We start from the raw sequence: 57,671 nt of genomic DNA on the forward strand, positions 1-57,671 counted from the left end.
GGGTCTCCCCATGTGAGAGTAGGGAACTGCCAGGCATCAAATAAAGCAGAAAGCTCAGTCGAAAGACTGAGCTTTTTTGCGTTTGTGTCCTCCGGGGAGGGTGCCGGTACGCCTCCCCGGTGGCGCTGCGCTTACCGGGGCTACGGATCCTCGGCCACCTGCTGGCCGAGGGGACATCAATGCCGCAAAGTTACCGACGTCAATCGTAGTCTGCTTCAGCCTGCTGCTCATGTATCAAATTCAATAACGGATACGGTTGACCCAGATCGTCCGTTTCAGAGCGACCTGTCACTTTGAAACCCATTCTCCGATAAAACCCGACCGCTTGTTCATTCTGCTCATTTACGTTGGTCGTCAGTGTTGGCGTTAACGACAGCGCATGCGCGATCAGCAATCTCCCCACACCGCAGCCGCGGACATCCGGATCGACGAACAGCGCATCCATATGATCTCCGGTCAGCAGCATAAAGGCGATCGGCTGGTCCTCCGTGTTAACCGCCACCCACAGCGGAGCCTCCGGTATAAAGGCACGTACCAGCTCCTCCAGCTCTCTCCGATACGCTTTTGACAGAAAATCGTGCGTGGCGTCGACTGACCGACACCAGATCGCAATCAGTTTATCCCCTTCATCAGGCCGGGAACGGCGGATGCTAATAACCATATTTTCTCCTTTTCTTCATTCTTATATTCTAACTCAATGCGCGCCGTGAAATTTTCTCACCGTGAACATGCAGACTCGACATTCACCCGATTCCTGGTTATCTTCAGCTATCTGGATGTCTAAACGTTTATACGTATGCTATGAGGTAATAGAGTTATGCCAATTCGGGTGCAGGACGAGCTACCAGCCGTCAATTTCTTGCGCAATGAAAACGTCTTTGTGATGACGACAACACGTGCAACAACTCAGGAAATCCGCCCCCTGAAGGTGTTAATCCTCAACCTGATGCCGAAGAAAATCGAGACGGAGAATCAGTTCCTGCGTCTGCTGTCGAACTCTCCGCTGCAGGTGGACATCCAGTTATTACGTATCGATGCGCGTGAGTCACGTAATACGCCGGCGGAGCATCTGAATAACTTTTACTGCAATTTCGATGAGATCTGCGATCAGAACTTCGACGGCCTGATCGTCACCGGCGCTCCCTTAGGCCTGGTTGAATTTAATGATGTCGCTTACTGGCCGCAGATCAAACAGGTGCTGGAGTGGGCCAAGGATCACGTCACTTCGACGCTGTTCGTCTGTTGGGCAGTTCAGGCCGCGCTGAATATTCTGTACGGCATTCCCAAGCAGACCCGCGCCGAAAAGATTTCTGGCGTTTATGAACACCATATTCTTCATCCACACGCTTTACTGACCCGCGGTTTCGACGACTCTTTCCTGGCCCCACACTCACGCTATGCTGACTTTCCTGCAGGGCTTATCCGGGATTATACCGATCTCGAGATCCTCGCGGAGACGGAAGAGGGCGATGCGTATCTGTTCGCCAGTAAAGATAAGCGTATAGCCTTTGTCACCGGCCACCCCGAGTACGATGCCAATACCCTGGCAAGTGAATATTTCCGCGATGTGGAAGCCGGTTTGAACCCTGAGGTTCCCCACAACTATTTTCCGCAAAACGACCCGCAGAACAAACCGCGCGCCACCTGGCGGAGCCACGGTAATCTGCTGTTCGCTAACTGGCTGAACTATTACGTCTACCAGATTACACCATACGATCTGCGTCATATGAATCCAACGCTGGAGTAATACTCCGCACGAAACGATCCTAAAGCGTTTCAGCACTTTGCCTCTGGCACCTTCGGGTGCCTTTTTTATTTCCGAAATTCACCTCATGGCTGATGATAACTTTAATTTCATTGTTATCAATATGTTAATCTCATTTTAAAATTAAAATGGAAATTGTTTTTGATTTTGAAAATTAATTGAGTAGTCTTAATTGTGCTGAGCGAAAACTGCACAACGATCTTTCGCTCGCTTCCAGCGGATCAACCAAGAGGAGCAGCACAATGACGCAGCAGGCGACAATCACCGATGAACTGGCCTTTAGTCAGCCCTATGGCGAGCAGGAGAAGCAGATCTTAACGCCTGAGGCGGTAGAATTCCTGACGGAACTGGTGAGCCGCTTTACGCCGGCGCGCAATAAACTGCTGGCCGTGCGTCTGCAGCAGCAGCAGGCTATTGACGATGGGCAGCTGCCGGATTTTATTTCGGAAACTGCTTCCATTAGAAATGGCGACTGGACCATTCGCGGTATCCCGGCGGATTTGCAGGATCGCCGCGTTGAAATTACCGGCCCCGTCGAGCGCAAGATGGTCATTAACGCGCTGAATGCTAACGTAAAAGTCTTTATGGCGGACTTTGAGGATTCGCTGGCGCCGGACTGGCGTAAAGTCATTGATGGCCAAATCAACCTACGTGATGCCGTGAACGGGACCATCAGCTACACCAATGAGGCTGGCAAAATCTACCAACTGCAGCCCAATCCCGCTGTGCTGGTATGCCGTGTGCGCGGCCTGCACCTGCCGGAAAAGCATGTGACCTGGCGTAATGAGGCCATTCCCGGCAGTCTTTTCGATTTTGCGCTCTATTTCTTTCATAACTACCAGGCGCTGCTGGCGAAAGGAAGTGGTCCCTACTTCTATCTGCCAAAAACCCAGGCCTGGCAGGAGGCGGCATGGTGGAACGATGTCTTCAGCTTTACTGAAGATCGCTTTGACCTGCCGCGCGGCACCATCAAGGCCACGCTGCTGATTGAAACACTGCCGGCGGTGTTCCAGATGGATGAGATCCTGCATGCGCTGCGCGACCATATTGTCGGCCTGAACTGCGGCCGCTGGGACTATATCTTTAGCTATATCAAGACGCTGAAAAACCATCCTGACCGCGTACTGCCGGACCGCCAGGTGGTGACGATGGATAAACCCTTCCTCAGCGCCTACTCACGGCTGTTGATTAGGACCTGCCACAAACGCGGGGCGTTTGCGATGGGTGGAATGGCGGCCTTTATCCCGAGTAAAGAGGCCGAGCGTAACCGTCAGGTGCTGAATAAAGTCACCGCCGACAAAGAGCTGGAGGCGAACAACGGTCACGATGGCACCTGGATCGCCCATCCTGGGCTGGCGGATACCGCCATGGCGGTGTTTAACCGCGTGCTCGGCGACAAGCCGAATCAGCTCTCGGTGACCCGTAGCGAGGACGCGCCAATTACCGCCGAACAGCTGCTGGCCCCCTGCGAGGGCGAGCGCACGGAAGCCGGGATGCGCGCCAACATCCGCGTGGCGGTGCAGTACATCGAAGCCTGGATCTCCGGCAACGGCTGTGTACCGATTTATGGCCTGATGGAAGACGCCGCGACGGCCGAGATCTCGCGCACCTCTATCTGGCAGTGGATCCATCATCAGAAAACCCTGAACGACGGCACGCCGGTCACGAAAGCGCTGTTCCGCCAGTGGCTGGCGGAAGAGCTGATGGTGATTCAGGAGGAGCTGGGGGAGCACCGCTTCAGCCATGGCCGCTTTGACGATGCGGCGCGGCTGATGGAGCAGATCACCACCTCCGACGAACTGATTGATTTTCTGACATTACCGGGCTACCGCCTGCTGGCCTAATCGCCAGATGGTGTTGTTCGCCATTTAGTCCTTCACCAATGACGCCTGGGGAGCCAGGAAATAATATGGAGCATCTGCACATGAAAACCCGTACCCAACAAATCGAAGAATTAAACAAAGAGTGGACGAACCCGCGCTGGGAAGGGATTACCCGCCCGTACAGCGCGGAAGAGGTGGTGAAATTACGCGGCTCGGTGAACCCGGAATGCACGCTGGCGCAGCTTGGCGCAGCGAAAATGTGGCGTCTGCTGCACGGTGAGGCGAAGAAAGGGTACATCAACAGCCTTGGCGCGCTGACCGGCGGCCAGGCCTTGCAGCAGGCGAAGGCCGGCATCGAAGCCATTTATCTCTCCGGCTGGCAGGTGGCGGCGGATGCTAACCTGGCGTCCAGCATGTACCCGGATCAGTCGCTGTACCCGGCCAACTCGGTACCGGCGGTGGTGGATCGGATCAACAATACCTTCCGCCGCGCCGATCAGATCCAGTGGTCAGCCGGGATTGAGCCGAACGATCCGCGCTTTATCGACTACTTCCTGCCGATCGTGGCGGATGCGGAGGCCGGTTTCGGCGGCGTCCTGAACGCCTTTGAGCTGATGAAATCGATGATTGAAGCCGGTGCAGCGGCTGTTCACTTCGAAGATCAGCTGGCGTCGGTGAAGAAGTGCGGTCATATGGGCGGTAAAGTGCTGGTTCCAACCCAGGAGGCGATACAGAAACTGGTGGCGGCGCGTCTGGCGGCCGACGTGATGGGGGTCCCGACGCTGGTGATCGCCCGTACCGATGCTGACGCTGCCGATTTAATTACCTCAGACTGCGATCCGTACGATCGTGAGTTTATTACCGGAGATCGCACCAGCGAAGGGTTCTACCGCACCCATGCCGGGATCGAGCAGGCGATCAGCCGCGGGCTGGCTTACGCGCCGTATGCGGACCTGGTGTGGTGTGAAACGTCGAAACCGGATCTCGAGCAGGCGCGTCGCTTTGCCGAAGCCATTCATGCGCGTTTCCCGGGCAAACTGCTGGCCTATAACTGCTCGCCGTCGTTTAACTGGAAGAAAAATCTCGATGATAAAACCATCGCCAGCTTCCAGCAGCAGCTGTCGGACATGGGGTACAAATACCAGTTTATTACCCTCGCCGGGATCCACAGCATGTGGTTCAACATGTTCGACCTCGCCCATGCCTACGCTCAGGGTGAGGGGATGCGCCACTATGTTGAAAAAGTGCAGCAGCCGGAATTCGCCGCCGGGCCGGAAGGCTATACCTTCGTCTCGCATCAGCAGGAGGTGGGCACCGGCTACTTCGACAAGGTCACTACCATTATCCAGGGCGGCGCCTCGTCGGTGACGGCGCTGACCGGCTCGACCGAAGAAGATCAGTTTTGAGCCATGCCCGGTGGCACGACGCTCACCGGGCCTGTGAAGGGATCCAGACCGGATAAGCGAGCGCGCCATCCGGCCTGACGTGGTACCGGATGGGGGAGTTCGATGACGCGTGGTCTGGAATTACTGATTGCCCAAACGATATTGCAGGGATTTGACGCTCAGTATGGGCGTTTTCTCGAAGTGACTTCCGGCGCGCAGCAGCGCTTTGAACAGGCCGACTGGCATGCGGTGCAGCAGGCGATGAAACAGCGGATCCACCTCTATGACCACCATGTGGGTCTGGTGGTGGAGCAGCTGCGCTGCATCACGGAGGGAAAAAGCACGGATGCCGACTTTTTGCTGCGGGTGAAAGCCCACTACACCCGTTTGCTGCCGGATTACCCTCGTTTTGAAATTGCCGAGAGCTTTTTCAATTCGGTCTACTGCCGCCTGTTTGACCACCGCTCGCTGACCCCCGAGCGGCTCTTTATTTTCAGCTCGCAGCCCGAGCGTCCCTTTCGCACCCTTCCGCGCCCGCTGGCGAAAGATTTCTATCCAGAGCGCGGCTGGTCGCACCTGCTGGGTAAAGTGCTGTCCGATCTGCCGCTGCGGCTGCCGTGGCAAAATAAAGCGCGGGATATCGGCTATATCATTGCCAGTCTGCAGGAGGCGCTGGGGGAGGAACCGCTCGCCACCTGTCATCTACAGGTCGCCAATGAGCTGTTCTATCGCAACAAAGCCGCCTGGCTGGTGGGCAAACTGGTGATGCCGATGACCACGCTGCCCTTCTTGCTGCCGATCCATCGCAGCGACGAGGGCGAGCTGTTTGTCGATACCTGCCTGACCACCCATGCCGAAGCGAGCATCGTTTTTGGCTTCGCGCGTTCCTATTTTATGGTTTATGCGCCCCTGCCCGGCGCTCTGGTGGAATGGCTGCGCGAGATCCTGCCGGGTAAAACCACGGCCGAGCTGTATATGGCGATTGGCTGCCAGAAGCACGCCAAAACCGAAAGCTATCGCGAATATCTGCACTACATCGCTCGCTGCGATGAGCAGTTTATCGAGGCGCCGGGCATTCGCGGGATGGTGATGCTGGTGTTTACCCTGCCGGGGTTTGACCGGGTGTTCAAGGTGATCAAAGATCGCTTCGCGCCGCAGAAGGAGATGACCGCCGCCCACGTGCGCGCCTGCTATCAGCTGGTAAAGGAGCATGACCGCGTCGGGCGGATGGCGGACACGCAGGAGTTTGAAAACTTCGTGCTGGAGAAACGACAAATCGCGCCAGCGCTGCTGGCGCTGCTGCAGGCGGAAGCGGGGAACAAACTGACCGACCTCGGCGACCGGATTGTCATCAGTCATCTGTATATTGAACGGCGAATGGTGCCGCTCAACCTGTGGCTGGAGCAGGTTAACGGCCAGGCGCTGCGCGATGCGGTAGAAGAGTATGGGAATGCTATCCGCCAGCTGGCCGCCGCCAACATCTTTCCCGGCGATATGCTGTTTAAAAACTTCGGCGTCACCCGCCACGGCCGGGTGGTGTTCTACGACTATGATGAAATCTGCTATATGACGGAGGTGAATTTCCGCCAGATCCCGCCGCCGCGCTATCCCGAGGATGAGCTGGCCAGCGAGCCGTGGTACAGCGTCTCGCCGGGGGATGTGTTCCCGGAGGAGTTCCGCCACTGGCTGTGCGCCGACCCGCGCATCGGGCCGCTGTTTGAGGAGATGCATGCCGACCTGCTGCGCGCCGACTACTGGCGCGAACTGCAGACGCGAATTAAAAACGGTCATGTGGAGGATGTCTATGCTTACCGGCGTAAGCAGCGTTTTAGCGTGCGCTATGGCGCCGACAGTAGGCCGGATAAGGCGTTTACGCCGCCATCCGGCAAGGTGCGCCGATCTGCCTGATGGCGCTACGCTTATCAGGCCTACTTAAAATGCCCCTGCGGGGCATTTTTTTATTTAACCCCGCCGTATGCCAGCGTGACCTCTTTCGCGGCCTTAATGACCAGCGCGCCCAGCTCGGTCACCCGATCATCGGTCATGCGTGAGATGGGACCGGAGATGGAGATTGCCGCGAACGGTTCGCGGTGTTCATCATAAATGCAGGCGGCGACGCAGCGCAGGCCGAGCGCGTGCTCCTCGTCATCGAACGAGTAGCCCCGCTTGCGGGTCTGCGCTAAATCTTCCTTCAGATGCAGCGGCGAGACCAGCGTGGCATGCGTATAGGCATGCAGCCCTTTACGGTGCAGCAGGCTGGTCACCTGCTCTTCGCTCAGCTGCGAGAGGAACGCCTTCCCGGCGCCGGAGGCGTGCATCGGCAGTTTTCCGCCGATTGGCGCCGACATACGCATCAGCTGGGTGCACTGCACCTGGTCGATAATGATCGCCTGGTGGTCGCTCTGGTCAAGCACCGCCAGATTCACCGTTTCACCGGAATCCTCCATCAGCTGGCGCAGGATCGGGTGGACAATCGCCAGCAGATTGCGGCTTTGCAGAAAGCTGCTGCCGACCACGAAGGCATGCGCGCCGACGGCCCAGTGGCCCAGCTCGCCGACCTGGCGAACGAAACCCAGCTGCTGCATGGTGGTCAGCAGGCGGTGAGTGGTTGAGTTGGGCAGACCCGCCTGCTGCGCCAGCTCGGTCAGCGCGACGCTGCTGTGGGACTCGGCAATCCATTCGAGCAATTTCAGGCCGCGGGTCAGCGACTGAACCTGACCGCCAGCCTGCTGGGCGGTGGCAGCCGCGGGTTTTCTGCCGCGTTTCGCGGGAACGGGGGTAGTGGCCATCGCGGACTCCTTTTTCTGTATCGTGGAAATGATTTTCGTTTTATTTGGCGATAATGCAATCACAACCGGACTCATCGGAGGAGTGAAGCTGAACATGTCTCATATTGCCCGTTGTTGTCTTTTCCGCTCCGGTGGTTTATGCCAGTATGGTTTGTTGGCTATTTGGCCTGTGTTGAGCGTTGTCGGGAGCAAGTGTGAGCAGCAAAGTTGAGCAACTGCATCAGCAGTTAAAAGAACGTATTCTGGTTCTGGATGGGGGCATGGGCACCATGATCCAGGGCTACCGTCTGAGTGAGCAGGACTTTCGCGGTGAGCGCTTTGCTGACTGGCCGTGCGACCTGAAAGGCAACAACGACCTGCTGGTGCTCAGCAAGCCCGAGGTGATCCGCGAGATCCACGACGCCTACTTCGAGGCCGGCGCGGATATCATTGAGACCAACACCTTTAACTCGACGACCATTGCGATGGCGGATTACCAGATGGAATCCCTGTCGGCAGAGATCAACTTTGCGGCGGCGAAGCTGGCCCGCGCCAGCGCCGACGCCTGGACGGCCCGCACGCCGGAAAAACCGCGCTACGTCGCGGGCGTGCTTGGCCCAACCAACCGCACCGCCTCTATTTCGCCTGATGTGAACGATCCGGCGTTCCGCAATATTACCTTTGATCAGCTGGTGGCTGCCTATCGCGAATCCACCCGAGCGCTGGTGGAAGGCGGCGTGGATCTGATCCTGATTGAAACGGTATTTGACACCCTGAACGCCAAAGCGGCCATCTATGCGGTGAAAGAGGAGCTGGAGGCGCTGGGCGTTGACCTGCCGCTGATGATCTCCGGGACCATTACCGATGCCTCCGGCCGCACGCTGTCCGGGCAGACCACCGAAGCTTTCTATAACTCGCTGCGTCACGCCGAAGCCTTATCGTTTGGTCTGAACTGCGCCCTCGGGCCGGACGAACTGCGCCAGTACGTCCAGGAGCTGTCGCGTATCGCTGAATGCTACGTTACCGCCCACCCGAACGCTGGCCTGCCCAATGCCTTCGGCGAATACGATCTGGATGCCGATACCATGGCGGCGCAGATCCGCGAATGGGCGGAAGCCGGTTTCCTCAATATCGTCGGCGGCTGCTGCGGCACCACGCCGGAACATATCGCCGCCATGAGCCGCGCGGTGGCCGGCCTGCCGCCGCGCCAGCTGCCGGAGATCCCCGTCGCCTGCCGTCTTTCCGGCCTGGAGCCGCTGAATATCGGCGATGACAGCCTGTTCGTTAACGTCGGCGAACGTACCAACGTTACCGGCTCGGCGAAATTTAAACGCTTAATCAAAGAAGAGAAGTACAGCGAAGCGCTGGACGTGGCGCGTCAGCAGGTGGAAAGCGGCGCGCAGATCATCGATATCAACATGGACGAGGGGATGCTCGACGCCGAAGCGGCGATGACGCGCTTCCTCAACCTGATTGCCGGCGAGCCGGACATTGCCCGCGTGCCGATCATGATCGACTCCTCCAAGTGGGAGGTCATTGAAAAGGGCCTGAAATGCATTCAGGGCAAAGGCATCGTTAACTCCATCTCGATGAAAGAGGGCGTCGAACCCTTTATCCACCATGCGAAACTGGTTCGCCGCTACGGCGCCGCGGTGGTGGTGATGGCCTTTGACGAAGTGGGCCAGGCCGATACCCGCGAACGTAAAATTGAGATTTGCCGTCGCGCCTACAAAATCCTCACCGAAGAGGTCGGCTTCCCGCCAGAAGATATTATCTTTGACCCGAATATCTTCGCGGTGGCGACCGGTATCGAAGAACACAATAACTATGCCCAGGACTTTATCGGCGCCTGCGAAGACATCAAACGCGAGCTGCCGCACGCGCTGATCTCCGGCGGCGTCTCCAACGTCTCCTTCTCTTTCCGCGGCAATGACCCGGTACGTGAGGCGATCCACGCGGTATTCCTCTACTACGCCATCCGTAACGGCATGGACATGGGGATCGTCAACGCCGGTCAGCTGGCCATCTATGATGACCTGCCGGGCGAGCTGCGCGACGCGGTGGAGGACGTGATTCTCAACCGCCGCGATGACAGCACCGAAAGATTGCTCGAGCTGGCGGAAAAATATCGCGGCAGTAAAGTTGACGACGGCGCCAATGCCCAGCAGGCGGAATGGCGCAGCTGGGAGGTGAAAAAACGCCTCGAATATTCGCTGGTGAAGGGCATTACCGAATTTATTGAACAGGACACCGAAGAAGCGCGTCAGCAGGCCGCTCGCCCGATTGAGGTGATCGAAGGGCCGCTGATGGACGGCATGAACGTGGTCGGCGATCTGTTCGGCGAAGGCAAAATGTTCCTGCCGCAGGTGGTGAAATCCGCCCGCGTCATGAAACAGGCGGTGGCCTACCTGGAGCCGTTTATTGAAGCCAGTAAAGAGCAGGGCTCCAGTAACGGCAAAATGGTGATTGCCACGGTAAAAGGCGACGTTCATGACATCGGCAAAAACATCGTCGGCGTGGTGCTGCAGTGCAATAACTACGAAATAATCGATCTTGGCGTGATGGTCCCGGCGGATAAAATTCTCAAAACCGCCAAAGAGGTGAACGCGGATCTCATCGGCCTTTCCGGGTTGATTACCCCGTCGCTCGACGAAATGGTTAACGTGGCGAAAGAGATGGAGCGCCAGGGCTTTACCATCCCGCTGCTGATCGGCGGCGCGACCACCTCTAAAGCGCATACGGCGGTGAAAATCGAGCAGAACTACAGCGGCCCGACCGTTTACGTACAGAACGCTTCGCGCACCGTCGGGGTGGTGGCTGCGCTGCTCTCGGACACGCAGCGCGATGAGTTTGTCGCCCGTACGCGCAAAGAGTATGAAACCGTGCGTATCCAGCATGGGCGTAAAAAACCGCGCACCCCGCCGGTGACCCTGGCCGCCGCACGGGAAAACGATCTGGCCTTTGACTGGGAGAGCTACACTCCGCCGGTGGCCCATCGCCTGGGGATTCAGGAGGTGGAAGCCAGTATCGAGACGCTACGCAACTACATCGACTGGACGCCGTTCTTTATGACCTGGTCGCTGGCGGGCAAATATCCGCGCATTCTGGAAGATGACGTGGTAGGGGAAGAGGCGCAGCGCCTGTTCAAAGACGCTAACGAGCTGCTGGATAAGCTGAGCGCAGAGAAAACCCTCAACCCGCGCGGCGTGGTGGGCCTGTTCCCGGCCAACCGCGTGGGCGACGATATTGAAATCTATCGCGATGAAACCCGCACCCACGTGCTGACGGTGAGCCATCACCTGCGCCAGCAGACGGAGAAGGTCGGCTTCGCCAACTACTGCCTCGCCGACTTTGTGGCGCCGAAGCTGAGCGGCAAAGCGGACTACATCGGCGCCTTCGCCGTCACCGGCGGCCTGGAAGAGGACGCGCTGGCGGAAGCCTATGAAGCGCAGCATGATGACTATAACAAGATCATGATCAAGGCCATCGCCGATCGTCTGGCGGAAGCCTTCGCCGAGTATCTGCACGAGAAAGTGCGCAAGGTCTACTGGGGGTATGCGGCCAATGAGAACCTCAGCAATGAGGAGCTTATTCGCGAGAATTACCAGGGGATCCGTCCGGCGCCGGGGTATCCGGCCTGTCCGGAGCACACCGAAAAAGGCACCATCTGGCAGCTGCTGGACGTCGAAGCCCATACCGGCATGAAGCTCACCGAATCGTTCGCCATGTGGCCGGGGGCATCGGTTTCCGGCTGGTACTTCAGCCATCCTGACAGCAAATACTTCGCCGTGGCGCAGATCCAGCGCGACCAGGTCGAAGACTACGCGCTGCGTAAAGGGATGACCCCGGCGGAAGTCGAACGCTGGTTAGCCCCTAATCTGGGCTATGATGCGGACTAGTCGTCATCTTTCCTTACAACAAACAAGGCGCTCTGTGAGCGCCTTGTCTCTTTATTGAGGTTAACCCCTTATACTGAGATAGGTTCCAGAACGTCGGAACACCTATAACGATAAGGAGAAGCTGATTCCGTGTTAACTCTGCTACACCTGTTGTCCGCGGTCGCTCTGCTGGTGTGGGGCACGCATATCGTGCGTACCGGGGTGATGCGCGTCTATGGCGCTCGCCTGCGTACCGTTCTCAGTAGCAGCGTAGAGAAAAAGCCGCTCGCCTTCTGCGCGGGTCTTGGCGTGACTGCGCTGGTGCAAAGCAGCAATGCCACCACCATGCTGGTGACCTCGTTTGTCGCCCAGGATTTAGTGGGCCTCACGCCGGCGCTGGTGATGGTGCTGGGGGCCGACGTCGGTACGGCGCTGATGGCGAGGGTGCTGACCTTCGACCTGTCGTGGCTGTCGCCGTTGTTGATATTTATCGGGGTGATTTTCTTCCTCGGCCGCAAGCAGACCCGCGCCGGGCAGCTGGGGCGAGTGGGGATTGGCCTTGGGCTGATCCTGTTGGCCCTGGAGCTGATTGTGCAGGCCGTCCACCCCATTACCCAGGCCAACGGCGTGCAGGTGATTTTTGCCTCGCTGACCGGGGATATTATGCTGGATGCCTTGATTGGCGCCGTATTCGCGATCATCAGCTACTCCAGCCTGGCGGCGGTGCTGCTGACCGCGACGCTGACCGCGGCAGGAGCGATCTCTTTCCCGGTGGCGCTGTGCCTGGTGATTGGCGCCAACCTGGGATCGGGGCTGTTGGCGATGCTCAACAACAGCGCGGCGAACGCGGCGGCGCGCCGGGTGGCGCTGGGCAGCCTGTTGTTTAAGCTGGTGGGGAGCCTGATCATTCTGCCGTTCGTCCATCCGCTGGCCGCGGCGATGCATAAGCTGCCGTTGGCCGAGTCCGAGCTGGTTATCTACTTCCACGTTTTTTACAACCTGCTGCGCTGCATCGCGATGGTGCCTTTTGCCGGACCGATGGCGAAGCTGTGCCAGCGCATGATCCGCGATGAACCCGAGCTGGATAACCATCTCAAACCCAAGCATCTCGACCCGTCGGCGCTGGACACCCCGGCGCTGGCGCTGGCCAATGCCGCGCGCGAGACGCTGCGCATTGGTGACGCGATGGAGCAAATGCTGGAGAGCCTGCATAAGGTGATGCATGGCGAACCGCGTCAGGAGAAAGAGCTACGCCGCATGGCGGACGATATCAACGTGCTCTACACCGCCATTAAGCTCTATCTGGCGCGAATGCCAAAGGATGAGCTGGCGGAAGAGGAGTCCCGGCGCTGGGCGGAAATTATTGAGATGTCGTTAAACCTCGAGCAGGCCTCCGATATCGTCGAGCGGATGGGCAGCGAGATCGCTGATAAATCGCTGGCGGCGCGGCGCGCCTTCTCGGTGGAAGGGTTAAAGGAGCTGGACGCCCTGTACGATCTGTTGCTCAGCAACCTGCAGCTGGCGATGTCGGTCTTCTTCTCCAGCGATGTGCCCAGCGCCCGTCGCCTGCGGCGCAGTAAACACCGGTTCCGCATTCTTAACCGCCGCTACTCGCATGCGCACGTTGACCGTCTGCATCAGCAGAACGTGCAGAGTATCGAAACCAGTACGTTGCACCTGGCGCTGCTGGGGGATATGAAGCGTCTGAACAGCCTGTTCTGCTCGGTGGCTTACAGCGTGATGGAGCAGCCGGATGAAGACGACGAACGGGATGACTATTGAGACCTTCCCCGGCGGCGCTGCGCTAACCGGGGTTATGCGTTTGGACGTTCCGTTGAGGCAGCCCGGATAAGGCGCAACGCGCCGCTATCCGGGAAACGTTAGCCATACCAGCTCAGAAGCGGTGGCCTGCAGGCAGGGTTACCGCTGCTTCCCCCGCTTTGAACAACAGCGTCGGGTTCGGGCCGCCAAGGGTCGCGTGACCATCGGTGACCTGGATCCAGTTTCCTTCCGGTAAACCAATCACCGTTAATTCCGGCGCCACGACCAGCAGTTCGCGGATACGCTGTTCGCGGGTTTCACCCTGATGCCCGGTCGGCAACGCGTTGGTGAAGTGCGGGTTAATCTGGAGCGGGAACAGCCCCAGCGCATCAAATCCCTGCGGATCGACAATCGGCATATCGTTGGTGGTGCGAATGGTCGGGCAGGCGAGGTTTGAACCTGCGCTCCAGCCGATATACAACGCCCCGCGTTTGACGACATCGACAATCGGCGCCAGCAGCCCGCGGCTGCGGCACTCTTTCAACAGCTGGAAGGTGTTCCCGCCGCCGACGATCACCATCTCGGCGCTTTCAATGGCGGCGATAGGGTCGGCGACGCTGTGGATACCGGTTACGCTGACCGCCATCGGCGCCATAACCGCAGCCACTTTGGCCGTGTAATCATCCCAGGTTTGCGTTACGCCAGCGAAGGGGATGAATACCGCCGTCCGGCGGCCTTTGACCTGACCGGCAATCAGCGGCAGGGCGTGTTCCAGCCAGGCTTTCCCCGGCAGCGTGGAGTTACTGAGTAGCAGCAGTTCCATCTTTTCTTCCTGTTTTAAACCTATTATTGAAGCAGAAATTCTAGCATCGCCCCGATACCGGCGCGCTGATATGGCGCATGATGTGGGTAAGCGGAATGCTGTTCATGAGCCCGACGAAGCCGTTGAATAATGAATAACGCAATCCAGGTTTTTTCTCGCCCGCAAGGTAGGGTATATTTCGCTTTTACAGGAGAATCTATGCTGCCCGACTCATCAACCCGATTAAACAAATACATCAGTGAAAGCGGCATCTGCTCGCGTCGCGAAGCGGACCGCTTTATTGAACAAGGCAACGTCTTTATCAATGGCAAGCGCGCCACGATTGGCGATCAGGTGAAGCCTGGCGACCTGGTCAAAGTTAACGGACGGTTGATTGAGCCGCGCGAAGCGGATGATCTTGTGCTGATTGCGCTGAATAAGCCGGTCGGCATTGTGAGCACCACGGAAGACAGCGAGCGCGACAACATTGTCGATTTCGTCAACCACAGCAAGCGTATCTTCCCTATCGGCCGTCTGGATAAAGACTCCCAGGGGCTGATCTTCCTCACTAATCACGGCGACCTGGTGAATAAGATCCTGCGCGCCGGCAACGACCATGAAAAAGAGTATCTGGTTACGGTCGATAAGCCGGTGACCGATGAGTTCATTCGCGGCATGGGCGCGGGGGTACCGATTCTCGGGACCGTGACCAAAAAATGTAAGGTAAAGAAAGAAGCGCCGTTCGTTTTCCGCATCACTCTGGTGCAGGGGCTGAATCGCCAGATCCGTCGCATGTGCGAGCACTTTGGCTATGAAGTGACGAAGCTTGAGCGTACGCGGATTATGAACGTCAGCCTGACGGGGATCCCGCTGGGTGAGTGGCGCGATCTGACCGATGACGAGCTGATCGATCTGTTCAAGCTGATTGAAAACTCTTCTTCCGAAGCGAAGCCGAAAGCTAAGCCGAAGGCCAAAGCGGCGACCCCCGGCATCAAGCGCCCGGTGGTGAAGATGGAAAATAGCAACGATAAGGGCCGCCCGGCTGGCAACGGCAAGCGTTTCACCCAGCCGGGACGTAAAAAGAAAGGGCGTTAACGCCTGCCGCGGGTCGGCGTATTCGCCGACCAGGAAAAGGTCGCTTCCTTATCCGTCTTATAAGCCTGCTGTTTTTTCACCTGGCGGGCTTTCTTCGCTTCCGCTTCACGCTGGGCCATCAGCTTATCGATATATTCTTTTTTCACGCTGTTCGTTTCCGCATTGCTCAGCGGGCGGCCGTGCGCAATGCGCGCGCGGTCAAGCAGCGTTTTCAATTCGCGCTGTTCGCGCTCGGTCATCTCTTTTTGTGTAATACGGGGGAGTGCCATGGTGGTGCCCTCAGTCAGACCAGAGCACCCAGTGTACGGCAATGAATATTTTACTGATAGCCTGTATGGCAACTAAAGCAGGCATACGTCCGGGCCGGCGCCCGGACGTGTCACGCTCAGCGCTTGCTGGTTTTTTTGGCGATGGGCTTCCCTGACCAGTATCCGGCCAGCAGCGAACCGGACAGGTTATGCCAGACGGAGAACAGGGCTCCCGGCAGCGCCGCCAGCGGGCCGAAGTAAATTTTCCCCAGCGCGGCCGCCAGGCCGGAGTTCTGCATCCCCACCTCGATCGCCAGCGTACGGCAGGTGGATTCATCAAAACCAAACAGACGTCCGCCCCAGTAGCCGCCGAGCAGGCCAATGGTGTTATGCAGGATCACTGCGATAATCACCACCAGGCCGACGGACGCGATATGGGCCGCGGAACCCGCCACCACCGCGCTGATGATCGCCAAAATGCACACCATCGAGAAAGCGGGCAGGAACGGCTCCACCGCTTTCACCACCTTCGGCAGCAGATGATGGACAATCAGCCCCAGGGCGATGGGAATGACCACAATCTGCAGAATGCTCAGCAACATCCCCATGACGTCGACCTGAATGTGCGCGTCGACGTACAGACGGGTCAGCAGCGGCGTCGCGATGACGCCGACCAGGGTGGAGACCGAGGAGATGGTCACCGACAGGGCCACATCCCCTTTGGCCAGAAAGATCATCACGTTGGAGGCCGTCCCGCTGGCGACGCTGCCCACCAGCACCATCCCGGCGGAGAGCTCCGGCGGCATATGAAACAGCAGCGCCAGCAGCCAGGCGGCGAGCGGCATCACCAGATAGTGCAGAAATATCCCTGCGGCGACCGGCGCCGGACGCGACAGGACGCGTTTGAAATCCGCCAGCTTCAGATGTACCCCCATACCGAACATAATCAGCATCAGCAGGGTGGTAACCCACGGGCCGATCGGGGTGAAGGTGGTGGGGGTGTAATAGGCCAGAACGGAGAGCAGCAGTGCCCATAACGGGAACAGCCGCGTCAGAGTTGCGAGCATGTTGTGTTCCTTGCGATACGCAAACCGGCCGCGCCGTCCTGGTAGGGCGGCGAGCAGGTCAGCTGGTTGTGTTGATGTTGTTATAAAAAAGCCGGGTTCGAGCCCGGCTATAGGTATTGTTTATCGTGCTAAGGAATTTTATTCAAACAAATTATGATGCAACGTCTGCACCACCTTCTCCGCATCGGCGCCAGGCACCAGGAAGCAGAGATTGTGGCTGGACGCGCCATAGCAGATCATGCGGATGTTAAACGGATCAAGGACGCCAAACACCTCTTTGCCGACGCCGCAGGCTTTCGACAGCTCGTTGCCGATCAGGGCAACCAGCGCCAGGTCTTCTTCCACTTCCACGCGGCACAGCGAGGAGAGCTCGGTCAGCAGCGCCTGGGTCAGCAGGGTATCGCCCGCAGAGGTTGAGCCAGTGGTGTCCATGGTCAGGGCCACGCTCACTTCGGAGGTGGTGATCAAATCGACGGAGATGTTATGGCGCGCCAGAATACCGAACACTTCGGCGAGGAAGCCGCGGGAGTGCAGCATATTCAGGCTGTGTAGCGTCAGCAGCGTCTGGCGGCGACGCAGCGCCAGCGCGCGGAACAGCGGCGGGTTCTCGGTGGTTTTACACACCAGCGTACCGCCCGCTTTAGGTTCTTTACTGGAGCCGACAAATACCGGGATATCGCTGCGCACGGCAGGCAGCAGGGTCGCCGGGTGCAGCACTTTGGCGCCAAAGGTGGCCATTTCCGCCGCCTCTTCAAAGGCGATGACGTCGATGCGTTTCGCCGCAGGCGCGACGCGTGGGTCGGTCGTATAGATCCCGGGCACATCGGTCCAGATATCGACGCGGGTGGCATTCAGCGCTTCGCCGAGCAGAGCGGCGGTATAGTCGCTGCCGCCGCGGCCGAGGGTGGTGGTGCGGCCTTTCGCTTCGCTGCCGATAAAGCCCTGCGTCACCACCAGGCCTTCCGCCAGACGCGGCGTCAGCTGCTGCTGAGTCAGTTCGGCGACGGCGGCGATATCCGGTTCGGCGCGACCAAAGCGATCGTTAGTGCGCAGCACTTTACGGGCGTCAAACCACTGCGCCTGAATTCCGCGCTCACGCAGAATCTCTACAAACAGCAGGGTGGACATCAGTTCGCCATGGCTGACCAGTTCGTCAGTCAGCGCGCTAGAGGAGGCGAGCGCGGCGGCTTCCGCCAGCGTGGTGATATTTTCCAGCAGGCGCTCAATCTCTTCGCGGATCACGTTGGGATAGCGCAAACGCTCCAGAATATTGAACTGGATCTGGCGCAGAGCGTCCAGCTGGGCAAAACGTTCGGTGGGTTCCAGCCCTTCCGCTAAGGCCACCAGAATGTTGGTCACGCCGGCAGAGGCGGAGAGCACAACAATACGGGTATTGGCATCGAGCAGCGCCACATCAATGCTGCGGTTCATCGCGTCAAAATCAGCAACGCTGGTGCCGCCAAATTTGGCGACGACTAAATCTGTCATAACAACCTCGTGTCAGGGGGCCTGACTTATTAAAACGATTCCTGAACACCGATCCTGGCAGGGGCTGGATGCCGCCGGATCGCAACAAAATGTCTTAATAAGCCAGGCCAAATTATTCAGCCATGGCACAAGGGAAGAGCGATAAACAGGGTGGCGCAGAATGATAAACAACTACGATGTCACCCAGAAGTGCTCCACCTTGTAGACCCGACTCACCGCTCTGGGCGCTGAAGTGTTCGGGTATGAAACGCCCGACTGCGAACGTTTCTGGTGACAACCCAGGGGATTCAGCCCCTGTGGCCGGTGAGGAGCGTAACCAGACGCTCTTTCACCTCGGCGTTGCTCCCCCTCACGTATTTTCGCCGGACTGGTTCCTCCAATACGGTTACCTGGGCAACGCACCTCTTCTGGCAATTACCGACGTCTTTCACCTGGCCGGGGGAATAAGGACATTATATCCCCCGCGAATACCCTTTCGCTGTAGCGTGAAATGCGCGAGCAATAGATACTTACAATACGTAAGCACTGCGGATATATAAAGGCTTAACGCCAGCTATGTCAACGCTGCGGTTATGCGGATTTTTCATGCCCCTGCGGCTAACAGAAAAAAGCCTTATGATAGCTATACTAATGGGGCTTTTTACTCCGTTTTGACCTGATTCCTGACCGGCGTCAGGGACAAGTCACAAAAATCATCACAATTTTCCGTCACCGGCGCTACAATCGACCGAAGTCACAATCTCAAATCAGAAGAGTATTGCTAATGAAAAACATCAACCCAACGCAGACCTCTGCCTGGCAGGCATTACAGAAACACTTCGACGAAATGAAAGATGTCACTATCAGCGAGCTGTTCGCCAAAGATAGCGACCGTTTTTCTAAGTTTTCCGCGACGTTCGACGATCTGATGCTGGTGGACTTCTCCAAAAACCGCATCACCGAAGAGACGCTGGCTAAACTGCAGGATCTGGCGAAAGAGACCGATCTTGCAGGCGCCATCAAGTCGATGTTCTCCGGTGAAAAGATCAACCGCACCGAAGATCGCGCGGTACTCCACGTCGCGCTGCGCAACCGCAGCAATACGCCGATTGTGGTTGATGGCAAAGATGTGATGCCGGAAGTGAACGCTGTGCTGGAGAAGATGAAAGCCTTCTCTGAAGCGATTATCTCCGGTAGCTGGAAAGGCTACACCGGCAAACCGATCACCGACGTGGTCAACATTGGTATCGGTGGCTCCGACCTCGGTCCGTTCATGGTCACCGAAGCGCTGCGTCCATATAAAAATCACCTCAACATGCACTTTGTCTCCAACGTCGATGGCACCCACATCGCCGAAGTGCTGAAGAACGTCAACCCGGAAACCACCCTGTTCCTGGTCGCGTCCAAAACCTTCACCACTCAGGAGACCATGACCAACGCCCACAGCGCGCGCGACTGGTTCCTGGCGACCGCGGGCGACGACAAGCATGTGGCTAAACACTTCGCGGCGCTCTCCACCAACGCGAAAGCGGTTGGCGAGTTCGGCATCGACACCGCCAACATGTTCGAATTCTGGGACTGGGTTGGCGGCCGTTACTCCCTGTGGTCGGCGATTGGCCTGTCCATCATTCTCTCCGTGGGCTTCGACAACTTCGTTGAGCTGCTGTCTGGCGCGCATGCGATGGATAAACACTTCTCCACCACCCCGGCGGAGAAAAACCTGCCGGTGCTGCTGGCGCTGATCGGTATCTGGTACAACAACTTCTTCGGTGCGGAAACCGAAGCGATTCTGCCGTACGACCAGTACATGCACCGTTTTGCCGCCTACTTCCAGCAGGGCAACATGGAGTCCAATGGTAAGTATGTCGACCGTAACGGCCACGCCGTGGACTACCAGACTGGCCCGATCATCTGGGGCGAGCCGGGCACCAACGGTCAGCACGCGTTCTACCAGCTGATCCATCAGGGCACCAAAATGGTACCGTGCGATTTCATCGCCCCGGCTATCACCCACAACCCGCTCTCCGATCATCATCCGAAGCTGCTGTCCAACTTCTTCGCCCAGACCGAGGCCCTGGCCTTCGGTAAATCCCGTGAAGTGGTGGAGCAGGAATATCGCGATCAGGGTAAAGATCCGGCGACCCTGGAGCACGTGGTGCCGTTCAAAGTGTTCGAAGGCAACCGCCCGACTAACTCTATCCTGCTGCGTGAGATCACCCCGTTCAGCCTCGGGGCGCTGATTGCTCTGTACGAGCACAAAATCTTCACCCAGGGCGCGATCCTTAACATCTTCACTTTCGACCAGTGGGGCGTTGAGCTGGGCAAACAGCTGGCTAACCGCATCCTGCCGGAGCTGAAAGACGGCAGCGAAGTCAGCAGCCACGACAGCTCCACTAACGGTCTGATTAACCGTTATAAAGCCTGGCGCGCATAACGCTTGCGCCGTTAAGACGAAATGCCGACCTTATGGTCGGCATTTTTTTACAGCCTCCGCAGCAGGCGGGCTGGGTTTCCCGCCCACACGCCTTTCTCGGTGATGGACTTCGTCACCACGCTGCCCGCGCCAATCACCACGCCGTCGCAGATGCTGACGGCCAGAATCGTGGCGCCGCTACCGATCGACACGTCATCGCCAATCTCAATCCGCCCCCAGCTGGCGCGGTCGGCGTTTGGTTTGCCGTCGCGAAACAGGTCGTTGGCGAACATCACCCCGTGACCGATAAAACAGCGCCGGCCAATGGTGACGTACTCGCAGATAAAGGTATGCGACTGGATTTTACTCTCCGCGCCGATGCGGGTATTCCCCTGGATCTCAACGAACGGTCCAACGAAGACGTTATCACCCAGCGTGCAGTCGTACAGGTTGGCGGGCTGATAAATAACGACATTTTTCCCACAGACGACGTTACGTACGCCGGTATCACGAAGCTCAGGCATAGTTCCTCTCACAGCGGTTTGGCCAGAATATGTAAGGTGCTTTGCTGGCTGGCGGAATGGAAAGTCGTGTCTCTGATGTGCTGCATCCCCTGGCGTTCGTAAAAACGGCGCGCGGCGGGATTCGCGGCGAGTACTTCCAGCCACAGCCAGCGTTCGCCGGCCGTTTTTGCTCGCGTCTCGATGGCGTGAAAAATCTGCTCGCCGTAGCGGTGGCCAGTCTCCCCCGGCATCAGGTAGAGCTTATGCAGCAGCGTACCCATCGTGCCATCTTCAGCCATTCGCTGCTGATAGCTATATTTAGCGAAACCAACGGGGGAAGCGGCTTCGGCGATGAGCCAATGATGGTTGGCATCGGTAAGACTCCGACGTAGCGCATCTTCGGCATATTCTTGCTTAAGAAATAACGCCAGTTCATCGGCATTGCGCCAGAGATTGGCGAAGTGGTGCTGGTAACTGGCATAACCCATCGCGCTCAGTTGTGGCGCGTCCTCGGGCAATGCCTTTCGGATAGTTAACATGCTGCGTTCCTCGGGTCGTTCAGTGGCTATAGTGCCTGTAATATGAACAACGTGGAACGACAAAAATCGGTGGGGAAGGGGCTGGAGGTTCTTCCTCCAGCCGGGGGGATTAACGGGCGAAAGCGATCGCTTCGATTTCGACGCCAGCGTCTTTCGGTAACCTGGCTACTTCCACGCAGGAGCGCGCCGGAAAGGCCGCCTGATGTTCGGTAAAGAAGGCCTCGTAGGCGGCATTAATGGCGGCAAAATCCGCCAGGTCTTTCACAAACACCGTGGTTTTGACGATCTGACCAACGGTGAGGCCGGCGGCTTCGACGATGGCTTTCACGTTCTCCAGCGACTGGCGCGCCTGTTCGGCAATGTCGTCGGGCATGGTGCCGTCCTGCGGATTAATGGGCAGCTGGCCGGAGGTGAGGGTCATCGCGCCGAGATTGACGCCCTGAACGTACGGACCAATCGCGGCGGGCGCGTCAGCGGTAGTAATAATCATGTGGTTACCCCTTCAAACAGTTACAGAAAATAATTCAACAGCACCAGCGAGCCGACGCCGCTCACCACCACCCACACCAGACCTAAACGGAAGCTGGCGAGCGTACAGATAATGGCGGCGATCACCTTCGGATTTTTTAAGTCGAACTCCATGCTGGAATTCACGCTCAGGATCTGAATGGTGATGATGGCCGGCAGGACGGTGACCGGCACGAAGCGCAATGTTTTGGTCACCCGCTCAGACATCTGGATCTTGCCGGCCAGGCCGATAAACGAGAAACGAATAAGAAAAGTGACCGCGGCCATGCCCAGCGTCAGGGCGATAAAATAGCTATTACTCATTTTCCAGCGCCTCCACTAACGGCATATCGGATTCGGTTGTTGCCATCTGCTTGCGCTCTTCCGCCAGGTCGACGCACAGGCCGGCAAGGACGCCGAGCACGGAGGCGACGACGATACCCAGCGAGTAGGGCAGGACCACTAACAGCACGCCGGAAACGGCGGCCACTACCGCGGCGACGGTGCAGGCCTGGCTTTTAATTTGCGGCACCACGATGGCGATAAAGGCGGCGACCATGGCGAAATCGAGACCGTATTTCTCAATGTGGGGAAACGAGGCGCCGACCAGCGCGCCAAGAAAATCGGCCAGCACCCAAATCGCCCAGAAGGTGACCATCGCCGAACCATAAAACAGATATTTTTCCTTTTTGTTTCCTTCCATCTCTTTGACGGTGGTGGCATACACTTCGTCGGTGAGCGCATAGGACATAAAGCATTTTTTAAAGAATGAGGCTTCGCGCACGGTGCCGGAAATAGAGGCGCTATACAGCACATGGCGAAGATTAATAATTAATGTGGTGAAAATAATCACGCCGAGCGTGGCGCCGGTTTTTAACATATTCAGTGCCAGCATTTGCGCCGAACCGGCAATCACAATCGCCGACCACGCGGTACTTTGCCAGACGCTCATACCGGCGCTGACGCTTAATGCGCCAACAATGAACGAGAAAGGAAAGTCCCCGATGCACAGGGGCATAATGGCGCTGGCGCCGCGTAATATGACTTTTTTATTCATCGTAAAATACCTGTTGGTGCAGGCAATAAATCATTATTGCGTAGGGTACAAAAGGGCTGGTCTTATTTGCTGACCATAATGCGAATGATCTCTTTATCGGTTTGCGCCATAGGCTTAATCACGAGGCGGCACAGGTTATTAATCGACTGTTCGACGTCGGCGCAGACAATGCCGTCGTTGGCGCTGGCGCAGCGGTTTTGCATCGCCATCAACACAGATTTAAAGGCGCTGGAAACCACCGAGGAGACCTTCATCGCGCAGCTGTTGGAAGCGCCATCGCAAATCATGCCGGTAACATCGCTAATCATATTGATGATGGCGGTGTTGATGGTTTCGATATTGCGGGTAAACAGCCATGCCATACCGGCGGCGGCGCCCATGGCGGCGGTGGAGGCCGCGCACAGTGCGGACAGGCGGGTATAGCGCGAATGGATGGAAATGGCCGTCAGATGCGAGAGCGCCAGCGCGCGAGCGAGCGTCTCTTCATCGGCATTCAGATGCTCGGCGACGGTAACTACCGGCATGGTCGCTGCGATCCCCTGGTTGCCAGAGCCGAAGTTCGACATGGCGACCACCGGGGCTCCGCCCATACGCGCATCGGAAGCTGCGACGGTGTTGATAATGACCTCGCTCATTAAGTCATTACTTAACAAACCATTTTTAACGGCTTCAGAGAATGTTCCGTTAATATTCAACCCATACTTTTTCGATTTGCCTTCTGCAGCCAGTGCGCTATTGAGGCGGGCGGCTTCCAGAATAAACGTAATATTCTCAACCGGCGTGGAGATAATAAAGTCATACGCTTCCTGGAGAGAGAAAGTTGGCAGTTCAGTCTGCGCTGTGGCGCTATTTTCCCCGGCGTGTAATGGCTGCTGTTCGCCATTAATATATAACTCGACCACATTGGTATGCGTGCCTTTTACCACGACGCGACAGGTCTGGTCACCGGCGCTGAGGGTGAGATCGAGATGAATAAAGTCAGGCGTATCCTGGACGTCAATAGTAACGTGGCCGGCATCCACCAGCGCTTGTGCCTGTTCCACATGCTGTGAAGTAATGCCTGCCAGGGTCTGTAATCCCTTATCGGCATCGCCACCAAAGGCGCCGATGGCGGCGGCCAGCGCGACGCCATTAACTGTCGTGCCGGGAATCGTGACGCCCGTGGCGTTTTTATACAGGTTGGCAGAAATAAAACCGCTAATTTTTTCGCAGGGTGTCGCTAAATGTTTCGCGGCGTAAGCGGTGGTAAATGAAATAGCAACAGGTTCCGTACAACCTAATGCTGGTGCGACTTCTCGCTGTAGCCAGCGAATAAAAAGTGAGGATGTTTGGTCAGACATTATTATGATTCCTGGACGTAAGATGATGAGGAAATATGCTAAGGGAATCGGCAGAAAAAAACTTCCTCAAATAACCCTTTATTTATTGAGGTCTGGAGAAAAATTTTATTTTTAGCCTTATCTAAACATGCAGGCCTGTATGTAAATTAACTTATTGATTAACAATGATTGTGCATGGATGTTTTTATACAAAAAAGGGGATTCAGTTATGTCGATCACACGCCGTTAAGGAGAGCATTTTTCTCTTTTGCCGAAATCCTGTCCTGAGGGCGCAAACGTGGAAAGCCCACGCGGTGAGGGGTAACTGTAGATCTGGATCACACTTTTGCGCTATACCGGACGCAACAAGGACTGATTATGAGGTGTGAATATGTCGTCGGTTTATCGCCCACTGGTAAATTTTATCGCCACTGCGATGCAAACGGTTTTGAATCTGGGGCTGCTGTGCCTGGGGATTATCCTGATCGTCTTCCTCGGTAAAGAGACGCTGCATCTGGCCGATGTCCTCTTTACCCCGGAGCCGACCAGTAAGTACCGGCTGGTGGAAGGACTGGTGGTCTACTTTCTCTACTTCGAATTTATCGCGCTGATCGTCAAGTATTTTCAGTCGGGGTTCCACTTCCCGCTGCGCTATTTCGTCTATATCGGCATCACCGCGATTGTGCGTTTGATCATCATCGATCATGAATCGCCGATGGCGGTGCTCATATACTCCGCCGCGATCCTGATCCTGGTGATTACGCTCTGGCTGTGTAACTCCAATCGCCTGAAACGCGAATAAAAAAAAGCGGCCTCCAGGGCCGCTGACCAACAGTCACAAATAGAATTTATGTAGGGTCCAGTTGAGGATAGCAGTGGCATTGGCCTTACTTTTTCAGCTGAGGGCGACGGCGACAATACCCGGTTGGGGTCGTGTATTGCGGCTAGACCGTCGGCCCCCATCTGAAATTTGGGGCCGGTGTTACAAAAAAACTTAACCTTTCACCCCACCCGCCGTCAGGCCGTTCACCAGCCAGCGCTGCGCCAGCAGGAACACTACCGTGATTGGGATGGCGGAGAGTACCGCCGCGGCGGCAAAATCGCCCCACAGATAGTTCTGCGGGTTGAGATACTGTTGCATGCCTACCGCCAGGGTATAGCTGTTCACATCGCGCAGCAGCAGCGAGGCGACCGGCACTTCGGTGATGGCGGCGATGAACGACAGAATAAAGACCACCGCCAGAATCGGCACCGACAGCGGCAGCAGCACGAGGCGGAACGCCTGCCATGGGGTCGCGCCATCCAGCGCCGCCGCTTCTTCCAGCGAGCCATCGATGGTTTCGAAGTAGCCTTTAATCGTCCAGACGTGCAGGGCGATACCGCCCATGTAGGCAAAGATCACGCCGCCGTGGGTGTTGAGGCCGACGAACGGGATGTACTGGCCCAGGCGGTCAAACAACGCGTACAGGGCAACCAGCGACAGCACCGCCGGGAACATCTGGAAAATCAGCATCCCTTTCAGCAGGGTCGCTTTCCCCGGGAAGCGCATACGGGCAAAAGCGTAGGCGCAGGTGGTGGAGAGGGCGACGATGCCGATCGCGGTAATCCCGGCGACCTTAATCGAGTTCCACAGCCACAGCAGGACCGGGAACGGCGGCGGCGTGACGCGGCCATCCGCGTGTTCGACGCTGAAGCCTAACGCCAGACGCCAGTGTTCCCAGGAGATGGTATCCGGGATCAGGCTGCCGGTGGCGAAGTTGCCTTCGCGCAGCGAGATAGCGATAACCATCAGCAGCGGAAACATAATCGCCGCGATGAAAATCAGTAGCAGGAGATGCGTGGTAAATAAACGTAGCTTCTGCGATTTGGGTTGGACCATAGCCATTATCGTTATCTCCCTTAATCAAACTTCATGCGTGTGGCTTTCAGGTTCACAATCGCTAACGCGCCAACCAGCAGGAAGATAAGCGTTGCGATAGCCGCCGCCAGGCCGAAGTCCTGACCGCCGCCGCCTTCAAAGGCGATACGGTAGGTGTAGCTCACCAGCAGGTCGGTATAACCGGCCGGGGTGGTGGTGCCGAGACGGTCCGGACCGCCGTTGGTCAACAGTTGAATCAGGACGAAGTTGTTAAAGTTAAAGGCGAAGCTGGCGATCATCAGCGGCGTCAGCGGCTTAATCAGCAGCGGGAAGGTAATTTTAAAGAAGTTCTGGAACGGGCCGGCGCCATCCATTGCCGACGCTTCGTACAGATCGTCCGGAATCGCCTTCAGCAGCCCCATGCACAGGATCATCATGTACGGGTAGCCCAGCCAGGTGTTGACGATGATGATCATGGTGCGCGCGGTGGTCGGGTCGCTAAACCACGCCGGTTTAATGCCGAACAGAGCGCTGAGCATCATGTTGATTTCACCAAAGCTCTGGTTGAACAGGCCTTTGAAAATCAGAATCGAAATAAATGACGGTACGGCATACGGCAGAATCAGCAGGACACGGTAAATCGCTTTGCCTTTCAACGCTTCCCACTGCACCAGGCAGGCGAGGATCATCCCCACCGCGACGGTCAGCACCACGGTCAGAACCGAGAACACCACCGTCCAGACGAAGATGGCGAAGAATGGTTTCTGGATGCCTTCATCGTGGAAGACGCGGGTAAAGTTATCCCAGCCGATAGTCACGGTGTAGCCCGGGCTCAGCTTTTCTGTGCCCCAGCTACCGTCGGCGTTGATTGCCTGGTAGAAACCAACGTCGTTGTTCGGGCGGTATTTGACGTGGGTTTGATTGTTGGTCAGCTCGCCGTTTTCGCCAAGCGTATACAGCGGTTGGGTGCCGGAGAACTGGCGCAGCGAGCTCATGATCACTTTGCTGTCATCAGGCAGTACGGCGGTCAGCTGGTTCAGCGCGGTGCGGTTCTGGGTAATGACGCGCAGGTTGGCGCGCTCGCCTTCCGGCAGGGCGTCAGTTTCTTTTAACGCCAGCTTCTGCTCGCCGCCGAATTTAAAGGCGTCGGAAAGGTAGTTTTTACCGCTCTCGCCATCGGTCAGGGCCAGCTTCCACTCGTCGCCTGCCGGGATCAGCGTGAAGTTATAGGCTTTGCCGGCCTGGAAGGAGCGATCCATCAGCACCTGCTGCGCGCGCTCAAAGGTCAGCTGGTTGGTGCTGCTGTAGTTGGTGAACGCGATAGCGATAGTACAGATCAGCGGAAACAGGACAAACAGGCCCATGCCGGCGAGGCCGGGATAGACATAGCGCCAGGCATAGGCCTTGCGATTAGCGAAAATATACAGGCCAACTGAGCTTAAAATCAGCGTCATGATGGCGAACAGGTACTCCCCCTGGGCGTACATCAAAACAACAAGGTAACCCACCAGCAGGCACAGTAAGCCAATCACAGACCATGTGAGTTGCGGACTTTGCCACCAGTGTCTCTTTTTAACGGCATCCATGGGGATCATCCTCTACAGCGTTAAACATCTGTCGGCGTCAGTGCCTGATGGCGCTGCGCTTATCCGGCCTACGGATTGTGTAGGCCGGATAAGGCATTCATGCCGCCATCCGGCACGTGCGCTACAGCATTACTTAGTGATACGGCTCTGGGCATCCTTCAGCGCAGCATCGACAGTCTGACGACCGCTGGCGGCGTTGATAACCGCGGTACGAACGGCATACCAGAAGGCGGACATCTGCGGGATGTTAGGCATAATTTCGCCTTTCTGGGCGTTCGCCATGGTGGCAGCGATGCGCGGATCTTTTTCCAGTTTTTCCTGGAAGGATTTCAGCGCCACCGCACCCAGCGGTTTGTCGTTGTTAACGGATTCCAGACCCTGATCGGTCATCAGGTAGTTTTCGAGGAACTCTTTCGCCAGCTCTTTGTTCGGGCTGGCGGCGTTGATCCCCGCGCTCAGCACGCCAACGAACGGTTTCGATGGTTTGCCTTTAAAGGTCGGCAGCAGGGTCACGCCGTAGTTAACCTTGCTCTTATCGATGTTAGACCACGCCCACGGACCGTTGATGGTCATCGCGGTTTCACCTTTGTTGAAGGCCGCTTCCGCGATGGAGTAATCGGTATCGGCATTCATGTGCTTGTTCTTGATCAGGTCAACCAGGAAGATCAGGCCCGCTTTCGCGCCTGCGCTGTCCACGCCGACGTCTTTCACATCGTACTTGCCGTTTTCAAACTTGAACGCGTATCCGCCGTCGGCAGCGATCAGCGGCCAGGTGAAGTACGGTTCCTGCAGGTTGAACATCAGCGCGCTCTTACCTTTCGCTTTCAGTTCTTTATCCAGCGCCGGGATCTCTTCCCAGGTCTTCGGCGGGTTCGGCACCAGGTCTTTGTTGTAAATCAGGGACAGCGCTTCCACCGCGATCGGGTAGGCGATCAGTTTGCCGTTATAGCGAACGGCATCCCAGGTGAACGGATAGAGTTTGTCCTGGAACGCTTTGTCCGGGGTGATTTCCGCCAGCAGGCCGGACTGCGCGTAGCCGCCGAAACGGTCATGCGCCCAGAAGATGATGTCCGGGCCGTCGCCGGTCGCCGCAACCTGCGGGAATTTCTCTTCCAGCTTGTCCGGGTGTTCTACAGAAACTTTAATGCCGGTGTCTTTTTCAAACTTTTTACCCACTTCAGCGAGGCCGTTGTAGCCTTTGTCGCCGTTAATCCAGATAACCAGCTTACCTTCTTCAATTTTCGCGAGGGCAGAGGCGGAAAACATCATCGTGGTCAGTGCCGACAGCGCGAGGATGCGAGCGCCAGTTTTGATTTTCATATACCCGTCCTTTTTGGTGTTGTACTCGTGGATACACTTCGGTGGCTTAACGATGATGAGTTTCCTTTTTTAACAACCCCTTTCCATCCTCCCCAGGTCTACGCCCCACCCGCTGGTTGTGTGATCTCCATTGCAAAAACGGCCGTATTGCGTCCTGGAGCACAGAAAAAAGCGCCCAATTTTGTCGCCTCCATCACGAAATCACCCGCTGCCCGCCATCCCCCGCGGCGAGAGCCAATCTCTCATCCTCCCATCTCCTCCCCCATAAAAAAGCCGGGGGGTGGAGGATTTGCCCGGCTAATGAATGCCGCATAGTCGACCCATCTTGAATGTGACTGTTAGTGACAGGTTGTAACGAAGGGAGAAGGGCATGGCGAGCGTACAGCTGCGAAATGTAACGAAAGCCTGGGGTGACGTGGTGGTATCGAAAGATATCAATCTCGATATCCACGAAGGGGAATTCGTCGTGTTTGTCGGGCCATCGGGCTGCGGCAAATCTACCCTGCTGCGTATGATTGCCGGGTTAGAAACTATTACCAGCGGGGACCTGTTTATCGGTGACACCCGCATGAACGAGATCCCACCGGCAGAACGCGGCGTTGGGATGGTATTCCAGTCTTATGCGCTCTATCCCCACCTTTCCGTTGCGGAAAATATGTCGTTTGGCCTGAAGCTGGCCGGCGCGAAAAAAGATCTGATTAACCAGCGGGTGACCCAGGTGGCGGAAGTGCTGCAGCTGGCCCATCTGCTGGAGCGTAAACCGAAAGCCCTCTCCGGCGGTCAGCGCCAGCGTGTGGCGATTGGCCGTACGCTGGTGGCTGAGCCGAGCGTCTTCCTGCTGGATGAGCCGCTCTCCAACCTCGATGCCGCCCTGCGCGTTCAGATGCGTATCGAAATCTCCCGTCTGCATAAGCGACTGGGCCGCACCATGATCTATGTGACCCACGATCAGGTGGAAGCGATGACCCTCGCGGACAAGATCGTGGTCCTCGACGCCGGCCGTGTGGCGCAGGTCGGGAAACCGCTGGAACTCTATCACTATCCGGCTGACCGCTTCGTCGCCGGCTTTATCGGTTCACCGAAGATGAACTTCCTGCCGGTCAAAGTCACCGCGACGGCTATCGATCAGGTGCAGGTTGAACTGCCAAACCGTCAGCAAATCTGGCTACCGGTGGACAGCGCCAACGTTCAGGCGGGCGCCAACATGTCCTTAGGTATCCGCCCGGAGCATTTACTGCCCAGCGATATCGCCGATGTGACCCTCGAAGGCGAGGTTCAGGTTGTCGAGCAGTTAGGTCACGAAACGCAAATTCATATCCAGATCCCCGCCATCCGTCAAAACCTGGTCTACCGCCAGAACGACGTGGTGTTGGTAGAAGAGGGAGCCACATTCGCTATCGGTTTGCCGCCAGAACGTTGCCATTTATTCCGTGAGGATGGCACCGCTTGTCGTCGGCTGCATAAAGAGCCGGGCGTGTAAGGCTTCCCATTAAAAAAAGGCGCGAACCCGGCTGGCGGTACACCGGCGAAGCGTGCAAAGAAAAGCAATGATCTCAGGAGATAGAATGATGATTACTCTGCGCAAACTTCCACTGGCGGTCGCCGTCGCGGCAGGCGTTATGTCTGCTCAGGCGCTGGCTGTCGATTTCCATGGCTACGCGCGTTCCGGCATTGGCTGGACCGGCAGCGGCGGCGAGCAACAGTGCTTCAAAGCGACCGGCGCTCAAAGTAAATACCGTCTTGGTAACGAATGTGAAACCTATGCGGAACTGAAGCTGGGCCAGGAGCTGTGGAAGGAAGGAGATAAGAGTTTTTATTTCGATACTAACGTTGCCTATTCCGTGAATCAGGAAGATGACTGGGAAAGCACCTCTCCGGCGTTCCGTGAAGCCAACATCCAGGGTAAAAACCTGATCGACTGGCTGCCGGGCTCCACGCTGTGGGCGGGTAAACGCTTCTATCAGCGTCATGACGTTCACATGATCGACTTCTACTACTGGGATATCTCCGGCCCGGGTGCAGGTCTGGAAAACGTTGACCTTGGCTTCGGTAAGCTCTCTCTGGCCGCTACCCGTAACTCAGAAAGCGGCGGCTCTTATACTTTCTCCAGCGATGACACCAAGAAATATGCTGCGAAAACTGCCAACGACGTCTTTGACATCCGTCTGGCGGGCCTGGAAACCAACCCGGGCGGCGTGCTGGAGTTAGGCGTCGATTACGGCCGTGCGAACCCGCAGGATGACTATCGCCTGGAAGACGGCGCGTCGAAAGACGGCTGGATGTGGACCGGTGAACATACTCAGTCCATCTGGGGCGGCTTCAACAAGTTTGTGGTTCAGTACGCCACTGACGCAATGACCTCCTGGAACAGCGGCCACTCTCAGGGAACCAGCATCGATAACAACGGCAGCATGATCCGCGTTCTGGATCACGGCGCGATGGACTTCAACGATGACTGGGGCCTGATGTACGTTGCGATGTACCAGGACGTGGATCTGGACAGCAAAAACGGCTCCACCTGGTACACCGTGGGTGTTCGTCCGATGTACAAATGGACGCCGATCATGAGCACCCAGCTGGAAATCGGTTACGACAACGTGAAATCCCAGCGTACCAGCGAAAACAACAACCAGTACAAAATTACTCTGGCTCAACAGTGGCAGGCAGGCAACAGCGTCTGGTCTCGTCCGGCTATCCGTATCTTCGCAACCTACGCGAAGTGGGATGAAAACTGGGGCTACAGCAACACCTCTGGTCTGCAGACGAGAGACAGCAGCGGAAGCGGCGCTTTCACCTCCAGCCGCGGTGACGACAGCGAAGTTACCTTCGGTGCCCAGATGGAAGTGTGGTGGTAATACCGTCCGCAGGACGGGTGTAACCTGGGAGGGGCATCGGCCCCTCCTGACTATTCAGGGTTAGCGCGCTATTGCCTGGCTACCGCTAAACCGATGCTATCCAAGGTGAGAAGAATGAAAATGAAGAAAACTCTCGTCGCTCTGTGTTTATCCGCAGGGATGTTGGCATGCGTGCCGGGGATGAGCCTTGCCGATGTTAACTTTGTACCGCAGAACACCAGCGCCGCGCCGTCTATTCCAGCCAGCGCGCTGCAGCAGCTGATCTGGACGCCTGCCGATCAATCGAAGACGCAGAGCGTAGATTTAACCACCGGCGGTCAACGCCTGGATGTTCCAGGGATCGTCGGTCCGGTCGCCGCCTGGAGCGTGCCGGCCAATATCGGTGAGCTGACCCTGACCCTCGACAGCGAACTGAACAAACATAAACAGATTTTTGCGCCGAACGTGCTGATTCTCGACCAGAACATGACGCCAGCGGCGTTCTTTCCCAGCAACTACTTTACCTATCAGCAGCCGGGCGTGATGACTGCCGATCGCCTGGGCGGAGTGATGCGCCTGACCCCGGCGCTGGGCCAGCAGAAGCTCTATGTGCTGGTGTTTACCACTGAAAAAGATCTCCAGCAGACCACCACCCTGCTGGATCCGGCGAAGGCCTATGCCAAAGGCGCAGGCAATGCGGCGCCGGACATCCCGGATCCGATCGCCAAACATACCACCGATGGCGTGCTGAAGCTGAAAGTGAAAACCAACAGCACCTCCAGCGTGCTGGTGGGGCCGCTGTTCGGCTCCTCCGGCCCGGGCCCGGTCACCGTCGGTAACACCGCGGCGCCGGTAGCTGCGCCAGCCGCCGCAGCCGTTGCGGCGCCGGCCGCCAAAAGCGAACCGATGCTCAGCGATACCGAGACCTACTTCAACAACGGTATTAAGCAGGCGGTGAAACAAGGTGACATCGACAAAGCCCTGAAATTGATGAACGAAGCTGAGCGCCTCGGCTCCAAATCCGCTCGTTCCACCTTTATCAGCAGTGTAAAAGGCAAGGGGTAATCGTCTCCCCACAATGCTGATGTTTAGGCACAGCCTTTAGGTGCATCCTCCGGGATGCACCTTTTTTTGCACGCGCGGCGGTCTGTTGCATGGCTGTTGCGTGAATGATCGTATATTGACGTTTGCCCGCCACCAACCGCCTATTCTGCGATACAATGCTCTCACGTTATGTACCGGAGAATCAGGCATGTCCCATCCTGCGCTTACGCGACTGCGTGCGCTGCGCTATTTTGCCGTTATGCCGCCCCTGGCGCCGCCCCTGAGTGACTGGCTGCTGCTGGAGGACTCAATGACCCAGCGTTTTGAGCAACAAGGAAAGCAGGTCACCGTCACCCTGGTTAACGAAGGGTATATCGGGCGTGAGGCGCTGGCTGACGAAGCGGCGCTGTTGCCCGACGAGCCGCGCTACTGGCTGCGGGAGATTATACTCAATGCCGATGGCGAGCCCTGGCTGGCCGGACGCACGGTGGTGCCGGAGTCGACGCTGTGTGGGCCGGAGCTGGCGCTACAGCAGCTCGGGCAGACCCCGCTGGGCCGATACCTGTTCACGTCGTCGACGTTAACCCGCGATTTTATTGAAATTGGTCGCGATGCAGCGCTATGGGGGCGTCGTTCCCGCCTGCGGCTGAGCGGCAAACCCCTGCTGCTGACCGAGCTGTTTTTGCCTGCGTCGCCGTTGTACTAAGAGGAAGAAAAAATGGAGTGGAGTCTGTCGCAGAATAAGCTGTTGGCGTTTCATCGCCTGATGCGCACTGACAAACCGATCGGCGCCTTGCTGCTGCTGTGGCCGACGCTGTGGGCGCTGTGGGTGGCCTCGCCGGGCGTCCCGCCGCTGTGGATCCTGGCGGTATTCGTCGCCGGCGTCTGGCTGATGCGCGCCGCCGGCTGCGTGGTGAATGACTATGCCGATCGAAAATTTGATGGTCACGTAAAGCGTACCGCCCGCCGTCCGCTGCCGAGCGGCGACGTCACCGAGAAAGAGGCGCGAACGCTGTTTATCGTTCTGGTGCTGCTCTCCTTCCTGCTGGTGCTCACCCTCAACACCATGACGATTTTGCTGTCGGTGGCGGCGCTGGCGCTGGCGTGGGTCTATCCGTTTATGAAGCGCTACACCCATCTGCCGCAGGTGGTGCTGGGGGCGGCCTTTGGCTGGTCGATCCCGATGGCCTTCTCGGCCGTCAGCGAATCGCTGCCGCTGAGCTGCTGGCTGATGTTCCTCGCCAACATTCTGTGGGCGGTGGCCTACGATACCCAGTATGCGATGGTGGATCGCGATGACGACGTCAAGATCGGCATTAAATCGACGGCGATCCTGTTCGGCGAAAACGATCGTCTGATTATCGGTATCCTGCAGGTGGCCGTGCTGGCGCTGATGGGCGCGGTAGGCTGGCTGAACGGGCTGGGCTGGGAATACTACTGGTCGCTGTTCGTGGCGGCGGGTCTGTTTGGCTGGCAGCAGAAGCTTATCTTCAATCGCGACCGCGATAACTGCTTTAAAGCGTTTATGAACAATAACTACGTCGGGCTGGTGCTGTTCCTCGGCCTGGCGATGAGCTACCTGTAAAATCCCTGTCCCCATCCCCCCGGTTTGCCGGGGGGCGAGGAGGACAGCAAACGCCGCGTTACGCGTCGTCCTGCGTGACGCTTTCGATCGTCAGACGTACATCCGACGTAATCAAATCCGCCAGCATCCGATAGACCTTCAGGGTCTCTTCCGGCTCGGCATCGCCCGTATCGCTGATATAGCCTTCATCGCGCAGGGTCAGCACCAGGGTACTGAATACCGCTTTATCGAAGAACTCCGGCGCGTTGATGCCATGCAGCACCGACAGGCGCTGAGCCACGGTACGGCTCTCTTTCTCCAGCGAGCTGCGGTTGATAGACGGGTTAGCGCTCAGCAGCCAGAAGGTAATGGCGTAGCGCTGCAGCGTCTCGCGGGCGCCTGCGGCCAACAGCTGCAGAGAGCGAGAGTGCGACGGGTTGAGGCTCATCACATCGCCATCGATGACGATCAGCTCCTGACGCAGCATCTCGGCAATCAGCGCATCCATCACTCCGGCCAGCTCCGCTTTCTCCCAGCGCAGGAACAGCTCGGCTTTGAGGAACGGATAGAGCGTTTCCACATGGCGCAGCACTTCGGCGCGGCTGAGATGACGATGCTGAGTCACCAGGGCGGCTAACAGCGACGGCATCACCAGCATATGGGCGATGTTGTTGCGATAGTAGGTCATCAGCACCGCCTGCTCGCGCGGCAGAATGATGATGTCGCCAATGGTGTCTTTCTCGACTTCGAACTTGTTCATCTGCAGCGCGTGGTCGATAAGTTCGCTGGCCGAAGCGGACGGCGCGGTGGCATCCGGCGAATAGGGCACATTGCGCAGCAGCGCGAGGTAACACTCCAGCTGCTGGGTGAGCTGCTCACGGGTCAGCGAACGCTGGCGGGAGGCCAGCAGCGCCGTACAGCAGAGGTTCATGGCGTTGGCCGCGCCGGCGTTGTTGATGCGCACCATCAGGTCAGCGGCGATGTTATTCACCGTCGGCGTCAGCCAGGAAGGGCGGACCGCTTCGATCGGGTCAATCGCTTCCCGCCACTCCGGCACATGGTGGTTCAGATAGGTCATCAGCGGCAGCGGTTCGCCGAAGTTAACGTAGCCCTGGCCAAGATTGCGCAGCTTGCTTAAGCCGCGCACCATCTGCGGCAGACTCTCTTTCTCTTTGGTGGCGCCGCGCAGCTCTTTGGCATAGGTCCCTACCTCCATCACGTGCTCGTAGCCGATGTAAATCGGCACCAGGGTGATCGGCCGGGTGCCGCCGCGCAGCATCGCCTGGATAGTCATCGACAGCGTACCGGTCTTCGGATCGAGCAGACGGCCGGTACGGGAGCGGCCGCCTTCGACGAAATACTCTACGGAATAGCCGCGGCTGAACAGTTCGCCAAGGTACTCGCGGAACACCGTGGAGTAGAGCTTATTGCCCTTAAAGGTGCGGCGAATAAAGAATGCGCCGAGGCGGCGGAAGATTGGCCCGGCTGGCCAGAAGTTAAGGTTGATACCCGCCGCGATATGCGGTGGCACCAGCCCCTGGTGGTACAGGACGTAAGAGAGCAGCAGATAGTCCATGTGGCTGCGGTGGCAGGGGACATAGACAATCTCATGGCCATCGTGCGCCAGCTGGCGTACGCGCTCGGCGTTATGCACGTTGATGCCCTGGTACAGGCGGTTCCAGGTGAAGCCGAGAATGCGGTCGGTCAGGCGGATCATCTCGTAAGAGAAGTTCGCGGCAATCTCTTCCATCAGCGCAATCGCGTTCTGCTGGGCCTTCTCGTGGGAAATTTTCTTGCTGCGCGCTTCGTCTTCCACCGCCCGGGCAATGGCCTTCGACGCCAGCAGCTTGTTAAACAGATCCTGGCGGGCCGGCAGACGCGGGCCGACGGCGGCCAGGCGCTGGCGGGCAAAATGCATCCGCGCGACGCGAGCCAGTTTCTGGGCGATGATCTTATCGGTACCGTGCTCATCCGCCATGCGGCGCAGCGATACGGAAGGCGAGAAGCGCACGAAGCTGTCGCGGCCGAGCCAGGAGACGGCGAAAAATTTCTGAATGCCGTTAAGCATCCGCAGCGGCGGATTAACTTCCCCTTTCTCACGACCCGGCGAGCGGCCGAACATCACCGACACCGGCACCATTTGCACATCGAGATCCGGATGGTTGCGGTGCAGATCGAGGTAGTCGTGGAACAGCTTGATGGACTCTTCTTTTGGCGTGTAGTAGGTGAATACGCGCGGCCCGCCGTGGATGAATACGTAGCGCGGCAGCAGGGCGCCGTCGATTTCCAGCGGTTCAAGCGGGTCAGGTAAATCATGCGCCAGACATTGGGCGCGCAGCGTCAGCAGGTCCGCCTTGGAGTTATAGGGCAGGACGTACATGACCGGACGCGAGGTATCGAGTCCTAATTCCTGAGCAGGCTCTGCCGGAATAGACTTGCTTTTTACCAGCACCCGTAATGGTAAATTCAGTAATTTATAGTAAATTCGTTGCCAGCCGGACATAAACGATGTGAAGCCTCTGGTTAATCATGCAAATGCGCGGCAAGAATAACAGAAAGCGGGCAAAATTTCCGTTACCGCGCGGCAAACGCGTACACTCATCGACGTCATTTACATAAAAAGGTTTTGTGATGGCCAATAATACCACCGGGTTAACCCGAATCATTAAGGCGGCAGGTTACTCCTGGAAAGGATTTCGCGCGGCGTGGATCAACGAGGCCGCGTTTCGTCAGGAAGGTGTCGCCGCCATCGTGGCCGTCGCGATAGCCTGCTGGCTGGACGTCGACGCCATCACCCGCGTATTGCTGATTGGCTCGGTCCTGCTAGTGATGATAGTCGAAATTCTCAACAGCGCGATTGAGGCGGTCGTGGACCGTATTGGCTCGGATTATCATGAGCTTTCAGGGCGCGCCAAAGACATGGGGTCAGCGGCGGTCCTGCTGGCGATAATCATCGCGCTGATCACCTGGGGAACGCTGCTGTGGAGCCATTATCACTAACGTTCTTCGCTAACCCTCGCAAAATATAAACAATCTGCCGATTTTTGTGTGCCATGTGGTTCCAAAATCACCGTTAGCTGTATATACTCACAGCATAACTGTATATACACCCAGGGGGCGGAATGAAAGCGTTAACGACCAGGCAGCAAGAGGTGTTTGATCTCATTCGGGATCATATCAGCCAGACGGGCATGCCGCCGACGCGTGCGGAGATTGCTCAGCGCTTGGGGTTCCGTTCCCCAAACGCGGCGGAAGAACACCTGAAAGCGCTGGCGCGTAAAGGCGCAATCGAGATCGTCTCCGGCGCCTCGCGCGGTATCCGCCTGCTGACGGAAGAAGAGCACGGCCTGCCGCTGATCGGCCGCGTCGCCGCCGGTGAGCCGCTGCTGGCGCAGCAGCATATTGAAGGCCACTATCAGGTCGACCCGTCGATGTTCAAGCCCAACGCCGATTTTCTGCTGCGCGTCAGCGGGATGTCGATGAAAGACATCGGTATTCTGGATGGCGATCTGCTGGCGGTCCACAAAACCCAGGATGTGCGTAACGGCCAGGTGGTGGTAGCGCGCATTGACGATGAAGTGACGGTGAAGCGCCTGAAAAAGCAGGGCAACGTCGTCGAACTGTTGCCGGAAAACAGCGAATTTACCCCTATCGTTGTCGATCTGCGTCAGCAGAGTTTTACCATTGAGGGTCTGGCCGTTGGCGTGATCCGTAATGGAGAATGGCTGTAACGCCTGCCCCCGCGCAGCGTCATCTGATGCATGACGCTGCGACGTTTGTCCTCAATCAGGTCTCCGAACATGCTGCTCAACGCTGCCGATAAAGCGCTGTGGCGCCTTGCACTCCCCATGATTTTCTCCAATATCACCGTCCCGCTGCTGGGGCTGGTGGATACCGCGGTGATCGGCCACCTTGACAGCCCGGTATACCTCGGCGGCGTCGCGGTCGGAGCGACGGCCACCAGTTTCCTGTTTATGCTGCTGCTGTTTCTTCGCATGAGCACCACCGGGCTGACCGCTCAGGCCTGGGGGGCCAAAGATCCGCTGCGACTGGCGCGGGCGCTGGTGCAGCCGCTGGCTCTGGCGCTGGGCGCCGGGGTGTTGATTATCCTGTTTCGCCTGCCGTTGATTAACCTCGCCCTGCATATCGTCGGCGGCAGCGAGGCGGTTCTCGAGCAGGCGAGACGGTTTCTCGATATCCGCTGGCTCAGCACTCCCGCGTCGCTGGCCAACCTTGTGCTGCTCGGCTGGCTGCTGGGGGTCCAGTACGCCCGGGCGCCGGTGATTTTGCTGGTGGTCGGTAATCTGTTGAATATTGTGCTCGACCTGTGGCTGGTGATGGGCCTGCGGATGAACGTCCAGGGGGCGGCGCTGGCCACGGTCACCGCGGAGTACGCCACTCTCATTATCGGCCTGATGATGGCGAAGCGGGTGCTGACGCTGCGCGGCGTGTCGCTGGCGATGCTGAAAAACGCCTGGCGCGGGGACATGCGCCGTCTGCTGGCGTTGAATCGCGACATCATGCTGCGCTCCCTGCTGCTGCAGCTGTGCTTTGGCGCGCTGACCGTCTACGGCGCCCGTCTGGGCAGCGATATCGTGGCGGTCAACGCCGTACTGATGACCATGCTGACCTTTACCGCCTACGCGCTGGATGGCTTTGCCTATGCCGTGGAGGCCCACTCCGGCCAGGCCTACGGCGCGCGCGACGGCAGCCAGCTGCTGGAGGTGTGGCGGGCGGCCTGCCGGCAGTCCGGTATGGTGGCGCTGGCGTTTGCCCTGGTTTACAGCCTGGCGGGGGAGTACATCATCGCGCTGTTAACCTCGCTGCCTTCCCTGCAGCAGCTGGCCGATCGCTATCTGATCTGGCAGACCATCCTGCCGGTGGTCGGGGTCTGGTGCTATCTGCTGGACGGCATGTTTATCGGCGCGACGCGCGGCGCGGAGATGCGGAACAGTATGGCGGTCGCCGCGGCCGGCTTCGCCGTGACGCTGCTTACGGTCCCGGTGCTCGGCAATCACGGCCTGTGGCTGGCGCTGGCGGTGTTTCTCGCGCTGCGAGGCCTGTCGCTGGCGCTGATCTGGCGCCGCCACTGGCGACGCGGCACCTGGTTTAGTTAGCCCTTTCTCTAGCTCGCCATTATCGGTGAACGTCCTCCGGTCGCGCCAGGCTTGCCGGAGCGACTCAGTAGCCCGGCCGAGCGTAGCGCGTGCCGGGAAAACCACCTTCAGCGTTTCCAATGAGGGCTATGGTTAAAAATTCCGAATAACGAATCGGCGCCAGCATTCTCATCTATAGTTAATACCATGTCCGGCACAAAACGGGCTGTAAACCCACCGAATGATGAGGACGTTATCATGAATAAAGACGAAATCGGCGGTAACTGGAAACAGTTGAAAGGTAAAGCCAAGGAACAGTGGGGCAAACTTACCGATGACGATATGACCGTAATCGAAGGGAAGCGCGACCAGCTGGTCGGCAAAATTCAGGAGCGTTACGGCTATGAGAAAGATCAGGCTGAGAAAGAAGTCTCAGACTGGGAGCATAAGAACGACTATCGCTGGTAGCGTTCCTTGATCCGAAGAATGAAGCATTTGTGTTAGTGCCTGTCTAAATGGCGCAGGGACGCGCCGTTAACCCTTTTTCCCGCTGCGGCTGCCGCTCAGCGGGCTTTCTTTTTGAGCTGAATCGTATGATCGTGCTGGCAGTGTCCCGGCGTGCTGCAGGCTTCCACTTCCACGCAGCTCGCGCAAAGGCCATGAGCTTCAATCACGTTGTGGCGCAGGGCGAAGCCCATTCTGGCCGCCAGCGTATGCATGATATCTTCCACCCCTTCAGCCGCCTCTTCCTTCACCACGCCGCAGCGGTCGCAGATAAACATGGCCGAGCTGTGGGTTGGCTGGTCAAAGAGATGACACAGCACATAGCTGTTGGTCGATTCCACCTTGTGGACAAAACCCTGCTCGAGTAAAAACTCCAGCGCGCGGTAGACCGTCGGCGGCTTTGCCTGCGGCTCTTTCTCACGCAGCAGATCCAGCAGGTCGTAGGCGCTGATTGCCCCTTGCTGCAGGCTCATCAGGCGCAACACTTCCAGACGCTGTGGGGTCAGGCGTACGCCGCGTTGCGCACACAGCTTTTCAGCATGCGCTAACATCTCTTGCGAAGGGGACTTATCCATGAGCATCCTCAGGTTGCGTGAAATTGAATCTGTTACTTTATCACGTTCCGCGGAAAACGCCGAGACCCGACGGGTGATGCGGGTCATACTTCAGATTGTCGGCGCCAGTCCACTCCCTGGCGCTGGCCGCTGACGCTCGTGGAGGCTGCGCCTTCGCCGGTCGCTAAAACCGTCATGCCCGATTTAATCGCAACACGCCTGACCCAGGGTATGCTATATCTGAAGTGTCTCATTTTCGGGAGAAAACGATGAAACGACCTGATTGCATTCGCCACTGGCGCGAACTGGAAGGGCCCGACGATGCCACTTATCCCGACAGCCCGGAGCGTTTTTCCATTGGCGCGCCGCTGGGGCGCGGTTTGCGCCTCAACCGGCTGGGGATCCACCACGAGAGACTGCCGCCCGGGCGGCGCACCTCTTACCCGCACGCGGAGAGCGATGAGGAAGAGTTCATCTATGTGCTGGAGGGCTATCCGGAAGTGTGGATAAACGGCTATCTCTGGAAGCTGGAGCCGGGCGATAGCGTGGGTTTCCCCGCCGGCACCGGCGTTTGCCACACCTTTCTCAATAACACCGAGCAGGAGGTTCGTCTGTTGGTGGTGGGTGAGGCCAACAAAAAGTACAACCGAATTTACTACCCGCTCAATCCCGGCTATGCCGCGACGCGCCAGGATCGCTGGGTTGATCATCCGCCGCAGTTCTTTGGCCCACATGACGGCAAACCGCGGATAAAGTAATCGACACCGGGAAGGGGCGAAGCGCGGCGCACTACGCGCCTGTGGTTTATCTTTATGCTATAGTAGCGCCCCTTTTTACCCGGATGCTTATTTATTCGCCATGATGCCTGAATCAACGTCACCTGTTTTTCCTGCTCACCGCTTCTCCATCGCGCCGATGCTCGACTGGACTGACCGGCATTGCCGCTACTTCCTGCGGCTGCTGTCGCGGCATACGCTGCTGTATACCGAAATGGTGACCACCGGGGCGATTATTCACGGCAAAGGGGACTATCTGGCCTATAGCGAAGAAGAACACCCGGTTGCTCTGCAGCTCGGCGGCAGCGATCCGCAGGCCCTGGCGCAGTGCGCGAAGCTGGCTGAGGCGCGCGGCTATGATGAGATCAATCTCAACGTCGGCTGCCCCTCCGATCGGGTGCAGAACGGGATGTTTGGCGCCTGTCTGATGGGGAACGCCCAGCTGGTGGCCGACTGTATCAAAGCGATGCGCGATGTGGTGTCGATCCCGGTCACGGTGAAGACCCGTATCGGCATCGACGACCAGGATAGCTATGAATTCCTTTGCGATTTCATTGAGACGGTCTCCGGCAAGGGCGAATGTGAGATGTTTATTATTCACGCGCGCAAAGCCTGGCTCTCCGGTCTGAGCCCGAAAGAGAACCGCGAGATCCCGCCGCTGGATTACCCCCGCGTCTGGCAGCTGAAGCGCGACTTCCCCCATCTGACGATGGCGATTAACGGCGGCATCAAATCGCTGGATGAAGTCAGAGCACAGCTTGAGCATATGGATGGGGTGATGGTCGGGCGTGAGGCCTATCAGAATCCGGGCATTCTGGCTTCGGTCGACCGGGAGATTTTCGGCGTCGCCGGCGCGGATGCCGATCCCGTGGCCGTCGTGCGGGCCATGTACCCGTATATTGAGCGCGAGCTCAGCAAGGGTACTTATCTGGGCCATATCACCCGTCATATGCTGGGACTGTTTCAAGGTATCCCGGGCGCCCGGCAGTGGCGTCGCTACCTGAGCGAGAATGCGCATAAAGCCGGCGCCGACATTGCGGTGCTGGAGCAGGCCCTGAAGCTGGTGGCCGATAAGCGTTAGTTTCTCACCAAAACCTGGTGAAATTGACCACGCCCCGCACACCATTGCGGGGCGTTTTCTTTTAAATTCAATTATTTATTGTTGGCATGTTTTTTGTAATACCTGCAGAGCGACATATTAATGACTGTGGGGAGAGAGCCATGCTGGAACTGTTATTTGTCATCGGATTTTTTGTCATGCTGCTGGTCACCGGCGTATCGCTGTTGGGGATTATCGCCGCCATCGTGGTGGCTACGGCGCTGATGTTCGTCGGCGGTTTGTTTGCTTTAATGATTAAATTGCTGCCGTGGCTGCTGTTGGCGGTGGTGGTGGTGTGGGTTATTCGGGCACTGAAAACCCCGGACGGAAACGCTTTTCGCGACAATAACCGTTGGCGTTACTAAGGTATTGAGGGGTATGTCACAACCTGAACAATTTTGCACAGAACCGCGTAGGCATTACTGCGCAAATCTGTCACTATTAGCGCGTTAACGAATTCATCGCGCTGTACCCTACATACAGCCGAACTAAAAAAAAGTAAGGGCTTCCCAGGTGGAAGCCCTAAACTTTTGTCCCTTTGTCCGCTTACGGCAGCAGCAGACTCGACCCCTGTGTCACCCGGCTCTCCAGAACTTCATGCGCTCGTCGCGCTTCGGTCAGCGGATAGGTCTGACTCTCGGGCACGTCCACTTTAATCACGCCGCTGGCGATCAGCGAAAACAGCTCACTGCAGGCTTCCGCCAGCTCTTCCCGGTTGGTGATATAGCCCTGTAGCGATGGGCGGGTGACATACAGAGAACCTTTCTGGTTCAGGATCCCCAGATTAACGCCGGTTACCGGGCCGGAAGAGTTGCCAAAGCTGACCATCAGGCCGCGGCGTTGCAGACAGTCCAGAGAGGCTTCCCAGGTATCTTTCCCTACCGAGTCATAGACCACGGCGACTTTCTTACCGTCGGTGAGCGCTTTGAGCCGCTCCGCGATAGGTTCTTCGCGATAGTTAATCACCTGCCAGGCGCCCGCCGCTTTGGCGCGCTGCGCCTTCTGCGCGCTGCCGACGGTGCCGATAAGTTTCGCCCCCAGCGCTTTCGCCCACTGACAGGCTATCAGCCCCACGCCGCCGGCGGCCGCGTGAAACAGGAACATCTCATCAGGCTTAATTTCATAGGTTTTGCGCAGCAGATACCAGACCGTTAATCCCTTGAGGAACGACGCGGCGGCCTGTTCAAAAGAGATGGCGTCCGGGAGGACCGCCGCTTTGTCGGCCAGCACATTGTGCACCGTGCTGTAGGCGCCGAGCGCCGACTGGGCGTACACCACCCGATCGCCTACCTTAATGTGCGATACCCCGTGGCCAACTTTACTGACGACGCCGGCCGCTTCGGTGCCGAGGCCGCTCGGCAGCGAGGGCGGCGGATAGAGGCCGCCACGAACATAGGTGTCGATATAATTGATACCGATGGCTTTGTTTTCGACCTGAATTTCATGCTCAGCGGGATCGCGGGGCGTGAATTCAACCGCCTGAAGCACCTCCGGCCCCCCGTGTTTTGAAAATTCGATGCGTGTTGCCATGTTCGCTCCTGTGTTGTTCTGAGATTATCCAGTAAGCTTAACAGCCTGCGGCGGCGGCGGCGGATTTTCTTACCCGCCTCAGGCCAGTCACGCTGAATGGGTTCTTTAGCGGCAATGGCTTTCTCGCTATACTGTCACGCTCTTTTCCGTATCGGTGAAACGTTAGGCTATGGCAGGAAATAAACCCTTCAACAAACCACAGACAGAAACCCGCGAACGCGATCCGCAGCTCGCCGGGCTGAAAGTCCCGCCGCACTCGATTGAAGCGGAGCAGTCGGTGTTGGGCGGTTTAATGCTGGATAACGAGCGCTGGGACGACGTCGCCGAACGCGTCGTTGCCGACGACTTTTATACCCGTCCGCATCGTCATATCTTTACCGAGATGGCGCGCCTGCAGGAGTCGGGCAGCCCGATTGACCTGATCACCCTTGCGGAGTCGCTGGAGCGTCAGGGGCAGCTGGACAGCGTGGGCGGCTTCGCCTATCTGGCTGAACTGTCCAAAAATACCCCCAGCGCGGCAAACATCAGCGCCTATGCCGACATCGTGCGCGAACGCGCGGTCGTGCGCGAGATGATCTCGGTGGCCAATGAAATCGCCGAGGCCGGCTTCGACCCGCAGGGGCGAACCAGTGAAGATCTGCTCGACCTCGCCGAGTCCCGCGTCTTTAAAATCGCTGAAAGCCGGGCCAATAAAGACGAAGGGCCGAAAAACATCGCCGATGTCCTCGACGCCACCGTCGCCCGAATCGAACAGCTGTTCCAGCAGCCCCACGACGGCGTTACCGGGGTCAACACCGGCTACGACGACCTCAACAAAAAGACCGCCGGCCTGCAGCCGTCGGATCTGATTATCGTCGCCGCCCGTCCGTCGATGGGTAAAACGACCTTCGCCATGAACCTCGTGGAAAACGCAGCGATGCTGCAGGACAAGCCGGTACTCATCTTCAGTCTCGAGATGCCCTCGGAACAGATTATGATGCGTTCTCTGGCCTCGCTGTCGCGCGTCGATCAGACCCGCATTCGTACCGGTCAGCTGGACGATGAGGACTGGGCGCGGATCTCCGGCACCATGGGCATTCTGCTGGAAAAACGTAACATCTATATCGATGACTCCTCCGGCCTGACGCCGACGGAAGTGCGTTCCCGCGCGCGGCGTATCGCTCGCGAGCACGGCGGCATCGGGCTGATTATGATCGACTACCTGCAGCTGATGCGCGTGCCGTCGCTCTCCGACAACCGTACCCTCGAGATCGCCGAAATCTCCCGCTCGCTGAAGGCGCTGGCCAAAGAGCTGCAGGTGCCGGTGGTGGCGCTGTCGCAGCTGAACCGCTCGCTGGAGCAACGTGCCGATAAACGCCCGGTCAACTCCGACCTGCGTGAGTCCGGCTCTATCGAACAGGATGCCGACTTAATCATGTTCATTTACCGTGATGAGGTCTATCACGAGAACAGCGATCTGAAGGGCATCGCGGAAATTATCATTGGTAAACAACGTAACGGCCCGATCGGCACCGTGCGACTGACCTTCAACGGCCAGTGGTCGCGTTTCGATAATTATGCTGGCCCTCAGTATGATGATGAGTAATCCTTCCTCCTTCTTTAATTAAGGAATTCAAATGCAAGCGGCAACTGTAGTTATCAACCGCCGCGCTCTGCGACACAACCTGCAACGTCTGCGTGAACTGGCGCCTGCCAGCAAACTGGTTGCGGTGGTGAAAGCGAACGCCTACGGACACGGTCTTCTTGAGACCGCGCGAACGCTGACCGACGCCGACGCTTTTGGCGTCGCCCGCCTGGAAGAGGCGCTGCGCCTGCGAGCGGGGGGGATCGCCCAGCCGATCCTCCTGCTGGAAGGCTTTTTTGCGGCGGAAGACCTGGCGGTGATCGCCGCTCAGCGTCTGCATACGGCGGTGCATAGCCCCGAACAGCTGGCGGCGCTGGAGCAAGCCGATCTCCCCGAGCCGGTAACCGTGTGGATGAAACTGGATACCGGTATGCATCGCTTAGGGGTGCGCCCGGAGGAAGCTGAGGCGTTTTATCAGCGTCTGAGCCAGTGCAAAAACGTCCGCCAGCCGGTCAACGTGGTGAGCCACTTCGCCCGCGCCGATGAGCCGACCTGCGGCGCCACCGAACGGCAGCTGGATATCTTCACCACCTTTACCGAAGGCAAGCCGGGATGGCGCTCTATTGCCGCCTCGGGCGGCATCCTGCTGTGGCCGCAGTCGCATTATGACTGGGTGCGTCCGGGCATTATCCTGTATGGCGTGTCGCCGCTGGACGATCGCTCCACCGGGAAAGATTTTGGCTGTCAGCCGGTGATGACCCTGACGTCCAGCCTGATTGCCGTGCGCGAGCATAAAGCAGGGGAGCCCGTCGGCTACGGCGGCACCTGGATCAGCGAACGCGACACTCGGCTCGGCGTGGTCGCGATGGGCTATGGCGACGGTTATCCGCGCGCCGCGCCGTCGGGCACCCCAGTGCTGGTCAATGGCCGCGAAGTGCCGATTGTCGGCCGGGTGGCGATGGATATGATCTGTGTTGACCTCGGCCCGCAGGCCGAGGATAAAGCCGGCGACGCGGTGGTGCTGTGGGGAGAGGGACTCCCGGTAGAGCGCATCGCTGAGATAACGAAAGTGAGCGCTTACGAACTTATTACGCGACTGACCTCCCGCGTAGCCATGAAATACCTCGACTGAGCCTCGTTCGTACCGGATAGCTCAGACGCTGGTCCGGTACGCAATCGGTATAGCCGCGGACAAAAAAGCGGTTTATACCGCTGCGCAGTCACTTTCCCCTCAACATCCTCTCGACCTGCCGTCATATCCGGTTTATTGTGTAAGAACCTGCCCTATGTAAACCTGGAGATACATCGCGTGTTTCAAAAAGTTGACGCCTACGCCGGCGACCCAATTCTTTCTCTGATGGAACGCTTCAAAGAAGACCCGCGAAGCGACAAAGTCAACCTGAGTATCGGGCTGTATTACAACGATGACGGCATTATCCCGCAGCTGCAGGCGGTGGCGGAAGCGGAAGCGCGCCTGAACGCCGAGCCGCACGGCGCCTCGCTGTATCTGCCGATGGAAGGGCTGAGCGGCTACCGCCAGGCGATTGCCCCGCTGCTGTTTGGCGCAGAGCATACCGCGCTTAAGCAAAACCGCATCGCCTCCATTCAGACGGTCGGCGGTTCGGGCGCGCTGAAGGTCGGGGCCGACTTCCTCAAACGCTACTTTCCTGAGTCTCATGTCTGGGTCAGTGACCCGACCTGGGAAAACCACATCGCCATATTTGAAGGGGCTGGCTTCGAAGTAAGTACTTACCCCTGGTTTGATAAAGCCACCAACGGCGTGCGCTTTGAAGCGCTGCTGGCGACGCTGCAAACGCTGCCGGCGCGCGACATTGTGCTGCTGCACCCCTGCTGCCACAACCCGACCGGCGCCGACCTGACGCCGGAACAATGGGATCGTGTGGTGGAGATCCTGAAAGCGCGTCAGCTGATCCCGTTCCTCGATATCGCCTACCAGGGCTTTGGCGCAGGGCTGGAAGAGGATGCCTACGCCATTCGCGCCATCGCCAGCGCCGGGATGCCGATGCTGGTCAGCAACTCTTTCTCCAAAATTTTCTCCCTGTACGGGGAGCGCGTCGGCGGCCTGTCGGTGGTCTGTGAAGACAGTGAAACCGCAGGCCGCGTGCTGGGCCAGCTGAAGGCCACCGTGCGCCGCAACTACTCCAGCCCGCCGAGCTTTGGCGCGCAGGTGGTGGCGACGGTGCTGAACGATGCCGGGCTGAAAGCCACCTGGCAGGCGGAAGTGGACGCCATGCGCGCGCATATCCTGACCATGCGTCAGGCGCTGGTCGACGCGCTGCAGCAGGTTGCTCCGGGCAGCAAAGTGGATTATCTGCTCAAGCAGCGCGGAATGTTCAGCTACACCGGCTTCAGCGCGGCGCAGGTGGATCGCCTGCGCGACGAGTTTGGCGTCTACCTGATTGCCAGCGGACGTATGTGCGTGGCGGGGTTAAACTCACGTAATGTTCAGCAGGTAGCGAAAGCCTTTGCCGCGGTAATGTAAGCCGCTCTCCAGCAGGTTGTCTCTGCCGGTCAACGGGCAGGGGCAACCCCCTCTGATTGTGATCATCCTCTTTTTCTATGACATCAGCGCGAAAAAGGCTTTTCATCCCTGTCGCCTGCGGGTAAGGTCGGGACGTTACTAAGCATGCACATTATTGAAAACAATAATGATTGATAGATTTAGGGATAAATATGCGCAAACTTACTCTCGCCCTTGCGGCGGCCTCTCTCCTGTTCACGTTGAACAGCGCCGTCGTGGCGCGCGCCTCCACGCCGCAGCCGCTGTGGGTCGGTACCAACGTGGCCCAGCTGGCCGAGCAGGCGCCGATCCACTGGGTTTCGGTGGCGCAAATTGAGAACAGCCTGCTGGGGCGTCCGCCGATGGCCGTCGGTTTTGATATCGATGATACCGTCCTCTTCTCCAGTCCCGGTTTCTGGCGAGGGCAAAAAACCTTCTCCCCCGGCGGTGAGGATTACCTGAAAAACCCGCAGTTCTGGGAAAAAATGAACAACGGCTGGGACGAATTCAGCATGCCAAAAGAGGTGGCGCGCCAGCTGATTGCCATGCATGTGAAGCGTGGCGACAGCATCTGGTTCGTCACCGGCCGCAGCCAGACCAAAACAGAAACCGTTTCTAAAACCCTGCAGGATGATTTCCTCATCCCGGCCGCCAATATGAACCCGGTGATTTTCGCTGGCGATAAGCCGGGTCAGAACACCAAGACCCAGTGGCTGCAGGCGAAGCAGATAAAGGTTTTCTATGGCGACTCGGATAACGACATTACCGCTGCCCGCGAGGCGGGCGCCCGCGGGATCCGCGTGCTGCGCGCCGCCAACTCCTCCTACAAGCCGCTGCCGATGGCCGGCGCGCTGGGCGAAGAAGTGATCGTCAATTCCGAATACTGATGGGCGCCTGAACGGGATAAATGGCAGCGGTGACGCTGCCGTTTTTTTATGCAAAATCCGGGGTGGAAGGTTTTACCTTTTCACGTATTGCTGCACACTTAGAGGGATTCATTCGCAAAAAGGAGTCGATGATGTGGTATCAGCAAACCCTGACGCTTGGGCCCAAATCCCGTGGTTTTCATCTGGTCACCGACGAAATCCTCGGCCAGATCCGCGGGCTGTCCGGGGTGAAGGTCGGCCTGCTACACCTCCTGCTCCAGCATACTTCCGCTTCCCTGACGCTCAACGAAAACTGCGATCCCACCGTCCGGTATGACATGGAGCAGTATTTTCTTAACGCCGTGCCGGACAATGCGCCGTACGAACATGATTATGAAGGCCCTGATGATATGCCGTCGCACATCAAATCATCGATGCTTGGCGTGTCGCTGATGCTGCCGGTCGAGGACGGACGCGTCAGGCTGGGGACTTGGCAGGGCATCTGGCTGGGGGAGCATCGGATACACGGCGGTTCGCGTCACATCGTTGCGACGCTCATGGGGGAATAAAAGATGACAATTTCGGAGTTATTGCAGTACTGCATGGCGAAGCCGGGAGCAGAGCAGAGCGTCCACAGCGACTGGAAAGCCACGCAAATTAAGGTCTCGGACGTGCTGTTTGCCATGGTGAAGGAGGTCGAAGACCAGCGGCCGGCGGTTGCGTTGAAGGCGAGTCCGGAGCTGGCGGAGCTGCTGCGGCAGCAGCATCGCGACGTCCGGCCCAGCAAGCATCTCAATAAAGCGCACTGGAGCACCGTCTTTCTGGATGGCTCGCTGCCGGATTCGCAAATCTACTACCTGGTCGATGCGTCTTACCAGCAGGCGGTGAAAATGCTGCCGGAGCCGGTCCGGCAGCAGCTTTCCCGCTAATTATTTCAGCATCGGCTTCAGGAAGCGCGCGGTGTGCGAGGCTTCGCACTCAGCGACGGTTTCCGGCGTACCGGAAACCAGAATTTCGCCGCCGCCGCTGCCGCCTTCCGGGCCGAGATCGACAATCCAGTCGGCAGTTTTTATCACGTCGAGGTTGTGCTCAATCACCACGATGGTATTGCCCTGATCGCGCAGCTGGTGCAGCACTTCCAGCAGCTGCTGGATATCGGCGAAGTGCAGACCGGTGGTCGGCTCATCGAGGATATACAGCGTCTGGCCGGTACCGCGCTTGGACAGCTCGCGCGCCAGCTTCACGCGCTGCGCCTCGCCGCCGGACAGCGTCGTCGCCGACTGGCCGAGACGGATATAGGTCAGGCCGACATCCATCAGGGTTTGCAGCTTACGCGCCAGCGCCGGTACGGCATCAAAGAACTCGCGCGCTTCTTCAATGGTCATATCCAGCACTTCGTGGATGGTTTTGCCCTTGTACTTAATCTCCAGCGTTTCGCGGTTATAACGCTTACCTTTGCACTGGTCGCACGGTACGTAGATATCCGGCAGGAAGTGCATTTCGACCTTGATCACCCCGTCGCCCTGGCAGGCTTCGCAGCGACCGCCGCGGACGTTAAAACTGAAACGACCCGGCGTATAGCCACGGGAACGTGATTCCGGCACCCCGGCGAAGAGCTCACGCACCGGCGTAAACACCCCGGTATAGGTCGCGGGGTTGGAGCGCGGCGTACGGCCGATCGGGCTCTGGTCGATATCGATGACTTTATCGAAGTGCTCCAGCCCCTGAATATCGCGATACGGCGCCGGTTCGGCGATGGTCGCCCCGTTAAGCTGACGCTGGGCAATCGGGAACAGGGTATCGTTGATCAGCGTTGATTTACCCGAGCCGGAGACGCCGGTAATGCAGGTAAACAGGCCCACCGGCAGAGTCAGCGTCACGTCTTTCAGGTTGTTGCCGCGCGCGCCGGTCAGTTTGAGGACTTTCTCCGGATCGGCGGGCACGCGCTGCTTCGGCACTTCAATTTTGCGCTTGCCGCTCATGAACTGGCCGGTCAGGGATTCCGGGACGGCCATAATGGCCTCCAGCGGCCCTTCCGCCACCACCTGGCCGCCGTGGACCCCGGCCCCAGGGCCGATATCGATCACATGGTCGGCGGCGCGAATGGCGTCTTCGTCATGCTCAACGACGATCACCGTGTTGCCTAAATTACGCAGGTGGATCAGGGTCCCGAGCAGGCGCTCGTTATCGCGCTGGTGCAGGCCGATGGAGGGCTCATCCAGGACGTACATCACGCCAACCAGTCCGGCGCCAATCTGGCTCGCCAGACGGATACGCTGGGCCTCGCCGCCGGAGAGCGTTTCCGCCGAACGGGAGAGCGTCAGGTAGTTGAGGCCGACGTTGACGAGGAACTTCAGGCGATCGCCAATCTCTTTCAGCACTTTTTCGGCGATTTTCGCCCGCTGGCCGGAGAGTTTCAGATTGTTGAAGAAGTCCATCGCGTGGCCGATGCTCATATCGGAAATGGTCGGCAGCGGGGTGTTTTCCACAAACACGTGGCGCGCCTCGCGGCGCAGACGCGTACCGTCGCAGCTGGCGCACGGGCGATTGCTGATGAACTTCGCCAGCTCTTCGCGCACCGCGCTGGATTCCGTCTCTTTGTAGCGGCGCTCCATGTTATGCAGCACGCCTTCGAACGGATGGCGGCGTACCGAGGTGTCGCCGCGGTCGTTCATGTATTTGAATTCAATATTCTCTTTACCGGAACCGTACAGGACCACTTTCTGCACGCTGGCGCTGAGAGTGCCCCACGGCGCTTCGACGTCGAACTTGTAGTGCTCCGCCAGCGACTTCAGCATCTGGAAGTAGTAGAAGTTACGCCGATCCCAGCCGCGGATGGCGCCGCCCGCCAGCGACAGCTCCGGATTTTGCACCACGCGATCGGGGTCGAAATATTGCTGCACGCCGAGGCCGTCGCAGGTCGGGCAGGCGCCCGCCGGGTTGTTGAAGGAGAACAGGCGAGGCTCCAGCTCGCGCATGCTGTAGCCGCAGATCGGGCAGGCGAAGTTGGCGGAAAACAGCAGTTCTTCCGCTTTCTCATCATCCATATTGGCCACGATGGCGGTACCGCCGGAGAGCTCCAGCGCGGTTTCGAACGACTCGGCCAGACGTTGCGCCAGATCGTCGCGGACCTTGAAGCGGTCAATTACCACCTCGATGGTGTGTTTCTTCTGCAGCTCCAGCTTCGGCGGATCCGAGAGATCGCAGACTTCGCCGTCGATCCGTGCGCGGATATAGCCCTGGCTGGCGAGGTTTTCCAGGGTTTTGGTGTGCTCGCCTTTACGCTCTTTAATAATGGGCGCCAGCAGCATCAGACGCAGGCCTTCCGGCTGGGCGAGGACGTTATCGACCATCTGGCTGACGGTCTGCGCCGCCAGCGGCACGTCGTGGTCCGGACAGCGCGGCTCGCCGACGCGGGCGTACAGCAGACGCAGGTAGTCGTGAATTTCGGTAATAGTACCCACCGTCGAGCGGGGGTTGTGAGAGGTTGATTTCTGTTCGATGGAAATCGCCGGCGACAGCCCTTCGATATGGTCGACGTCCGGCTTCTCCATCAGCGACAGGAACTGTCGCGCATAGGCGGAGAGCGATTCGACGTAGCGACGCTGGCCTTCGGCATACAGGGTGTCGAAAGCCAGTGAAGATTTGCCAGACCCGGAAAGCCCGGTGACGACAATGAGTTTGTCGCGCGGGATAACGAGGTTGATGTTTTTGAGATTATGGGTGCGGGCGCCCCGAACTTCGATCTTATCCATTCACCTTTCCCGGTAGGTAGATACACGGATTGCCTGGTTTGCTTGAAGGACAAACGGCAGAAACGGCTAATTATGACACAATTTAACCTGTCTGGATATACAGTATTGGAATGGCGCTGCGGGAAGCGTGTGAAAATTTGCATAGCGGCGGCATGTTTTCTGGAATTGGCTTAGCAGCTATCAAATTGTCCCTTTGTGGTGTTAGAATTCCCGGTTTACACTTATACAAAACGTATTATTCAGGAGATTCGATCATGGCCAGCAGAGGCGTAAACAAGGTGATTCTCGTCGGTAATCTGGGGCAGGACCCGGAAGTACGCTACATGCCAAGTGGCGGCGCAGTCGCCAACTTCACGCTGGCAACTTCCGAATCCTGGCGTGACAAGCAGACCGGCGAAATGAAAGAGCAGACTGAATGGCACCGCGTTGTGCTGTTCGGCAAACTGGCGGAAGTCGCTGGTGAGTACCTGCGTAAAGGCTCTCAGGTGTACATTGAAGGCCAGCTGCGTACCCGCAAGTGGACCGATCAATCCGGTCAGGACAAATACACCACTGAAGTGGTGGTGAACGTTGGCGGCACCATGCAGATGCTGGGCGGCCGTCAGGGCGGCGGCGCACCGGCAGGCGGCGGCCAGCAGCAGGGCGGTTGGGGTCAGCCTCAGCAGCCGCAGGGCGGCAACCAGTTCAGCGGCGGCGCGCAGTCCCGTCCGCAGCAGCAGGCTCCGGCAGCGCCTTCCAACGAACCGCCGATGGACTTCGACGACGATATCCCGTTCTAAGGCTTGCCTTAGACGCAATATTCGCGTAGTTAAAACAGAAAGCCCCGGTTTCGCCGGGGCTTTTTTTATGATTATTCCACCACCGCCTCAGGAGTCGTTTTGACCACTGATCGCGGATCGCGAGCGCTTCAGGCCGCGGGCACCTGAGCGGTTGCGGGCGTCGCCACGCCTGGCTGCGGTGCGGCGGGCTGTGTCGCTGGCCTTTGCCGCGGCGCGGCCGTCGCTTTCTGTTTGCGGGCCATGTCATCGACGATCAGCCGATAGGCGATGTAATACTTATAGATATTGCTGACGTAGGTCACCGTTTCCGCGCCGATTTTTTCTGCCGCCAGATTTTCGACATTACCGAACCAGACGTTTGGATCAAACCCGCGCTGTTTGGTCATGGTGCGCAGGCGGGCGATACGCGCTGGACCGGCGTTGTAGGAAGCAAAGGTAAATAGCGCTTTATCCAGCCGGGTCATGGGCTCATCAGCATAGTATCGATCTATCATCCAGCGCATATATTTCACGCCAGCATGAATGTTGGGATCCAGCTGTTTAATATCGCCCACCTTCAGCTCTCTTCCGGTGCTGGGCATCACCTGCATCACCCCGACGGCGCCGACGTGGCTTCGAACCGACTGGTTCAGCCGCGACTCCTGGTATCCCTGGGCCGCCATCAGCAGCCAGTCGACATCGTAGCGATCGCCATATTTACGGAAGACGTCCACCATGGCGAGGAACTTGCGCCGTTCCTGACTCGCTGCGGCATTTTTGACATATTTAGCGTTTTTCAGGTAACGCAGCAGGAGAGTATTGCCCAGCGTGGTGCCCTGACGATTCTTTTTCACAAAGTTGTTCAGCAGCGCCAGCAGCTGCGGACTGTCCTGGCGTACCGCCCACGCAATGTTGCCGCCGTCACGCAGCACCACGTTGTCATGGACCTGGATTTTCGGAAACACCTGTTTCCAGAAAACAGCTTTATGCTGATCGACGACGATCAACGGCACCAGCCCGGCGTTGAGCATTTCCAGCAGATCTTCATCCTCCAGCGCTTCCGGCGCCGCTTCCAGGGTAACCGGCGGTCTTGACTCACTGGCAAATCGGGCGTTCAGCGCTTGCAGACTGTCGTAATAGCTGGAGGAGCGGCGAACAAAGACCGTTTGACCGGAGAGCTGCTCCAGGCTGTCGACCTTTGGCGACGCCGGGCCGGAGATCAGCAACTCTTTGACGCCGCTGTAGAGCGGCTGAGCGAAAGCGGCCTGGGCTTCCCGCGACGAAGTGATGGTCAGGTTGGCGGCGACGATATCCCCTTTACCTTCGTTGAGCGCGGTGAAGAGATTATCCCGGCTCACCGGCACGAAAACGATATGCAACTTCAGGTGGCGCTGTTTCAGCTTTTTATCTTTCGCCAGCTGTTTATTCAGATCGTTTTCCAGCGCCATGAAAATGTCGTGCGTCGCTCCGCGTTGGGTTCCCTTATCAATAAAAAAGAAGGTTTTGCTGTAGGTGGTTAATACCCGGATGGTGCGCCGATCAAGCATGCCAGGCAGATCGCCTTTCCACGGCTGCAGCATGTCGTCGATACGGATCGACAGCGTGTTGTCTTCGGTTGCCACCAGCGGCGCTTTTTCCGCCTCCGCCGCAAGCAGGATAGGGGCGAATAACAGCGTCGCGAGGCAGGTGAGCCAGGCGATAAACAGGCGTGATAGCAAGTTGGCGTTCATGGAGGAACACTCCGCAGGGGGATGTGTTTATTTTAGCAGAACGGCTGCCGTTAGCCGGATTCAATAACAGGAAATAACGCTAATAAACCTGAACATGCCGCCGAGTATCGTTCGGCAGATTATTATTATTTGGCTATGCAGGAAGGGAAAAGAGAATAGCGAAGAAGGAAGATCTGATGATATTTCAGGGCCAGTCATAAGGCTTCCGTTTGCGTTAATTATCGGCAGATATTATTGCGGTTGAATAAACCCCAGGCAGGCCCGTTGGGCCTGCCTGCTGTGTGGATCAGGGTTGCACCACTTTCCAGATGGTATATTTCTCTTCGCCCGGTTTTACCGCCTGAGCAAAGTGCTGGTTTAAATGGCTGGCGGTGAACATTACCGCGCCGTCCGGGCCGATAGTCGGCGTATCGGGCCAGTATACGCGCTCGTCAGCGGCCAGCAGGGTGAACTGTCCGCTCTGCGGGCGATACCGGACAATACCGTTATGGGTCACATCGGTGATATAGAGCGCGCCATGCTTATCGACCACGATGCCATCGCTATTCCCGCCGACCTCACCCGCTGTACGGATGGCGGCGGCGAGTTGTCGTTCGCTCATGGCGGGATCGCGCAGCGCGGCGGTGGCGATGGTCCGCGCCGTGGTGCCGGTGGTGACCGTCCAGTAGAGGGTTTCCTGGTCCGGTGACAGCGCGATACCGTTGATGCCCAGAATAATGGGATTGCCCGGCCAGACGGTTTCCCCATGGGACGTCACCTGCAGGCCGGCAACCGGCATCAGCGCCGGGTGCTTATTCAGTACCCGGCGAACCGTCCCACGCTGAGCATCCACAACGATCAGTCCGGCCTGGTTATCCGGCGCGCTGCGCAGGCCGCTGTCGGCGATATAGGCCACCCGGCGCGCTTCATCGACCACAATATCGTTAAGAAAGCTCCCTTCACGATCGGCAACGCTGTCGAGCGGAATACGCTGCACCAGTTTGCCGTCGCTGAGCGCATAAATCATGATCTTTTGCGCCTCCGGCGGCGCCGTCTTTTCGCCGGCGACAAGGCCCTGATCTAATGCCCACAGCCAGCCGTTGCGGTGGTCGACATAAAAGCCCAGCACATTGCGCAGGTGCGTGCGGGGATCGGCGCTGATGCTGTTCGCCTCGGTGGATGGAAAGGCGGTAAGGCGTGCGGGGCCGCTCAGCGACGCGGTATCGAGCAGGCTGAGCGTAGCGGGCGCCTGGGGCGAGATCAGGCGTGGGGTACTGACAAACGCCCGGCCAGCGGCGTCAAAATGCAAGCCCGCGATGGGGGCATCGACGGAGCGCGCATCGACGCGCTGCTCCCAGGTTACCCCGGCATAACTGCGCCAGAGCGCTAAATGGGCGGGGTAGTCAGCTCCTGCCGCCAGCGCGTTCTGTCCCAGGGACAGTAGGCCGAGAATAACAAGTGAAAAACGATGCATTATGGTCTCCAGGAAGCAGAAAAACGAGAGAGGGTTGGTTAGCTCTGGTAAAGGATTTTATTAAATCCCCTGGCGAAGATAAGATGCCGGGAATGACAATCATTTGTTCTCTGGAGAACCAAATGGCCCGGCGGTTTGATTATCTTTCGGATGTGGAAGTGTTTCTGGCTGTGGCCGAGCGCGGGTCATTTACCGCCGGCGCGGTGGCGCTATCGTCAACGCCGTCGGTGCTCAGCCGGGCCGTCACCCGTCTTGAGACGCGCCTGGGATGTCAGCTGCTGCGCCGTTCCACCCGGCGGATCAGCCTGACTGAGGCCGGAAATGCTTACCTGATTCAGGTCCGCCAGGCATTTGAGGTGCTGGATAATGCCGAACGGGAGGCGCAGGGGCAAAAAGGGTCGCTGTCCGGACGCGTAAAGCTGAGCGTACCCACCACCTGGGGACACTACCGTCTGCCGCCGCGCCTGGCGCTGTTCCGTCAATTACATCCCGACGTACAGATTGAGCTGAATATGACCAACCGTAATGTCGATATTATCGCCGAAGGTTTCGACCTGGTGGTGCGCCAGGGACATTTACCCGACAGTGGTCTGGTGGCAAAAAAACTGGAGGATGCCGGGCTATGTCTGGTGGCCTCGCCGGCTTATTTACGCTCTACGACGCAACCGCTCAATAAAATAGCCGATTTGCGCCATCATTCATGCCTGACATTTATTTTGCCGGCGACGGGAAAAGTTGCGGAATGGGTATTTCGTGAAAATGACCGGGATATTAACTGGCTACCGCCTTCCTCCCTGCATGTTTCTGATGATGTGCTCGGGGTAGTCTCGTTGGCCCTCGCAGGGGCGGGGATCTGCCAGAG

General features: G+C 58.0%; 50 protein-coding genes, 1 pseudogene and 1 riboswitch (1 of these 52 running past the window's edge). Of the genes and pseudogenes, 29 read left to right on the forward strand and 22 right to left on the reverse strand.

Annotated elements, in window-relative coordinates:
• Window positions 1-199: 199 nt before the first annotated feature.
• Window positions 200-661 (reverse strand): acetyltransferase, encoded by a 462-nt coding sequence (locus tag QLG03_RS12230; RefSeq protein ID WP_032454547.1) that lies wholly within the window; start codon window positions 659-661, stop codon window positions 200-202.
• Window positions 662-817: 156 nt separating this feature from the next.
• Between QLG03_RS12230 and metA the strand changes: the two genes are divergently transcribed.
• From metA to aceK, 4 genes are all read left to right on the forward strand, one after another.
• Window positions 818-1,747, forward strand: coding sequence for a homoserine O-succinyltransferase (metA, locus tag QLG03_RS12235; protein WP_004206830.1), 930 nt, complete (start codon window positions 818-820; stop codon window positions 1,745-1,747).
• A 260-nt stretch (window positions 1,748-2,007) separates the two neighbouring features.
• Window positions 2,008-3,609, forward strand: coding sequence for a malate synthase A (gene aceB, locus QLG03_RS12240; protein ID WP_180264072.1), 1,602 nt, complete (start codon window positions 2,008-2,010; stop codon window positions 3,607-3,609).
• An 80-nt stretch (window positions 3,610-3,689) separates the two neighbouring features.
• Window positions 3,690-4,994, forward strand: coding sequence for an isocitrate lyase (aceA, locus tag QLG03_RS12245; protein WP_101990233.1), 1,305 nt, complete (start codon window positions 3,690-3,692; stop codon window positions 4,992-4,994).
• Window positions 4,995-5,096: 102 nt separating this feature from the next.
• Entirely contained in the window at window positions 5,097-6,881 is a 1,785-nt protein-coding gene (gene aceK, locus QLG03_RS12250) for a bifunctional isocitrate dehydrogenase kinase/phosphatase (RefSeq protein WP_023291610.1), read from the forward strand.
• Window positions 6,882-6,931: 50 nt separating this feature from the next.
• Here the strand turns inward: aceK and iclR are convergent, their stop codons facing one another.
• Window positions 6,932-7,762: a glyoxylate bypass operon transcriptional repressor IclR gene (gene iclR, locus QLG03_RS12255; protein ID WP_004206826.1), complete on the reverse strand. Its 831-nt coding sequence runs from the start codon at window positions 7,760-7,762 to the stop codon at window positions 6,932-6,934.
• A 194-nt stretch (window positions 7,763-7,956) separates the two neighbouring features.
• Between iclR and metH the strand changes: the two genes are divergently transcribed.
• Entirely contained in the window at window positions 7,957-11,640 is a 3,684-nt protein-coding gene (metH, locus tag QLG03_RS12260; RefSeq protein WP_255989535.1) for a methionine synthase, read from the forward strand.
• A 129-nt stretch (window positions 11,641-11,769) separates the two neighbouring features.
• On the forward strand, window positions 11,770-13,401 hold the full coding sequence (locus QLG03_RS12265) for a Na/Pi cotransporter family protein (protein WP_004206824.1): 1,632 nt from the start codon (window positions 11,770-11,772) through the stop codon (window positions 13,399-13,401).
• 112 nt (window positions 13,402-13,513) lie between these two features.
• On the opposite strand, the gene pepE is transcribed toward QLG03_RS12265, so the two are convergent.
• Window positions 13,514-14,203, reverse strand: a complete 690-nt coding sequence (gene pepE, locus QLG03_RS12270) for a dipeptidase PepE (RefSeq protein WP_048336442.1) — start codon at window positions 14,201-14,203, stop codon at window positions 13,514-13,516.
• Window positions 14,204-14,401: 198 nt separating this feature from the next.
• On the opposite strand from pepE, the gene rluF reads away from it, so the two are divergent.
• Window positions 14,402-15,277: a 23S rRNA pseudouridine(2604) synthase RluF gene (gene rluF / locus QLG03_RS12275; protein ID WP_255989534.1), complete on the forward strand. Its 876-nt coding sequence runs from the start codon at window positions 14,402-14,404 to the stop codon at window positions 15,275-15,277.
• Here the strand turns inward: rluF and QLG03_RS12280 are convergent.
• From QLG03_RS12280 to lysC, 3 genes are all read right to left on the reverse strand, one after another.
• The gene (locus QLG03_RS12280) at window positions 15,274-15,546 is read right to left on the reverse strand and encodes a DUF3811 domain-containing protein (RefSeq protein ID WP_004177859.1); all 273 of its coding nucleotides are present in this window, start codon (window positions 15,544-15,546) and stop codon (window positions 15,274-15,276) included. The genes rluF and QLG03_RS12280 overlap by 4 nt on opposite strands.
• Window positions 15,547-15,662: 116 nt before the next feature.
• Window positions 15,663-16,592 (reverse strand): ketopantoate/pantoate/pantothenate transporter PanS, encoded by a 930-nt coding sequence (gene panS, locus QLG03_RS12285; protein ID WP_023291615.1) that lies wholly within the window; start codon window positions 16,590-16,592, stop codon window positions 15,663-15,665.
• A 138-nt stretch (window positions 16,593-16,730) separates the two neighbouring features.
• Complete coding sequence (lysC, locus tag QLG03_RS12290) at window positions 16,731-18,080, reverse strand: lysine-sensitive aspartokinase 3 (protein ID WP_032454552.1); 1,350 nt, start codon at window positions 18,078-18,080, stop codon at window positions 16,731-16,733.
• Window positions 18,081-18,259: 179 nt separating this feature from the next.
• Window positions 18,260-18,495: riboswitch (Lysine riboswitch) on the reverse strand.
• 348 nt (window positions 18,496-18,843) lie between these two features.
• On the opposite strand from lysC, the gene pgi reads away from it, so the two are divergent.
• Window positions 18,844-20,493, forward strand: a complete 1,650-nt coding sequence (pgi, locus tag QLG03_RS12295; protein ID WP_023291617.1) for a glucose-6-phosphate isomerase — start codon at window positions 18,844-18,846, stop codon at window positions 20,491-20,493.
• Window positions 20,494-20,540: 47 nt separating this feature from the next.
• Here the strand turns inward: pgi and QLG03_RS12300 are convergent, their stop codons facing one another.
• The 6 genes from QLG03_RS12300 to QLG03_RS12325 all read right to left on the reverse strand — a co-directional run bounded on the left by QLG03_RS12300 (window position 20,541) and on the right by QLG03_RS12325 (window position 24,418).
• The gene (locus QLG03_RS12300) at window positions 20,541-20,996 is read right to left on the reverse strand and encodes an acyltransferase (protein WP_032454553.1); all 456 of its coding nucleotides are present in this window, start codon (window positions 20,994-20,996) and stop codon (window positions 20,541-20,543) included.
• An 8-nt stretch (window positions 20,997-21,004) separates the two neighbouring features.
• Window positions 21,005-21,514, reverse strand: a complete 510-nt coding sequence (locus tag QLG03_RS12305; RefSeq protein WP_101862368.1) for a GNAT family N-acetyltransferase — start codon at window positions 21,512-21,514, stop codon at window positions 21,005-21,007.
• A gap of 109 nt (window positions 21,515-21,623) precedes the next feature.
• Window positions 21,624-22,004, reverse strand: coding sequence for a Rid family detoxifying hydrolase (locus tag QLG03_RS12310; RefSeq protein WP_047718378.1), 381 nt, complete (start codon window positions 22,002-22,004; stop codon window positions 21,624-21,626).
• Window positions 22,005-22,024: 20 nt separating this feature from the next.
• Window positions 22,025-22,345, reverse strand: coding sequence for an AzlD domain-containing protein (locus QLG03_RS12315; protein WP_004206276.1), 321 nt, complete (start codon window positions 22,343-22,345; stop codon window positions 22,025-22,027).
• Window positions 22,338-23,078, reverse strand: a complete 741-nt coding sequence (locus tag QLG03_RS12320; RefSeq protein ID WP_023291621.1) for an AzlC family ABC transporter permease — start codon at window positions 23,076-23,078, stop codon at window positions 22,338-22,340. The genes QLG03_RS12315 and QLG03_RS12320 overlap by 8 nt, the downstream gene beginning before the upstream one ends.
• A gap of 62 nt (window positions 23,079-23,140) precedes the next feature.
• On the reverse strand, window positions 23,141-24,418 hold the full coding sequence (locus QLG03_RS12325) for an L-serine ammonia-lyase, iron-sulfur-dependent, subunit alpha (RefSeq protein ID WP_072421177.1): 1,278 nt from the start codon (window positions 24,416-24,418) through the stop codon (window positions 23,141-23,143).
• A gap of 370 nt (window positions 24,419-24,788) precedes the next feature.
• Here QLG03_RS12325 and psiE point away from each other — a divergent pair, with 370 nt between their 5' ends.
• Window positions 24,789-25,199 carry a phosphate-starvation-inducible protein PsiE gene (psiE, locus tag QLG03_RS12330; protein ID WP_004206282.1) on the forward strand — a complete coding sequence of 137 codons (411 nt, stop codon included), beginning with the start codon at window positions 24,789-24,791 and terminating at the stop codon, window positions 25,197-25,199.
• 192 nt (window positions 25,200-25,391) lie between these two features.
• Here the strand turns inward: psiE and malG are convergent, their stop codons facing one another.
• The 3 genes from malG to malE form a co-directional block, all read right to left on the reverse strand.
• Entirely contained in the window at window positions 25,392-26,282 is an 891-nt protein-coding gene (malG, locus tag QLG03_RS12335; RefSeq protein WP_002884725.1) for a maltose ABC transporter permease MalG, read from the reverse strand.
• Window positions 26,283-26,296: 14 nt separating this feature from the next.
• Window positions 26,297-27,841, reverse strand: a complete 1,545-nt coding sequence (malF, locus tag QLG03_RS12340; RefSeq protein WP_023291623.1) for a maltose ABC transporter permease MalF — start codon at window positions 27,839-27,841, stop codon at window positions 26,297-26,299.
• Between the two features lie 129 nt (window positions 27,842-27,970).
• The gene (malE, locus tag QLG03_RS12345; protein ID WP_255989528.1) at window positions 27,971-29,161 is read right to left on the reverse strand and encodes a maltose/maltodextrin ABC transporter substrate-binding protein MalE; all 1,191 of its coding nucleotides are present in this window, start codon (window positions 29,159-29,161) and stop codon (window positions 27,971-27,973) included.
• 370 nt (window positions 29,162-29,531) lie between these two features.
• Between malE and malK the strand changes: the two genes are divergently transcribed.
• The 5 genes from malK to ubiA all read left to right on the forward strand — a co-directional run bounded on the left by malK (window position 29,532) and on the right by ubiA (window position 34,624).
• On the forward strand, window positions 29,532-30,641 hold the full coding sequence (malK, locus tag QLG03_RS12350) for a maltose/maltodextrin ABC transporter ATP-binding protein MalK (protein WP_002884743.1): 1,110 nt from the start codon (window positions 29,532-29,534) through the stop codon (window positions 30,639-30,641).
• A gap of 85 nt (window positions 30,642-30,726) precedes the next feature.
• Window positions 30,727-32,016: a maltoporin gene (locus QLG03_RS12355; protein WP_044525126.1), complete on the forward strand. Its 1,290-nt coding sequence runs from the start codon at window positions 30,727-30,729 to the stop codon at window positions 32,014-32,016.
• 114 nt (window positions 32,017-32,130) lie between these two features.
• Complete coding sequence (gene malM / locus QLG03_RS12360) at window positions 32,131-33,060, forward strand: maltose operon protein MalM (protein WP_165458186.1); 930 nt, start codon at window positions 32,131-32,133, stop codon at window positions 33,058-33,060.
• Between the two features lie 187 nt (window positions 33,061-33,247).
• Window positions 33,248-33,745, forward strand: coding sequence for a chorismate lyase (gene ubiC, locus QLG03_RS12365; RefSeq protein ID WP_017900123.1), 498 nt, complete (start codon window positions 33,248-33,250; stop codon window positions 33,743-33,745).
• Between the two features lie 12 nt (window positions 33,746-33,757).
• Window positions 33,758-34,624: a 4-hydroxybenzoate octaprenyltransferase gene (gene ubiA / locus QLG03_RS12370; RefSeq protein WP_002884808.1), complete on the forward strand. Its 867-nt coding sequence runs from the start codon at window positions 33,758-33,760 to the stop codon at window positions 34,622-34,624.
• 58 nt (window positions 34,625-34,682) lie between these two features.
• Here the strand turns inward: ubiA and plsB are convergent, their stop codons facing one another.
• Complete coding sequence (plsB, locus tag QLG03_RS12375) at window positions 34,683-37,106, reverse strand: glycerol-3-phosphate 1-O-acyltransferase PlsB (RefSeq protein ID WP_017900122.1); 2,424 nt, start codon at window positions 37,104-37,106, stop codon at window positions 34,683-34,685.
• A gap of 128 nt (window positions 37,107-37,234) precedes the next feature.
• Between plsB and QLG03_RS12380 the strand changes: the two genes are divergently transcribed.
• From QLG03_RS12380 to dinF, 3 genes are all read left to right on the forward strand, one after another.
• A complete protein-coding gene (locus QLG03_RS12380; RefSeq protein ID WP_004206290.1) occupies window positions 37,235-37,603 on the forward strand; it encodes a diacylglycerol kinase in 369 nt (122 codons plus the stop codon).
• A 122-nt stretch (window positions 37,604-37,725) separates the two neighbouring features.
• Window positions 37,726-38,334, forward strand: a complete 609-nt coding sequence (gene lexA / locus QLG03_RS12385) for a transcriptional repressor LexA (protein WP_004206291.1) — start codon at window positions 37,726-37,728, stop codon at window positions 38,332-38,334.
• Window positions 38,335-38,403: 69 nt separating this feature from the next.
• Entirely contained in the window at window positions 38,404-39,720 is a 1,317-nt protein-coding gene (gene dinF, locus QLG03_RS12390) for an MATE family efflux transporter DinF (RefSeq protein WP_255989521.1), read from the forward strand.
• Between the two features lie 60 nt (window positions 39,721-39,780).
• Here the strand turns inward: dinF and QLG03_RS12395 are convergent.
• A pseudogene (locus QLG03_RS12395) lies at window positions 39,781-39,892 on the reverse strand (hypothetical protein); the annotation flags it as partial.
• A gap of 65 nt (window positions 39,893-39,957) precedes the next feature.
• Here QLG03_RS12395 and QLG03_RS12400 point away from each other — a divergent pair.
• Window positions 39,958-40,167: a CsbD family protein gene (locus QLG03_RS12400; protein ID WP_023291626.1), complete on the forward strand. Its 210-nt coding sequence runs from the start codon at window positions 39,958-39,960 to the stop codon at window positions 40,165-40,167.
• Window positions 40,168-40,262: 95 nt separating this feature from the next.
• Here QLG03_RS12400 and zur read toward each other — a convergent pair whose 3' ends face one another.
• The gene (gene zur, locus QLG03_RS12405; RefSeq protein WP_023291627.1) at window positions 40,263-40,778 is read right to left on the reverse strand and encodes a zinc uptake transcriptional repressor Zur; all 516 of its coding nucleotides are present in this window, start codon (window positions 40,776-40,778) and stop codon (window positions 40,263-40,265) included.
• Between the two features lie 248 nt (window positions 40,779-41,026).
• Between zur and QLG03_RS12410 the strand changes: the two genes are divergently transcribed.
• From QLG03_RS12410 to pspG, 3 genes are all read left to right on the forward strand, one after another.
• On the forward strand, window positions 41,027-41,515 hold the full coding sequence (locus QLG03_RS12410; protein ID WP_023291628.1) for a cupin domain-containing protein: 489 nt from the start codon (window positions 41,027-41,029) through the stop codon (window positions 41,513-41,515).
• Between the two features lie 100 nt (window positions 41,516-41,615).
• Complete coding sequence (gene dusA / locus QLG03_RS12415; RefSeq protein WP_072199093.1) at window positions 41,616-42,614, forward strand: tRNA dihydrouridine(20/20a) synthase DusA; 999 nt, start codon at window positions 41,616-41,618, stop codon at window positions 42,612-42,614.
• A gap of 140 nt (window positions 42,615-42,754) precedes the next feature.
• Entirely contained in the window at window positions 42,755-42,997 is a 243-nt protein-coding gene (pspG, locus tag QLG03_RS12420; protein ID WP_004206297.1) for an envelope stress response protein PspG, read from the forward strand.
• Between the two features lie 181 nt (window positions 42,998-43,178).
• Here the strand turns inward: pspG and QLG03_RS12425 are convergent, their stop codons facing one another.
• Window positions 43,179-44,162: a quinone oxidoreductase gene (locus QLG03_RS12425; RefSeq protein ID WP_023291630.1), complete on the reverse strand. Its 984-nt coding sequence runs from the start codon at window positions 44,160-44,162 to the stop codon at window positions 43,179-43,181.
• Window positions 44,163-44,331: 169 nt separating this feature from the next.
• Here QLG03_RS12425 and dnaB point away from each other — a divergent pair, with 169 nt between their 5' ends.
• The 6 genes from dnaB to QLG03_RS12455 all read left to right on the forward strand — a co-directional run bounded on the left by dnaB (window position 44,332) and on the right by QLG03_RS12455 (window position 50,042).
• Window positions 44,332-45,747, forward strand: a complete 1,416-nt coding sequence (gene dnaB / locus QLG03_RS12430) for a replicative DNA helicase (RefSeq protein WP_002884942.1) — start codon at window positions 44,332-44,334, stop codon at window positions 45,745-45,747.
• Window positions 45,748-45,778: 31 nt separating this feature from the next.
• Window positions 45,779-46,858, forward strand: coding sequence for an alanine racemase (alr, locus tag QLG03_RS12435; protein WP_047718370.1), 1,080 nt, complete (start codon window positions 45,779-45,781; stop codon window positions 46,856-46,858).
• A gap of 177 nt (window positions 46,859-47,035) precedes the next feature.
• On the forward strand, window positions 47,036-48,229 hold the full coding sequence (gene tyrB / locus QLG03_RS12440; RefSeq protein ID WP_048296433.1) for an aromatic amino acid transaminase: 1,194 nt from the start codon (window positions 47,036-47,038) through the stop codon (window positions 48,227-48,229).
• A gap of 191 nt (window positions 48,230-48,420) precedes the next feature.
• Window positions 48,421-49,134, forward strand: coding sequence for an acid phosphatase AphA (aphA, locus tag QLG03_RS12445; RefSeq protein WP_178944989.1), 714 nt, complete (start codon window positions 48,421-48,423; stop codon window positions 49,132-49,134).
• 131 nt (window positions 49,135-49,265) lie between these two features.
• Entirely contained in the window at window positions 49,266-49,682 is a 417-nt protein-coding gene (locus tag QLG03_RS12450; RefSeq protein ID WP_004206303.1) for a secondary thiamine-phosphate synthase enzyme YjbQ, read from the forward strand.
• A 3-nt stretch (window positions 49,683-49,685) separates the two neighbouring features.
• Window positions 49,686-50,042, forward strand: coding sequence for an MmcQ/YjbR family DNA-binding protein (locus QLG03_RS12455; protein WP_023291634.1), 357 nt, complete (start codon window positions 49,686-49,688; stop codon window positions 50,040-50,042).
• Here the strand turns inward: QLG03_RS12455 and uvrA are convergent, their stop codons facing one another.
• Complete coding sequence (uvrA, locus tag QLG03_RS12460; RefSeq protein ID WP_023291635.1) at window positions 50,043-52,868, reverse strand: excinuclease ABC subunit UvrA; 2,826 nt, start codon at window positions 52,866-52,868, stop codon at window positions 50,043-50,045.
• A 254-nt stretch (window positions 52,869-53,122) separates the two neighbouring features.
• Between uvrA and ssb1 the strand changes: the two genes are divergently transcribed.
• Window positions 53,123-53,647: a single-stranded DNA-binding protein SSB1 gene (gene ssb1 / locus QLG03_RS12465; protein ID WP_004151744.1), complete on the forward strand. Its 525-nt coding sequence runs from the start codon at window positions 53,123-53,125 to the stop codon at window positions 53,645-53,647.
• 128 nt (window positions 53,648-53,775) lie between these two features.
• Here the strand turns inward: ssb1 and QLG03_RS12470 are convergent, their stop codons facing one another.
• Complete coding sequence (locus QLG03_RS12470; RefSeq protein WP_255989519.1) at window positions 53,776-55,356, reverse strand: lytic transglycosylase F; 1,581 nt, start codon at window positions 55,354-55,356, stop codon at window positions 53,776-53,778.
• Window positions 55,357-55,642: 286 nt separating this feature from the next.
• Window positions 55,643-56,809: an L-dopachrome tautomerase-related protein gene (locus QLG03_RS12475; protein ID WP_274578658.1), complete on the reverse strand. Its 1,167-nt coding sequence runs from the start codon at window positions 56,807-56,809 to the stop codon at window positions 55,643-55,645.
• Window positions 56,810-56,931: 122 nt separating this feature from the next.
• Here QLG03_RS12475 and QLG03_RS12480 point away from each other — a divergent pair, with 122 nt between their 5' ends.
• Window positions 56,932-57,671, forward strand: the 5' portion of a protein-coding gene (locus tag QLG03_RS12480) for a LysR family transcriptional regulator (RefSeq protein ID WP_182962812.1). The gene runs 208 nt beyond the window's last position; the window shows 740 of its 948 coding nt (coding positions 1-740); it begins with the start codon at window positions 56,932-56,934; its stop codon lies off the right edge, out of view.

This window comes from Klebsiella sp. V115_8 (assembly GCF_029967715.1).
Taxonomy (GTDB): domain Bacteria; phylum Pseudomonadota; class Gammaproteobacteria; order Enterobacterales; family Enterobacteriaceae; genus Klebsiella; species Klebsiella quasipneumoniae.

Excerpts from the sequence above, each read along its gene's own strand:
- aceB (WP_180264072.1), top strand. The coding sequence starts at position 2,008 with ATGACGCAGCAGGCGACAATCACCGATGAACTGGCCTTTAGTCAGCCC.
- malM (WP_165458186.1), top strand. The coding sequence starts at position 32,131 with ATGAAAATGAAGAAAACTCTCGTCGCTCTGTGTTTATCCGCAGGGATG.
- zur (WP_023291627.1), bottom strand. The coding sequence starts at position 40,778 with ATGGATAAGTCCCCTTCGCAAGAGATGTTAGCGCATGCTGAAAAGCTG.
- QLG03_RS12325 (WP_072421177.1), bottom strand. The coding sequence starts at position 24,418 with ATGTCTGACCAAACATCCTCACTTTTTATTCGCTGGCTACAGCGAGAA.
- QLG03_RS12400 (WP_023291626.1), top strand. The coding sequence starts at position 39,958 with ATGAATAAAGACGAAATCGGCGGTAACTGGAAACAGTTGAAAGGTAAA.
- QLG03_RS12280 (WP_004177859.1), bottom strand. The coding sequence starts at position 15,546 with ATGGCACTCCCCCGTATTACACAAAAAGAGATGACCGAGCGCGAACAG.
- aphA (WP_178944989.1), top strand. The coding sequence starts at position 48,421 with ATGCGCAAACTTACTCTCGCCCTTGCGGCGGCCTCTCTCCTGTTCACG.
- QLG03_RS12475 (WP_274578658.1), bottom strand. The coding sequence starts at position 56,809 with ATGCATCGTTTTTCACTTGTTATTCTCGGCCTACTGTCCCTGGGACAG.
- malE (WP_255989528.1), bottom strand. The coding sequence starts at position 29,161 with ATGAAAATCAAAACTGGCGCTCGCATCCTCGCGCTGTCGGCACTGACC.
- aceK (WP_023291610.1), top strand. The coding sequence starts at position 5,097 with ATGACGCGTGGTCTGGAATTACTGATTGCCCAAACGATATTGCAGGGA.
- ubiC (WP_017900123.1), top strand. The coding sequence starts at position 33,248 with ATGTCCCATCCTGCGCTTACGCGACTGCGTGCGCTGCGCTATTTTGCC.
- rluF (WP_255989534.1), top strand. The coding sequence starts at position 14,402 with ATGCTGCCCGACTCATCAACCCGATTAAACAAATACATCAGTGAAAGC.
- QLG03_RS12230 (WP_032454547.1), bottom strand. The coding sequence starts at position 661 with ATGGTTATTAGCATCCGCCGTTCCCGGCCTGATGAAGGGGATAAACTG.
- malG (WP_002884725.1), bottom strand. The coding sequence starts at position 26,282 with ATGGCTATGGTCCAACCCAAATCGCAGAAGCTACGTTTATTTACCACG.
- dnaB (WP_002884942.1), top strand. The coding sequence starts at position 44,332 with ATGGCAGGAAATAAACCCTTCAACAAACCACAGACAGAAACCCGCGAA.
- QLG03_RS12455 (WP_023291634.1), top strand. The coding sequence starts at position 49,686 with ATGACAATTTCGGAGTTATTGCAGTACTGCATGGCGAAGCCGGGAGCA.
- QLG03_RS12355 (WP_044525126.1), top strand. The coding sequence starts at position 30,727 with ATGATGATTACTCTGCGCAAACTTCCACTGGCGGTCGCCGTCGCGGCA.
- QLG03_RS12305 (WP_101862368.1), bottom strand. The coding sequence starts at position 21,514 with ATGTTAACTATCCGAAAGGCATTGCCCGAGGACGCGCCACAACTGAGC.
- psiE (WP_004206282.1), top strand. The coding sequence starts at position 24,789 with ATGTCGTCGGTTTATCGCCCACTGGTAAATTTTATCGCCACTGCGATG.
- metA (WP_004206830.1), top strand. The coding sequence starts at position 818 with ATGCCAATTCGGGTGCAGGACGAGCTACCAGCCGTCAATTTCTTGCGC.
- pspG (WP_004206297.1), top strand. The coding sequence starts at position 42,755 with ATGCTGGAACTGTTATTTGTCATCGGATTTTTTGTCATGCTGCTGGTC.
- QLG03_RS12450 (WP_004206303.1), top strand. The coding sequence starts at position 49,266 with ATGTGGTATCAGCAAACCCTGACGCTTGGGCCCAAATCCCGTGGTTTT.
- QLG03_RS12300 (WP_032454553.1), bottom strand. The coding sequence starts at position 20,996 with ATGCCTGAGCTTCGTGATACCGGCGTACGTAACGTCGTCTGTGGGAAA.
- QLG03_RS12315 (WP_004206276.1), bottom strand. The coding sequence starts at position 22,345 with ATGAGTAATAGCTATTTTATCGCCCTGACGCTGGGCATGGCCGCGGTC.
- QLG03_RS12410 (WP_023291628.1), top strand. The coding sequence starts at position 41,027 with ATGAAACGACCTGATTGCATTCGCCACTGGCGCGAACTGGAAGGGCCC.
- dinF (WP_255989521.1), top strand. The coding sequence starts at position 38,404 with ATGCTGCTCAACGCTGCCGATAAAGCGCTGTGGCGCCTTGCACTCCCC.
- pepE (WP_048336442.1), bottom strand. The coding sequence starts at position 14,203 with ATGGAACTGCTGCTACTCAGTAACTCCACGCTGCCGGGGAAAGCCTGG.
- QLG03_RS12470 (WP_255989519.1), bottom strand. The coding sequence starts at position 55,356 with ATGAACGCCAACTTGCTATCACGCCTGTTTATCGCCTGGCTCACCTGC.
- QLG03_RS12320 (WP_023291621.1), bottom strand. The coding sequence starts at position 23,078 with ATGAATAAAAAAGTCATATTACGCGGCGCCAGCGCCATTATGCCCCTG.
- dusA (WP_072199093.1), top strand. The coding sequence starts at position 41,616 with ATGATGCCTGAATCAACGTCACCTGTTTTTCCTGCTCACCGCTTCTCC.
- lysC (WP_032454552.1), bottom strand. The coding sequence starts at position 18,080 with ATGACAGATTTAGTCGTCGCCAAATTTGGCGGCACCAGCGTTGCTGAT.
- QLG03_RS12380 (WP_004206290.1), top strand. The coding sequence starts at position 37,235 with ATGGCCAATAATACCACCGGGTTAACCCGAATCATTAAGGCGGCAGGT.
- ssb1 (WP_004151744.1), top strand. The coding sequence starts at position 53,123 with ATGGCCAGCAGAGGCGTAAACAAGGTGATTCTCGTCGGTAATCTGGGG.
- malF (WP_023291623.1), bottom strand. The coding sequence starts at position 27,841 with ATGGATGCCGTTAAAAAGAGACACTGGTGGCAAAGTCCGCAACTCACA.
- alr (WP_047718370.1), top strand. The coding sequence starts at position 45,779 with ATGCAAGCGGCAACTGTAGTTATCAACCGCCGCGCTCTGCGACACAAC.
- uvrA (WP_023291635.1), bottom strand. The coding sequence starts at position 52,868 with ATGGATAAGATCGAAGTTCGGGGCGCCCGCACCCATAATCTCAAAAAC.
- panS (WP_023291615.1), bottom strand. The coding sequence starts at position 16,592 with ATGCTCGCAACTCTGACGCGGCTGTTCCCGTTATGGGCACTGCTGCTC.
- lexA (WP_004206291.1), top strand. The coding sequence starts at position 37,726 with ATGAAAGCGTTAACGACCAGGCAGCAAGAGGTGTTTGATCTCATTCGG.
- iclR (WP_004206826.1), bottom strand. The coding sequence starts at position 7,762 with ATGGCCACTACCCCCGTTCCCGCGAAACGCGGCAGAAAACCCGCGGCT.
- QLG03_RS12310 (WP_047718378.1), bottom strand. The coding sequence starts at position 22,004 with ATGATTATTACTACCGCTGACGCGCCCGCCGCGATTGGTCCGTACGTT.
- ubiA (WP_002884808.1), top strand. The coding sequence starts at position 33,758 with ATGGAGTGGAGTCTGTCGCAGAATAAGCTGTTGGCGTTTCATCGCCTG.
- malK (WP_002884743.1), top strand. The coding sequence starts at position 29,532 with ATGGCGAGCGTACAGCTGCGAAATGTAACGAAAGCCTGGGGTGACGTG.
- plsB (WP_017900122.1), bottom strand. The coding sequence starts at position 37,106 with ATGTCCGGCTGGCAACGAATTTACTATAAATTACTGAATTTACCATTA.
- QLG03_RS12425 (WP_023291630.1), bottom strand. The coding sequence starts at position 44,162 with ATGGCAACACGCATCGAATTTTCAAAACACGGGGGGCCGGAGGTGCTT.
- pgi (WP_023291617.1), top strand. The coding sequence starts at position 18,844 with ATGAAAAACATCAACCCAACGCAGACCTCTGCCTGGCAGGCATTACAG.
- aceA (WP_101990233.1), top strand. The coding sequence starts at position 3,690 with ATGAAAACCCGTACCCAACAAATCGAAGAATTAAACAAAGAGTGGACG.